This is a genomic window from Allostella sp. (assembly GCF_041913585.1).
In the GTDB taxonomy this organism is placed as follows: Bacteria; Pseudomonadota; Alphaproteobacteria; order ATCC43930; family Allostellaceae; genus Allostella.
Genome location: NZ_JAYSFE010000017.1, coordinates 1 through 50,532 on the forward strand (window position 1 = coordinate 1; position 50,532 = coordinate 50,532).

46 protein-coding genes are annotated in these 50,532 nt (G+C 71.4%); 25 read left to right on the forward strand and 21 right to left on the reverse strand.

Features of this window, described 5'->3' with window-relative positions; all coding sequences use genetic code 11:
• Both ACE3Q3_RS05140 and ACE3Q3_RS05145 read left to right on the forward strand, forming a co-directional pair.
• A partial coding sequence (locus ACE3Q3_RS05140; protein WP_374442919.1) for a response regulator occupies positions 1–1,346 on the forward strand: 1,346 nt, incomplete at its 5' end.
• A 26-nt stretch (positions 1,347–1,372) separates the two neighbouring features.
• The gene (locus ACE3Q3_RS05145) at positions 1,373–2,797 is read left to right on the forward strand and encodes an amidase (protein ID WP_374442922.1); all 1,425 of its coding nucleotides are present in this window, start codon (positions 1,373–1,375) and stop codon (positions 2,795–2,797) included.
• Here the strand turns inward: ACE3Q3_RS05145 and ACE3Q3_RS05150 are convergent.
• The 6 genes from ACE3Q3_RS05150 to ACE3Q3_RS05175 form a co-directional block, all read right to left on the reverse strand.
• Positions 2,779–3,573, reverse strand: coding sequence for a hypothetical protein (locus ACE3Q3_RS05150; RefSeq protein ID WP_374442923.1), 795 nt, complete (start codon positions 3,571–3,573; stop codon positions 2,779–2,781). The two genes, ACE3Q3_RS05145 and ACE3Q3_RS05150, sit on opposite strands and share 19 nt — an antisense overlap.
• A 79-nt stretch (positions 3,574–3,652) precedes the next feature.
• Positions 3,653–4,345 (reverse strand): TetR/AcrR family transcriptional regulator, encoded by a 693-nt coding sequence (locus ACE3Q3_RS05155; protein ID WP_374442927.1) that lies wholly within the window; start codon positions 4,343–4,345, stop codon positions 3,653–3,655.
• A gap of 148 nt (positions 4,346–4,493) precedes the next feature.
• The gene (locus ACE3Q3_RS05160) at positions 4,494–5,654 is read right to left on the reverse strand and encodes a M20 family metallopeptidase (protein WP_374442930.1); all 1,161 of its coding nucleotides are present in this window, start codon (positions 5,652–5,654) and stop codon (positions 4,494–4,496) included.
• 16 nt (positions 5,655–5,670) lie between these two features.
• Positions 5,671–6,495, reverse strand: a complete 825-nt coding sequence (locus ACE3Q3_RS05165) for an ABC transporter permease (protein ID WP_374442933.1) — start codon at positions 6,493–6,495, stop codon at positions 5,671–5,673.
• A 4-nt stretch (positions 6,496–6,499) separates the two neighbouring features.
• The gene (locus ACE3Q3_RS05170) at positions 6,500–7,645 is read right to left on the reverse strand and encodes an ABC transporter permease (RefSeq protein WP_374442936.1); all 1,146 of its coding nucleotides are present in this window, start codon (positions 7,643–7,645) and stop codon (positions 6,500–6,502) included.
• A 70-nt stretch (positions 7,646–7,715) separates the two neighbouring features.
• Positions 7,716–8,732, reverse strand: coding sequence for an ABC transporter substrate-binding protein (locus ACE3Q3_RS05175; protein WP_374442939.1), 1,017 nt, complete (start codon positions 8,730–8,732; stop codon positions 7,716–7,718).
• A 157-nt stretch (positions 8,733–8,889) separates the two neighbouring features.
• On the opposite strand from ACE3Q3_RS05175, the gene ACE3Q3_RS05180 reads away from it, so the two are divergent.
• Together ACE3Q3_RS05180 and ACE3Q3_RS05185 are read left to right on the forward strand one after the other, a co-directional pair.
• Positions 8,890–9,723 carry a BtpA/SgcQ family protein gene (locus ACE3Q3_RS05180; protein WP_374442943.1) on the forward strand — a complete coding sequence of 278 codons (834 nt, stop codon included), beginning with the start codon at positions 8,890–8,892 and terminating at the stop codon, positions 9,721–9,723.
• Between the two features lie 4 nt (positions 9,724–9,727).
• Positions 9,728–11,233: an FGGY-family carbohydrate kinase gene (locus ACE3Q3_RS05185; RefSeq protein ID WP_374442946.1), complete on the forward strand. Its 1,506-nt coding sequence runs from the start codon at positions 9,728–9,730 to the stop codon at positions 11,231–11,233.
• Here the strand turns inward: ACE3Q3_RS05185 and ACE3Q3_RS05190 are convergent.
• The 5 genes from ACE3Q3_RS05190 to ACE3Q3_RS05210 all read right to left on the reverse strand — a co-directional run bounded on the left by ACE3Q3_RS05190 (position 11,188) and on the right by ACE3Q3_RS05210 (position 16,707).
• Positions 11,188–12,702 (reverse strand): class I adenylate-forming enzyme family protein, encoded by a 1,515-nt coding sequence (locus tag ACE3Q3_RS05190; protein ID WP_374442948.1) that lies wholly within the window; start codon positions 12,700–12,702, stop codon positions 11,188–11,190. The two genes, ACE3Q3_RS05185 and ACE3Q3_RS05190, sit on opposite strands and share 46 nt — an antisense overlap.
• A 44-nt stretch (positions 12,703–12,746) precedes the next feature.
• The gene (locus ACE3Q3_RS05195) at positions 12,747–13,670 is read right to left on the reverse strand and encodes a calcium-binding protein (RefSeq protein ID WP_374442953.1); all 924 of its coding nucleotides are present in this window, start codon (positions 13,668–13,670) and stop codon (positions 12,747–12,749) included.
• Between the two features lie 63 nt (positions 13,671–13,733).
• Positions 13,734–14,723, reverse strand: coding sequence for a Bug family tripartite tricarboxylate transporter substrate binding protein (locus ACE3Q3_RS05200; protein ID WP_374442955.1), 990 nt, complete (start codon positions 14,721–14,723; stop codon positions 13,734–13,736).
• A 41-nt stretch (positions 14,724–14,764) separates the two neighbouring features.
• Positions 14,765–16,261, reverse strand: coding sequence for a tripartite tricarboxylate transporter permease (locus ACE3Q3_RS05205; protein WP_374442958.1), 1,497 nt, complete (start codon positions 16,259–16,261; stop codon positions 14,765–14,767).
• Positions 16,261–16,707, reverse strand: coding sequence for a tripartite tricarboxylate transporter TctB family protein (locus ACE3Q3_RS05210; protein ID WP_374442960.1), 447 nt, complete (start codon positions 16,705–16,707; stop codon positions 16,261–16,263). The genes ACE3Q3_RS05205 and ACE3Q3_RS05210 overlap by 1 nt, the downstream gene beginning before the upstream one ends.
• A 177-nt stretch (positions 16,708–16,884) precedes the next feature.
• Here ACE3Q3_RS05210 and ACE3Q3_RS05215 point away from each other — a divergent pair, with 177 nt between their 5' ends.
• The 5 genes from ACE3Q3_RS05215 to ACE3Q3_RS05235 all read left to right on the forward strand — a co-directional run bounded on the left by ACE3Q3_RS05215 (position 16,885) and on the right by ACE3Q3_RS05235 (position 22,802).
• Entirely contained in the window at positions 16,885–17,514 is a 630-nt protein-coding gene (locus ACE3Q3_RS05215) for a class I SAM-dependent methyltransferase (protein ID WP_374442963.1), read from the forward strand.
• Positions 17,515–17,664: 150 nt separating this feature from the next.
• The gene (locus ACE3Q3_RS05220) at positions 17,665–18,771 is read left to right on the forward strand and encodes an ABC transporter substrate-binding protein (RefSeq protein ID WP_374442965.1); all 1,107 of its coding nucleotides are present in this window, start codon (positions 17,665–17,667) and stop codon (positions 18,769–18,771) included.
• Positions 18,772–18,794: 23 nt separating this feature from the next.
• Positions 18,795–20,501, forward strand: coding sequence for an ABC transporter permease (locus ACE3Q3_RS05225; protein ID WP_374442968.1), 1,707 nt, complete (start codon positions 18,795–18,797; stop codon positions 20,499–20,501).
• On the forward strand, positions 20,494–21,591 hold the full coding sequence (locus tag ACE3Q3_RS05230; RefSeq protein WP_374442971.1) for an ABC transporter ATP-binding protein: 1,098 nt from the start codon (positions 20,494–20,496) through the stop codon (positions 21,589–21,591). The genes ACE3Q3_RS05225 and ACE3Q3_RS05230 overlap by 8 nt, the downstream gene beginning before the upstream one ends.
• A complete protein-coding gene (locus tag ACE3Q3_RS05235) occupies positions 21,588–22,802 on the forward strand; it encodes a CaiB/BaiF CoA transferase family protein (RefSeq protein WP_374442974.1) in 1,215 nt (404 codons plus the stop codon). Before ACE3Q3_RS05230 ends, ACE3Q3_RS05235 begins: the two co-directional genes overlap by 4 nt.
• A gap of 49 nt (positions 22,803–22,851) precedes the next feature.
• Here ACE3Q3_RS05235 and ACE3Q3_RS05240 read toward each other — a convergent pair whose 3' ends face one another.
• Together ACE3Q3_RS05240 and ACE3Q3_RS05245 are read right to left on the reverse strand one after the other, a co-directional pair.
• Complete coding sequence (locus ACE3Q3_RS05240; protein ID WP_374442976.1) at positions 22,852–23,388, reverse strand: hypothetical protein; 537 nt, start codon at positions 23,386–23,388, stop codon at positions 22,852–22,854.
• A 122-nt stretch (positions 23,389–23,510) separates the two neighbouring features.
• A complete protein-coding gene (locus tag ACE3Q3_RS05245) occupies positions 23,511–25,025 on the reverse strand; it encodes an MmgE/PrpD family protein (protein ID WP_374443053.1) in 1,515 nt (504 codons plus the stop codon).
• A 135-nt stretch (positions 25,026–25,160) separates the two neighbouring features.
• Here ACE3Q3_RS05245 and ACE3Q3_RS05250 point away from each other — a divergent pair, with 135 nt between their 5' ends.
• The 4 genes from ACE3Q3_RS05250 to otsA are packed head-to-tail and all read left to right on the forward strand — an operon-like array spanning position 25,161 to position 29,993.
• Positions 25,161–25,961 carry an SDR family NAD(P)-dependent oxidoreductase gene (locus ACE3Q3_RS05250; RefSeq protein ID WP_374442979.1) on the forward strand — a complete coding sequence of 267 codons (801 nt, stop codon included), beginning with the start codon at positions 25,161–25,163 and terminating at the stop codon, positions 25,959–25,961.
• Between the two features lie 53 nt (positions 25,962–26,014).
• The gene (otsB, locus tag ACE3Q3_RS05255) at positions 26,015–26,809 is read left to right on the forward strand and encodes a trehalose-phosphatase (protein ID WP_374442982.1); all 795 of its coding nucleotides are present in this window, start codon (positions 26,015–26,017) and stop codon (positions 26,807–26,809) included.
• Complete coding sequence (locus ACE3Q3_RS05260) at positions 26,806–28,617, forward strand: glycoside hydrolase family 15 protein (RefSeq protein ID WP_374442985.1); 1,812 nt, start codon at positions 26,806–26,808, stop codon at positions 28,615–28,617. Before otsB ends, ACE3Q3_RS05260 begins: the two co-directional genes overlap by 4 nt.
• Complete coding sequence (gene otsA / locus ACE3Q3_RS05265) at positions 28,602–29,993, forward strand: alpha,alpha-trehalose-phosphate synthase (UDP-forming) (RefSeq protein ID WP_374442989.1); 1,392 nt, start codon at positions 28,602–28,604, stop codon at positions 29,991–29,993. The genes ACE3Q3_RS05260 and otsA overlap by 16 nt, the downstream gene beginning before the upstream one ends.
• A 3-nt stretch (positions 29,994–29,996) precedes the next feature.
• Here the strand turns inward: otsA and ACE3Q3_RS05270 are convergent, their stop codons facing one another.
• Genes ACE3Q3_RS05270 through argE form a run of 3 tightly spaced genes read right to left on the reverse strand, consistent with a single transcriptional unit; the run spans position 29,997 to position 33,264 of the window.
• Entirely contained in the window at positions 29,997–31,100 is a 1,104-nt protein-coding gene (locus ACE3Q3_RS05270; RefSeq protein WP_374442993.1) for an AbrB family transcriptional regulator, read from the reverse strand.
• A 5-nt stretch (positions 31,101–31,105) separates the two neighbouring features.
• A complete protein-coding gene (locus ACE3Q3_RS05275) occupies positions 31,106–32,062 on the reverse strand; it encodes a M14 family metallopeptidase (protein ID WP_374442996.1) in 957 nt (318 codons plus the stop codon).
• 29 nt (positions 32,063–32,091) lie between these two features.
• Positions 32,092–33,264: an acetylornithine deacetylase gene (gene argE, locus ACE3Q3_RS05280; RefSeq protein ID WP_374442999.1), complete on the reverse strand. Its 1,173-nt coding sequence runs from the start codon at positions 33,262–33,264 to the stop codon at positions 32,092–32,094.
• A 225-nt stretch (positions 33,265–33,489) separates the two neighbouring features.
• Here argE and ACE3Q3_RS05285 point away from each other — a divergent pair, with 225 nt between their 5' ends.
• The 8 genes from ACE3Q3_RS05285 to ACE3Q3_RS05320 all read left to right on the forward strand — a co-directional run bounded on the left by ACE3Q3_RS05285 (position 33,490) and on the right by ACE3Q3_RS05320 (position 41,260).
• Positions 33,490–35,061 (forward strand): ABC transporter substrate-binding protein, encoded by a 1,572-nt coding sequence (locus ACE3Q3_RS05285; RefSeq protein ID WP_374443002.1) that lies wholly within the window; start codon positions 33,490–33,492, stop codon positions 35,059–35,061.
• A gap of 73 nt (positions 35,062–35,134) precedes the next feature.
• Positions 35,135–36,112 (forward strand): ABC transporter permease, encoded by a 978-nt coding sequence (locus tag ACE3Q3_RS05290; protein ID WP_374443004.1) that lies wholly within the window; start codon positions 35,135–35,137, stop codon positions 36,110–36,112.
• A complete protein-coding gene (locus tag ACE3Q3_RS05295; RefSeq protein ID WP_374443007.1) occupies positions 36,109–37,038 on the forward strand; it encodes an ABC transporter permease in 930 nt (309 codons plus the stop codon). Before ACE3Q3_RS05290 ends, ACE3Q3_RS05295 begins: the two co-directional genes overlap by 4 nt.
• A 2-nt stretch (positions 37,039–37,040) precedes the next feature.
• Positions 37,041–38,030 (forward strand): ABC transporter ATP-binding protein, encoded by a 990-nt coding sequence (locus tag ACE3Q3_RS05300; RefSeq protein WP_374443010.1) that lies wholly within the window; start codon positions 37,041–37,043, stop codon positions 38,028–38,030.
• Positions 38,027–39,028 carry an ABC transporter ATP-binding protein gene (locus tag ACE3Q3_RS05305; protein WP_374443014.1) on the forward strand — a complete coding sequence of 334 codons (1,002 nt, stop codon included), beginning with the start codon at positions 38,027–38,029 and terminating at the stop codon, positions 39,026–39,028. Before ACE3Q3_RS05300 ends, ACE3Q3_RS05305 begins: the two co-directional genes overlap by 4 nt.
• 3 nt (positions 39,029–39,031) lie before the next feature.
• Positions 39,032–39,877, forward strand: coding sequence for an N-formylglutamate amidohydrolase (locus ACE3Q3_RS05310; RefSeq protein ID WP_374443018.1), 846 nt, complete (start codon positions 39,032–39,034; stop codon positions 39,875–39,877).
• Positions 39,874–40,761, forward strand: coding sequence for an agmatinase (gene speB, locus ACE3Q3_RS05315; RefSeq protein WP_374443021.1), 888 nt, complete (start codon positions 39,874–39,876; stop codon positions 40,759–40,761). Before ACE3Q3_RS05310 ends, speB begins: the two co-directional genes overlap by 4 nt.
• Before the next feature lie 22 nt (positions 40,762–40,783).
• Entirely contained in the window at positions 40,784–41,260 is a 477-nt protein-coding gene (locus ACE3Q3_RS05320; protein ID WP_374443023.1) for an AAA family ATPase, read from the forward strand.
• Here ACE3Q3_RS05320 and ACE3Q3_RS05325 read toward each other — a convergent pair.
• Positions 41,244–43,181, reverse strand: a complete 1,938-nt coding sequence (locus ACE3Q3_RS05325; protein WP_374443026.1) for a tetratricopeptide repeat protein — start codon at positions 43,179–43,181, stop codon at positions 41,244–41,246. The two genes, ACE3Q3_RS05320 and ACE3Q3_RS05325, sit on opposite strands and share 17 nt — an antisense overlap.
• 52 nt (positions 43,182–43,233) lie before the next feature.
• On the opposite strand from ACE3Q3_RS05325, the gene ACE3Q3_RS05330 reads away from it, so the two are divergent.
• From ACE3Q3_RS05330 to ACE3Q3_RS05340, 3 genes are all read left to right on the forward strand, one after another.
• Positions 43,234–43,872, forward strand: a complete 639-nt coding sequence (locus ACE3Q3_RS05330; protein WP_374443029.1) for an FMN-binding negative transcriptional regulator — start codon at positions 43,234–43,236, stop codon at positions 43,870–43,872.
• A 347-nt stretch (positions 43,873–44,219) separates the two neighbouring features.
• Positions 44,220–45,467, forward strand: a complete 1,248-nt coding sequence (locus ACE3Q3_RS05335; RefSeq protein WP_374443032.1) for a type III PLP-dependent enzyme — start codon at positions 44,220–44,222, stop codon at positions 45,465–45,467.
• 52 nt (positions 45,468–45,519) lie between these two features.
• On the forward strand, positions 45,520–46,929 hold the full coding sequence (locus tag ACE3Q3_RS05340) for a homospermidine synthase (RefSeq protein WP_374443034.1): 1,410 nt from the start codon (positions 45,520–45,522) through the stop codon (positions 46,927–46,929).
• Positions 46,930–46,997: 68 nt separating this feature from the next.
• On the opposite strand, the gene ACE3Q3_RS05345 is transcribed toward ACE3Q3_RS05340, so the two are convergent.
• The gene (locus ACE3Q3_RS05345; RefSeq protein ID WP_374443036.1) at positions 46,998–47,765 is read right to left on the reverse strand and encodes an NAD kinase; all 768 of its coding nucleotides are present in this window, start codon (positions 47,763–47,765) and stop codon (positions 46,998–47,000) included.
• A 90-nt stretch (positions 47,766–47,855) separates the two neighbouring features.
• Here ACE3Q3_RS05345 and mobA point away from each other — a divergent pair, with 90 nt between their 5' ends.
• The gene (gene mobA, locus ACE3Q3_RS05350; protein ID WP_374443039.1) at positions 47,856–48,470 is read left to right on the forward strand and encodes a molybdenum cofactor guanylyltransferase MobA; all 615 of its coding nucleotides are present in this window, start codon (positions 47,856–47,858) and stop codon (positions 48,468–48,470) included.
• Here mobA and ACE3Q3_RS05355 read toward each other — a convergent pair.
• The 3 genes from ACE3Q3_RS05355 to ACE3Q3_RS05365 are packed head-to-tail and all read right to left on the reverse strand — an operon-like array spanning position 48,415 to position 50,407.
• A complete protein-coding gene (locus ACE3Q3_RS05355) occupies positions 48,415–49,164 on the reverse strand; it encodes a Rossmann-like domain-containing protein (protein ID WP_374443044.1) in 750 nt (249 codons plus the stop codon). The two genes, mobA and ACE3Q3_RS05355, sit on opposite strands and share 56 nt — an antisense overlap.
• Positions 49,161–49,349, reverse strand: a complete 189-nt coding sequence (locus ACE3Q3_RS05360; protein WP_374443047.1) for a DUF3553 domain-containing protein — start codon at positions 49,347–49,349, stop codon at positions 49,161–49,163. The genes ACE3Q3_RS05355 and ACE3Q3_RS05360 overlap by 4 nt, the downstream gene beginning before the upstream one ends.
• Entirely contained in the window at positions 49,346–50,407 is a 1,062-nt protein-coding gene (locus ACE3Q3_RS05365) for an LLM class flavin-dependent oxidoreductase (RefSeq protein ID WP_374443050.1), read from the reverse strand. The genes ACE3Q3_RS05360 and ACE3Q3_RS05365 overlap by 4 nt, the downstream gene beginning before the upstream one ends.
• Positions 50,408–50,532: the final 125 nt, after the last annotated feature.

Below are 50,532 nucleotides of genomic sequence, written 5' to 3' on the forward strand. Positions count from 1 at the left end.
TGCCGCTGGTGACGGCGGACTTCGACCTGCCGGCACTGCTCCACAGCGCGGTCGGCCTGTTCACCGCCGCCGCCGACAGCAAGGGCATCGAGATCCACCTCTCGATCGGCCAGGACGTGCCGCGCTGGTGCCGCGGCGATGCCGGACGGTTGCGGCAGGTGCTGGTCAACCTGCTCTCGAATGCCGTCAAGTTCACGGCGGTCGGCAACGTCCGGCTGTCGGTCGAGGCCGTGCAGTCCAGGCGCTCGGTCGGCGAGGGGCCGTTCGAACTGCGCTTCCTCGTCGCCGACAGCGGCCCCGGGGTCGCTGCCGCGGACCGGGACAAGCTGTTCCGGCCCTTCTTCCAGCTTGACAGCCACGAGGCGCGGGCCGGGTCCGGCCTCGGGCTGGCGATCGTCAAGGGGCTGGTCGACCGCTTCGGCGGCAGTCTCGGGCTGGCCGATCGGCCGGGTGGCGGGTCGATCTTCTGGGTGCGGCTGCCGTTGCTGCCGGGCAGCCCGGTGGCGACGGATGCGCCGTCCGAGGCGGTGCCGGCGGAGCGCTCCGGCGCCAGCTTCGACATTCTCGTCGCCGAGGATTCGCCGGTGAACCAGCTGATCGCGACCGAGCAGCTGCGCAGCGCCGGCCATCGGGTCACCGTCGCCAACAACGGCCGCGAGGCGCTGGAGATGGCTGCCCACGGCGGCTTCGACCTGATCCTGATGGACGTCATCATGCCCGAGATGGACGGCATCGACGCCGCGCGCGCCATCCGCCGACTGGAGGCGCCGGTGGGCACGGTCCCGATCGTCGCCCTGACCGCCAACGTGATGAGCGAGGATCGGGCACGCATCCTCACGAGCGGCATGGACGGGGTGCTCGGCAAGCCGTTCAATCGCGCGCGGCTGCTCGACATCGTCGCCCGGTTCGCGCGCCGGAGCGCGAACCACGAGGCGGCCCCGGCCGCGCGGCCGGCACCGCCGCCGGAGCCCGCGCCCGAGCCTGGCGGCGAGACGCCGCCCCTCGAATTCGACCCCGGCCCCTTGCGCCGGATGAACGCCGATGTCGGTGCCGAGGTCGCGGCCCGTCTGGCGCGGATGTTCTCGGGCGAACTGGCCGATCGCCGCTCCCTGATGGCGACCGCGCTGCAGTCGGGCAACATGCCGGAACTGCGCCGCATCGCGCACACGATCAAGGGCGGCGCCCAGACGTTCGGCCTGATGCGGCTGTCGGAAGCGGCGCTGGCGCTGGAGCGGGCGGTCGAGGGCGGAGCGGCCGATCGGCTGGGCGACCTCGTCGCCGAGGTGGACCGGGAGGCCGGCCGTGGGTTCGACCTCATCGAGGCGGCATTGCGCGACGCGGCCTGAGGGCCGCGACAGAACGGGGGGATGCGGTGACGAGCGATCTGGCCATGCTGTCGGCGACGCGGTTGCTGCGTCTCTATCGCACGCGGCACCTGTCCCCCGTCGAGGCGACGGAGGCGGCCCTGCGGCGGATCGCTCGCTGGAACCCGCCCCTCAATGCCTACTGCCACGTCGACCCGGATGCCGCCCTGGCGGCAGCCCGCGAGTCCGAGGCGCGCTGGCTCGCGGGCCGGCCGCTGGGTGTGCTCGACGGGGTCCCGACCTCGATCAAGGACCAGTGGTTGGCCCGGGGCTGGCCGACCCGCAAGGGCAGCCACACCATTCGCGACGACGGGCCGTGGCTCGAGGATTCGCCGGCGACGCAGCGGCTGCGCGAGCAGGGTGCGATCCTGCTCGGCAAGACCAACCTGCCCGAGTTCGGCTGGAAGGGCGTGACCGACAGCCCGCGCTTCGGCATCAGCCGCAATCCCTGGGACCCGTCGCGCACCTGCGGCGGTTCGTCGGGCGGAGCGGCGATTGCCGCCGCCTCGGGCATGGGGGCGCTGCACCTCGGCTCCGACGGGGCGGGCTCGATCCGGATGCCGGCCGCCTTCTGCGGCGTCTTCGGGTTGAAGCCGACCTTCGCGCGGGTCCCGGCATATCCCTACGGCCTGCTGCCGATGTGCTCGCACACCGGCCCGATGACGCGCACGGTCGAGGATGCGGCGCTCATGCTCACCGTGATGGCGGCGCCCGACCACCGCGACTGGCTGGCACCGCCCCCGGACGGCCGCGACTATCGCACCGGCCTGGAGGCGGGCATCCGCGGCGTTCGGATCGCCTACAGCCGAACGCTCGGCTACGCCCGGGTCGACGCGGAGGTGGTGGAGCGCGTCGACCGCGCGGTCGCGGTGCTGGCGGAGCAGGGGGCCGAGGTGGAGGAAGTCGATCCGGGCTTTTCCGACCCGCGTGAGCCGTTCGAGATGTATTACGCCACCAGCATGGCGACGACGCTGAAGCGCCTCGGCGCGGACGCGCCGGCGGTGATGGACCCCGGCTATCTCCGGCTCGCCGGCCAGGGGCGGCGCTATTCTGGCATCGACCTCATCGAAGGCTGGGCGGTGCGCGAGGCGCTGGGGCGGCACATGAATGCGTTTCACCAGCGGTTCGACCTGCTGGTGACGCCGCAATTGCCGCTTGCCGCCTTCGCCGCGGGCGCCGAGTTCCCGCCCGACCGCGGCATGAGTTCCTGGTTCGACTGGAGCCCGTTCACCTACCCGTTCAACTGGACCGGACAGCCGGCCGCCAGCGTCCCCTGCGGGCTGACCGCGGCCGGTCTGCCGGTGGCCATGCAGATCGTCGGCCCCCGGTTCGGCGACATGCTGGTCCTGCAGGCGAGCCGCGCCTACGAGGCGGCGTCGCCCTTCGCCATGCCGGACCTGGCACGGACGGTGGCTCAGCCGGCGCGCGGGTAGCGCAGGACGAGAAGGTCGGCGCCTTCGGGACCGGAGCGAACCGGCAGGGTCGATCGGTCGGCAGGCACGAAGAGGGCCGACCAGCGGCGGAGCAGGCGGCCGTCGTGGCGGATCGCGCCTGCCGTCACCACGACCGATTGCCCGGCGCCCGCCGCAAGCCCGTCGAGGATCGCATCGACCTCGGGCGCGATCCGGACGTAGCGGAAGGACAGCCCGTCGGCCTCCTCCAGCAGCGTCTCGACCCGGACCGGCTCCATCCCGGCATATCCCGACGGCGCGGTCGGCGCGATCGCCGGGGCGAAGACGTTGCGGCGGGGCACCGCGCGCATGCGCTCGCGCGCCCCTGGCAGGTACTGGGCGCCGGTGCAGTCGGCGCTGGCCCGCAGGGAGAAGTAGTGCAGGCCGTCCGGGCCCGGGGTGATCGGGCCGTAACCGGTGTGGGCGGCGGCGAAATGGGCCGAGATCGGTCGCACGGCGTGCTTGCCGATGGTGCCCGAGCCCGCCACCACGACCTGGAACTGGTCGACGTGGTGGAAGTGGGGATGGACGATCGCGCCCGGCTCCTGTTCGACGAGGAAGGCCTGCGGCTCCCGCACCTCGCCGGGGCGCGGCGGGTCGTAGGGCACGAAGCCGCCGGCGCGGGGGTCGACCGAGGCCGAACTGGCGGGCGAGGGCGGCGGGCCGAAGAACTCGCTGCGCCAGATCAGCGGGCCCTCGGCCGAGCGCCGCGAGAAGCGTGTCGGCGCGGCCGTCGCGGCGTCTGCGGCATGGATCATGGTGTCCTCCGGCGCTGGCGTTTCGCCGATGCTACGGAGGGGCCGGCCCGGCTTCAAGTCGCCCGGCCGGGTCCGGATTTCAGCCGACGGCGAGCTTCAGGCCCTGGCCGTTGCCGAGGCGTTCGCCGAGTTGGGAGCGGGCGCCGTGCAGGAAGAAGGCGACCTCTTCGCGGATCGCCACCGCCTGGCTGCGCGCCGGCGGCTGATCGAAAACCCAGCGGCGGACCGCGACCTGGAACACCGCCGTGTGGAGCCGCTGGGCGAGTTCGAGATCGGCCGTCGACACGCCCTCCGGCCGGCTGCTGCCGAATTCGCGGCGCAGTTCCCGGGCGATCGGGCGCAGCGCCCGCTCGCGCAGCACCGCCTGATGGCGCTTGTGGACATCCATGCCGGCGAGCGAGGCGAAGAAGAGGATACGCGTCCAGTCCCGGGTCAGGATGGTCTCGGCATAGTCGATGCAGAACTGCTCCAGTCGCTGGCGGAGCGACAGGTCGGCCCGGCGCAGCCCGTCCCGCCATTCCGGCTTCCAGCGATCCTCGAACAGGCGGTCGACGACGCGGGCGATCAGGGCGTCCTTGCTGGGGAAATAGTGGTAGAGCAGCGGCTGGCTGACGCCGATCGAGCGGGCGAGGTCGCGGGTGTTGCCGTGCAACCCATGGTCGGCAAAGAACTGGGTCGCGCGATCGACGATCGCCTCCTCCCGGCTGGCGGCCTGCGCATCGGCCCGGTCGATCGTGATCTCCGCCAGCCGCGAATTGCGTCGTTCCTGCATCTCCAACCCCTTGTCCCGAAGCGATCACTCCCGTTTGTGATGGGCCACCGGAACCAGGGCATCACTTAATTCAGGAGACGATCATATAACGTTAGCCTTTGAAAGCATAACATGATGTCGGCCCCGTGCGAATACCAGCTTGCACGCATCACTTGTGCAGGCCGACAAGATGTCGCACGGCAACCATCAGGATCTGGGCCGCGTCGACCATCTCCGCCAGCGGCACGCTTTCGTTGGCGGCATGGCCGTCGGCGCCCGATCCCGGGCCGAAATTCACGATCTCGATGCCGTCGTCGGCGAAGTAGCGGCCGTCGCTGACCCCGGTCGCATTGAGGAGGGCGGCCGGCCGACCGCTGGCGGCCTCGATCGCCGCGGCCAGCGCCCGCACCCCCGGGCCATCGGCGCCGGCCCGAAAGCCGTTGGTGCCGGTGAGCCGCTCCAGTGTCCAGCTGCCCTCCGGCTCGCCGACTGTAGCGAGAATCCGTTGCAGCTCGGTGAAGGCATCCTCGACCTTCTCGGACGGCAGCAGGCGGCGGTCGATGGTCATCTCGGCCCGGGCCGGCACGACGTTGGCGTTGCTGCCGCCGGAGATCAGGCCGATGTTCATCGTCGACTGCATGGCGCCGTCGCGCCGGGCGGCGAGGCGGGGCGCCAGCACCGACTCCAGCGCCTGGGCCAGCCTGAGCAGCCGCAGGATGGCGCTGTCGCCGGCGGCAGGGTTGCCGGCATGGGCGGCGCGACCGCTGGTCGCGACCCGGGCCCACAGCACCCCGCGCTCGGCGACGATCATCTGGTTCTCGGTCTGGGCGCCGAGGATCAGCACGTCGGGCCGGACATGGCCGGCCCGGCGCAGGAAGGCCATGCCGTGCGGCCCGAGATTCTCCTCGTCGGCGACGAAGGTGAAGGTGACGGTGCCGCGGGTCGGGCCGCCGCGCCGGGCGATCTCCTCGGCCAGCCAGAGCTGGACCGCCATCGAGCCCTTGCAGTTGCCGGCGCCGAGGCCGTGAATGCGCCCGTCGCGCTCCGCCGCGGCGAAGGGGTCGGTCGCCCACAGCGCCGGGTCGCCGACCGCGACCGTGTCGGAGTGGGCGTTGAAGACGAGGTGCGGCCGCCCGTCGCCCAGGCTGGCGACGACGTTGTCGACGCCGGGCGCCTCGCTCAGGATTTCGGTCCGATAGCCGGCGCGGCGCAGCCGGTCGGCGGCGTAGGCGGAGATGGCGACGCTGTCGCCCGGGGGATAGGGCGACGGGATGCGGATCAGGTCGGCCAGGATCTGGGCCAGCGTCGTGCCGATGTCGGCTCGGTCCATCGTCTTTCCCCGGGTTTCAGGCGCGCCCGCGCCGCAGCCGTTCGCCGCGGCGTCGCAGATACTCGACCGCCGCCATCATGGCGACCGACATCACCACCAGCATGGTCGCGGCCGCGGCGATGGTCAGGCTGATGTTCTCGTTGATGCCGGCGAACATCTGGCGCGGCAGCGTGCGCTGGCCCGGCCCGGCCAGGAAGAAGGCGACCACCACCTCGTCGAAGGAGGTCGCGAACGCGAAGAGCGCGCCCGAGGCGAGGCCGGGCAGGACGAGCGGCAGCATGATCCGCCGGAAGACGATCCAAGGGTTGGCGCCGAGGCTGGCGCCGGCGCGGACCAGGGTGCGGTCGAAGCCGGCCAGCGTCGCCTGGACCGTCACCACGACGAAGGGCGCGCCCAGGGCGGCGTGGGCGAGGATGAGCCCGGCATGGCTGTTCGCCAGCCCGACGGCGGCGAAGCTGAAATAGACCCCGACCGCGACGACGACGATCGGCATCACCATCGGTGCCATCAGGGCGGCGGTGACGAGGCCCTTCAGGGGGAAGGGGGCGAGCCACAGGCCGATCGCGGCCAAGGTTCCGAGCGCGGTCGCGAGGATCGTCGAAGGTATCGCCACGACGAGGCTGTTGCCGAGGGCGGGCAGCCAGAAGTCGGAGCCGAAGAAATCGGCGTACCAGCGCAGGCTGAGGCCGGGCAGCGGATACTGGAGGAAGGAGCCGGCGCTGAACGAGAGCGGTGCGATGGCGACGATCGGGGCGAGCAGGAAGACCAGCACCAGGGCGAGGTGGGACCACAGCCAGAGCCGGGCGGCCCGCTGGCCGGTCGTCGCGGTATCGTCGGACATGGCGTCAGCCGAGGCGCGGGATGCCGCCGCCGGCGAGGCGGCGGTAGAGCAGCAGGAGGGCGGCCGTCGCCGCCACCAGGAGCACGGAGAGCGCCGCCGCCATGCCCCAGTTGATGGTCCGGCTGGCATAGAAGGCGATGAAGTAGCTGATCATCTGGTCCTCGGCGCCGCCGACCAGGGCCGGGGTGACGTAGTAGCCGATCGCCTGGATGAAGACGAGCAGCGAGCCCGCCGCGACGCCGGCCGCGGTCTGCGGCAGGAAGACCCGCCGGAAGACGGTGAAGGGGGTCGCGCCGAGCGAGGCCGCGGCCCGCAGGTGCGCCGCCGGGATCGCCCGCATGACGCTGTAGAGCGGCAGGATCATGAACGGCAGCAGGATGTGGACCATCGCCACGTAGACGGCGAAGCGGTTGTAGATCATCGGCAAGGGGGCATCGATCAGGCCGATGCCGCGAAGCGCGGCATTGATGACGCCCTCGCGCTGCAGCAGCACCACCCAGGCCGTCGTGCGGACGAGCAGCGACGTCCAGAACGGCACCAGCACCAGGATCAGCATCGGGTTGGCGAGACGCTCGGGCAGGCGCGCCAGGAGATAGGCCGCCGGATAGCCGAGCGCGAGGCAGACCAGCGTGACCATGAGGGCGATCCACAGCGTCCGCAGCAGCACCGTGCGGAACACCGCCTGGTCGGGATGGGTCCCGGCGATGGCGCCGTCGGCGTCGCGCCGGAGGTCGAGGGCGGCCAGGAGGTAGAGGTCGGTGACCGGGCCCGCGGCGCGGCGCAGCGCAGCCCAGGTCTCGCGCTCGCCCCAGGCCGGACCGGCGGCGAGGATCGCCGACCGGATGTCGGGTGCGCCTTCGGGCGGCAGCCGGCGCGCCGTCGCGAAGAGCAGCGAGCGGTAGCCGTTGACGTCGTAGTTGAGGCGGGTCGCCGCACCCGCCAGCGTGCCGGCGGCGCGCGCCGCGCGGACGTCGGCGGCGAGCGCGGCGAAGGCGGGCTCGCCCGGCACCGCGCGCCCGTCCCAGTCCGCCAGTGCCGCCAGCGTCCGCGGGAAGACCGGTGCGATCTCCGCATCGCCGACGGCGCGCCAGAGCATGGCGCCGATCGGCACCAGGAACGTCGCCAGCAGGAAGAGGAAGAGGGGCGCCACCAGGGCCGCTGCCCGCCAGCGGGCAGGGTTCGGCGGCGCCCCGCGGGCGCGGACTATGCGCGTCCTCCGCTCACCGGGAGACCCAGGCGTTGAAGCGCTGGTTCAGCTTGTCGATGTTCTCGACCCAGAACGGTTCGTCGACGTAGAGCGCGGTCGCGATGTTGTCGGGCGCGGTCGGCAGCTGCGGCAGCACCGCCTTGTCGATGAGCGGGGTCGCCGCCTTGTTGGTGACGCCGTAGGGGATGAGCGCCGGCAGCTTCGCCTGGTTCTCGGGCTTGCTGACGAAGGCGATGTAGGCCTCGGCCTGGGCCTTGTTGGGCGAGCCCTTCATGATGACCCAGGTGTCGATCGTGTAGAGGGCATTGTTCCAGACGATCTGGAAGTTCTTCTTGTCGTTCTTGTTGGCGGCGCCGATGCGGCCGTTGTAGGCCATGGTCATCGCGACCTCGCCGGCGGCGAGGAGCTGCGGCGGCTGCGAGCCCTTCTCCCACCAGACGATGTGCGGCTTCAGCTGGTCGAGCTTCTTGAAGGCGCGCTCGACGCCGGCCTCGGTGGCCAGGGTCTTGTAGACGTCGGCCGCAGGGACGCCGTCGGCCATGAGCGCGAACTCGAGCGTGGTCTTCGGCCCCTTGCGGAAGCCGCGCTTGCCCGGCCACTTCTGGACGTTCCAGAAGTCCGCCCAGTTCTTGGGGCCGTCCTTGATGCGGTCGCCGTCGTAGGCGAGGATGAAGTCGTAGACGATGGCGCCGACGCCGCACTCGTGGACGGCGTCCTTGAGGAAGGCGTCCTTGCCGCCGTACTTCGACCAGTCGGCCTTCTCGAACAGGCCCTCCTCGCAGCCGATCACCAGTTCCTCGGACTCGACCTGGACGACGTCCCAGGTGTTGGCGCCGCCCTGGAGTTTCGCGCGCAGGACGCCGATGCCGCCGTCCCAGCTCTCCTCGACCATCTTGATCTTGGTCTGCTCCATGAAGGGCTTGAAGTAGACCTCGCGCTGGGCGTCCTGGTAGGCGCCGCCCCACGAGACGACCGTCAGGTCGCGCGCGGCCGCGGTGCCGGCGACCAGCGTCGCGGCGGCGGCCAGCATCCATCCCCGTCCCATCCGACATGCTGTACGGCCCATCGCTCCTCCTTGCTGCCCGGCGCGAAGAATGTCCGGTCCCGATCGCATATTAGTCGATGGCGCCGCCGAAGCGAGGTTCGCGGTTGCGCCCCGGCACCGCTCTTGCCACCTTTCGCACCCCATGACCATGTCCCCGCCCGGCGGCAAGCCCCGCCCCTCCGTCTCCGAACTGTTCGGAACCGCCAAGCCCGTCATCGGCATGGCCCACCTGCTGCCCCTGCCGGGCAGTCCGCTCTACGACCGCGGAGCCGGCATCGAGGGGATCGTCGAGGCCGTCGCCCGCGACGTCGAGGCGCTGCAGGCCGGCGGCGTCGACGGCATCATGTTCGGCAACGAGGGCGATCGGCCCTACGTCCTGAAGGCGCCGCCGGAGGCCCTGGCGGCAATGGCGGCCGTGGTCGCCCGCGTTGCCCCGGCGGTCACCGTGCCCTTCGGCGTCGACTTCCTCTGGGACCCGGTGGCGACCGTGGCGCTCGCCGTCGCCACCGGCGCGCGCTTCGCGCGCGAGGTCTTCACCGGGGTCTACGACAGCGACATGGGCCTGTGGCAGCCCGACTCGGCGGGGGCCCTGCGCCGCCGCGTCGAACTCGACCGCGACGACCTGGTCCTGCTCTTCAACGTCAACGCCGAGTTCGCCGCCCCGCTCGGCGACCGCGACGTGCCGGCCAAGGCGAAGAGCGCGGTCTTCTCCTCGCTCGCCGACGTCGTCTGCGTCTCCGGCCCGATGACCGGCGAGGCGGCGGAGGATTCGCTCTTCGCCCGCGTCAAGGCCGCGGTCGGCGCCACCCCGGTCTTCGCCAACACCGGCGTCAACCTCGACAACGTCGCGGCGATCCTGACGCACGGCGACGGCTGCGTCGTCGGCACCCACCTGAAGAAGGACGGCGTGACCTGGAACGCGGTCGACCGCGACCGGGTCGCGCGCTTCATGGACCGGGTGCGCGGCGCGCGCTGACGCCATGGCGGTCCTGGTCGGGCTCGATATCGGCACCACCTCGACCATCGGGGTCCTGATCCGGCCGGACGGCGCGACGCTGGCGACGGCGAGCCGACCGGTCCGCCTCCATGCCGACCGCCCGGCCTGGTCCGAGGAGGACCCCGAGGAATGGTGGGGCAACGCCGGCGCCATCCTCCGGGAACTGGCGGCCGCGGCGGCTACGGCCGGGGAGACGATCGCCGCGGTCGGGGTCACCGGCATGCTGCCGGCCGTGGTGCTGCTCGACGCCGAGGGGCGCGTGCTCCGCCGCAGCATCCAGCAGTCGGACGCGCGCGCCGGCGCCGAGGTCGAGGCGATGCGCCGCGCGGTCGACGAGGCGGCCTTCTTCCGGCGCACCGGCTGCGGCATCAACCAGCAACTCGTGGCGCCGACGCTGCGCTGGCTCGAGCGCCACGAGCCGGATGTCTTCGGCCGCATCGCCACCTGCTTCGGCTCCTACGACTTCGTCACCCACCGGCTGACCGGCGTGCGCACCGTCGAGCACAACTGGGCGCTGGAGGCGGGGTTCCTGGAACTGGAGTCGCGGCGGCTGGCCGACGACCTGCTGGCGCTGGGCGGCCTCCGGCCCGGGCAGGTGCCAGCGGTGCGGACGCCGCTCGACGTGGTCGGTGCGGTCACCGCCGCCGCCGCGGCCGCGACCGGGCTGCCGGAGGGGACGCCGGTCACGGCCGGCGTCGCCGACCACGCCGCCTCGACCTTCGCGGCCGGGGTCGTCGCGGACGGCGACGTGCTGTTGAAATTCGGCGGCTCCGGTGACGTCATGGCGGCGACCCGTGCGCCGATCGGCGATCCGCGCCTCTACAACGACTTCCACGTCATCCCCGGCCTCTTCATGCCGAACGGCTGCATGGCGGCCTCGGGCGCGGCCTTGAACTGGCTGGCCGCGACGGTCGCGGCGAACCTGCCGCGGGCGGCGGGGCAGACGATCCATCAGGCGCTCGACCGCCTCGCGGCCGCCACCCCGCCCGGCGCCGAAGGGCTGGTCTTCCTGCCCTACCTGCTCGGCGAGAAGACGCCGCTGCACGATCCCGATGCGCGCGGCGTGCTCCTCGGGCTCGGCCTGCATCACGGCACCGGCCATGTCTGGCGGGCGGCCCTGGAAGGGATCGCGTTCGGCTTCCGGCACCATCTCGACGTCTTCGCCGAGGCGGGTCTGGCGGCGGAGCGGTTCCGGGCGTCGGACGGCGGCGCGTCGAGCCGGATCTGGATGCAGATCGTGGCCGACGTCATCCAGCGCCCGGTCCGGCTCCTGACCGGCCATCCGGGCTCGGCGCTGGGCGCCGCCTTCGTCGCCGGCTTCGCCGTCGGCGCCTTCCGGCGCTGGGACGAGATCGGCCGTTTCGTCGGGCTTGGCGCGATGATCGAGCCGGCGCCGGCCAACGCCGCCGTCTACGACCGGCTCTACGGCGTCTATCGCGAGGTCTACGAGCGGCTGCGCCCGCTGTTCCCGGCGCTGGCATCGGCCTGAGGCGCGGCCGCGCGCTCCGCCAGCAGCCGGGCGACGGCCGGGTAGTCGATCTTTCCCATCGGGTTGCGCGGCAGCGCCGGCACGACCGTGAGCGCCAGCGGGAATGCATGCATCGACCGCCGGACATGGGCGACGAGATCGGACACCGGCACCGGCCGCCGCAGCACGACGGCGATCGACGGGACGACCTGGAAGCGCTCCGAGGCGACCGCCGCGACGGCGGCGTCGGCGACCGCGGGATGGGTCGCCAGGACCGCTTCGATCTCCTCGGCCGCGGTCAGCACGCCGCCGATGTTCATCGTGCGGTCGGCGCGGCCGCGGAGGCGGACGAGGCCGTCGGCATCGCGGGCGGCGAGGTCGCCCGGATGAAACCAGCCGTCGCGGCAGTGGCGGCGGGTCGCCGCCTCGTCGCCGAGATAGCCATCCATGACGCCGGGGCCGCGGACGCGAACGAAGCCGGCATGACCGGCCGGCACCGGGTGATCGGCCGCGTCGACGATCTCGAACTCGATGCCGGCGAGCGGCCGGCCGACAATCGCGGGATCGCGGGCGAGCATGTCCGGTGTCGCGACGGCGAGGGTGCCGGCCTCGTTGGTGCCGTAGGTGACGTGGACGCGGTCGGCGAGGCGGCGCCGGGCAAGGTCGAGGATGCGCGGCGGCAGGGCGGCCGACGACACCCGCAGCACGCGCAGGTCGGGCAGGGCCGGCTGGCCGTCGGGCAGTGCCTCGACCACGGCGAAGAGGTGGCTCGGCGTCATCTGCAGGAAGCGGACGCGGCGCGCGCGCACGCATTCGAGCAGTGCCGCGATCGACGCGAAGTCATGATCGAGGACGACCGTCCCGCCCTGGCCGAGACAGCGGACGATCGCCGAGGTGCTGTTGTAGAAGCCGGTCTCGATCAGCGTCATGTAGGGCTCGCCGACGCGATGCCGGAAGCATTGCCGGTCGCGGCGGTTCCGGGCCACCTCCATGGCATGCGAGACGGCGATGGCCTTGGGCTGCCCGGTCGTCCCGGAGGACAGGGCGACGATCCAGGCACGGCCGCCGGCACGCTCGGCCGGGGGGGCGGCGGCGTCGGCCCCGTCGAGCCAGCTCGGCGACGGGCGCACGAGCGGCAGGCCCAGGTCGGCCGGAGCATGGTCGGCGATTGCGGCGCCGGCGCCGAACCGGCGCGCGAGGTCGGCGCCGCGCTGCGCCGCGTCCTGGGCGCGCAGTGGCAGATGGACGATGCCGAGATGGGCCAGCGCCAGGGTGACGACGACATGCAGCATCCGGTCTGCCGCCGGCACCACGGCGGCGACCGTGCCGGGCGCCAGTCCGGCCGCCGCCAGCCCGGCGGCGGCACGGCGGATCGCCGCGGCGAGCCCGCCGCGATCCAGCGTGCGCTCGCGGAGCACCAGCGCCGGAACCTCCGGCGCGTCCGCCGCACGGTCCGCGATCTCGTCGATCAGGTTCACGGGCAGGTTCACGGGTCCGGGCTGCCGGACCGCGGCTGGGCCGGCCGGCGCGGCGGTCAGAAGAAGAGCACGTCGCCGGCCGAGAGTCCTGCCGGCTGCACCCCCTGGATCAGCAGGCTGTTGCCGCCGCCGAGGTCGATCAGGGTCCCCTGGGCGCTGCCGGTCATGCGGCCCTGCAACTCGGAGAAGCTGTCGACGCCGGTGCCGTTGAGGCCGGCCTCCAGCTCCAGCTTGTCGCCCTGGGCGGACGCGAAGTCGATGACGCGATCGGCGCCGCCGCCCGAGCGGAAGACGAAGCGGTCACCGCCGCTGCCGCCCGACAGGCTGTCGTTGCCGAGATCGCCGCTGAGCCAGTCGCCGCCGTCGCCGCCGAAGACCTGGTCGTCGCCCTGGCCGCCGAACAGCGTGTCGTCGCCGAGGTCGCCGTAGACGAGGTCGTTGCCGAGGCTGCCGTTGACGTGCCAGTCGCTGTCGCCGCCGCCGCGCACGGTGTCGTCGCCCTGGCCGCCGCGCGCATAGTCGGCGCCGGACCCGCCGGTAACGAGGTCGTTGCCCTGGTTGCCGTTGAGGTCGTCCTCGCCGCCGCCGCCGTTGACGACGTCGTTGCCGTCCATGCCGACCAGGGTGTCGCCGCCGTCGCTGCCGTTCAGGACGTCGTCGCCGGCGAAGGTGAGGGTGACGACGCCGAACGAATCGTCCGCCTGCAGCCGGTCGATATAGGCCAGGGAGTCGATCGCGAAATCGGTCCCCTCGAAGACGACCAGCCCCTGCCAGTCCCGGAGGTTGAATGCCTCGATCGTGCCGCCCGCGAAATTGTCCCGGTCCAGGAGGAACTGGCCGGTCCACAGCGCGATGGAAAGGTCCGGTTCGTAGAACGCCACCTGGGCGGTGGTGAAGCTGACCTCGTCATAGTCCGGCGAGCCGTACCAGAAGTCGTCGGACAGCAGGTTGACGGAACTGTAGGCGGTGAACGTACCCATCGCGACCTCCGGAGGCTCCAAGGTGGTGGGGCCGGCGTGGCGGCCGGCCCCGGCGGACGACGATCAGTCGACCTTGGCACCCGACTTCTGCACGCGCTCCTTCCACTTCACCATATCGGCGGCGTGGACTTCCTTGAACTTCTCGATCGTCGCCGGCAGCGACACGAGGCCGAGGTCCTGCATCTTCTTGTCGAAGGCGGGGTCGCGCAGGATCCGGTTGATCTCTTCGTTCATGCGGGCGAGCACCGGCTGCGGCGTCCCCTTGGGCGCGAAGATGCCGTACCAGGTCGTGCTCTCCCAGCCGGGCAGGCCGCAGGCCTGGGCCACCGTCGGCACCCCCGGCAGCGAGGGCATCGGCTGGGCCGTCGTCACCGCCAGCGCCTTGAAGGCCCCGGCCTTGATCTGGCCCATGATCGAGATGCTCTGCTGGAACATGAGCTGCGATTCGCCCGACATCATCGCGTTCAGGGCCGGCGGCGTGCCGCGATAGGGGACGTGGACGATGTCGACTCCGGCGGCGGCGGCGAACTGGGTGCCGGCGAGATGGCCCGAGGCACCGTTGCCGGTCGAGGCGTAGAGCAGCTTGCCCGGCTCCTTCTTCGCCTTGGCGATCAGGTCGGCGCAGCTGTTCACGTCGGGCACGATCTTCGGGTTGACGATGAGGACGTTCGGCACGTCGGCGATCAGCGCCACGTGCTCGAAATCCTTCACGACGTCGAAGTTCAGCTTGGGATAGAGCGCGGCGTTGATCGCGTGGGTGCCGGCCGTGCCCATGTAGAAGGTGTAGCCGTCGGGCTTGGCGCGAGCGACGAACTCGGAGCCGACATTGCCGCCCGCGCCCGACTTGTTCTCGATCACGAAGGTCTGGCCGAGCGCCTTCGACAGCGGGTCGGCCAGCAGGCGCGCGACGATGTCGGTGCCGGCACCGGTCGGGAAGCCGCCGATGATCTGGATGGGTTGCGCCTTGGGCCAGTCCTGGGCGCCGGCGGGAAACGCCAGCGGCAGGGCGGCCGCCAGGGTCGCGGCGAGCAGGGTGCGGCGGGTCGTGGTCATGGGAATCTCCTTCATCGGACGGAAAAAACGGGGGCGGGCCGCTACTCGCGCAGCGCCTCCTCGCGCTTGCGGCGCAGCGCCGGAAACAGGACCGCCACCAGGAGCAGCAGCGACACCGCGAGCAGGCCGGCCGAGATCGGCCGCTCGACGAAGACCCACGGGTCGCCGCGGCTGACCAGCAGCGCCCGGCGCAGGTTCTCCTCCATCAGCGGGCCCAGCACGAACCCCAGCAACAATGGTGCCGGCTCGCAGCCGAACTTCAGCAGCAGGTAGCCGAGGAGGCCGAAGAGCAGCAGCAGCAGCACGTCGAAGGACGAGGTGTTGAGGGAATAGACGCCGATGCAGCACATCAAGAGGATGATGGGGTGCAGCAGCCGATATGGCAGGCGCAGCAGCTGCACCCAAAGCCCGATCATCGGCAGGTTGATGACCAGCAGCATCAGGTTGCCGATCCACATGCTGCAGACGATGCCCCAGAAGAAGGCCGGCTGCTCGGTGATGATGCGCGGGCTGGGCGTCACGCCGAAGATCTGCATCGCCCCCATCATCAGCGCCATCAGGGCGTTGGCGGGGATGCCCAGGGTCAGCGTCGGGATGAAGGAGGCCTGCGAGGCGGCGTTGTTGGCGCTCTCCGGGCCGGCCACGCCCTCCACGGCGCCGGTGCCGAAGCGCGACGGGTCGCGGGCGATCTTCTTCTCCATGGCATAGGAGGCGAAGGCCGCCAGCGCCGCGCTGCCGCCGGGCAGCACGCCGACGAGCGAGCCCAGCACCGTGCCGCGCACGGCGGCCGGCGCCGCCTGCCGGAATTCCGTCTGCGTCGGCCACAGCCGGCCGATGACGGCCGTCATGGCGGGGGCGTGCTCGCGCTCGAGGTTGACCAGGATGTCGGCGACGCCGAACAGACCCATGGCGATGATGACGAAGCCGACACCGTCCGCGAGTTCCGGGAAGCCGAGCGTGAAGCGCTCCGCCCCGGAATTGAGGTCGGTGCCGACGAGCCCGAGCAGCAGCCCCAGCATCGTCACCGCGATCGCCTTCACCACCGAGCCGTGGGCCAGCACGATGGCGCCGATCAACCCGACCAGCATCAGCGAGAAATATTCCGGCGCCTGGAACTGAAGGCCGAGACGGGCGAGCGGCGGCGAGGCGACGGCGATCACCATCGTCGAGACCGTGCCGGCGAAGAACGAGCCCAGGGCCGCAATCGCCAGCGCGGCGCCGGCCCGGCCGCGGCGCGCCATCTGGTAGCCGTCCAGCGTGGTCACGACCGACGATGTCTCGCCCGGCAGGTTGACCAGTATCGCCGTCGTCGAACTGCCGTACTGGGCGCCGTAATAGATGCCGGCCAGCATGATGAGCGCCGTCACCGGCTCCAGGTGATAGGTCAGCGGCAGCAGCATCGCGATCGTCGCGAGCGGGCCGATGCCGGGCAGCACGCCGATCAGCGTGCCGACCAGCGCGCCGATCAGGCAGAAGAGCAGGTTGGCGGGCGAGATCGCGACCGAGAAGCCGAGCGCGAGGTTGTCGAGCAGTTCCATCAGCGGAACCAGAGCGGCATCGGCACGGCCAGGAGTTCGACGAAGACCACCGCCGAAAACGCCGCGCAGGCGACGGCGAGAATGGCCGCCTCGCCCCAGCGGGTCGAGCGGTCGGCGACGGCGCCGCCGAGGATCGCCCCGGCGGTGGCGAGCAGGATGCCGCCGGTCCCGACCAGGAGCGCGAAGGCGACGCCGCCGGCCAGCACGCCGACCAGCGGACGCGCCCGCGGGCGCTCGATCGTCTCGCCGCCGGCGACCAGCGAGGTCGCGGCGATGACCGCGCCGATGGCGATCAACAGGATGGCCAGTCCGAACGGGACGTAGCCGGGGCCCATGCGGCGGGCGCTGCCGAGGGGAAGATCGCCGCCCAGCACCAGTGCGGCGACGCCGAAGGCCGTGAGGAGGAGGCCGGCCGCGAAGTCCTTGCGCGTCAGGAATGGGGGCATCTCGGGCAACGCCGCTCCGGGCGTCATCGTCCTTCGGTGGAGGGGGGCGAGCCGGGGACCCTAGTTCGGAGGCGGGGAGGCGTCAACGAACCGGCTGGTCCGTCGCGGCCGTCCGGGCCATCCTCGCCGGGCCGTCCTGGTGCGACAGGGCGCCAGCCGCTGCAAGGGAGCCGGGCGATGGATCGGGAGTCTCATTGGCAAGGCGTCTACGGGAGCAAGGCGGAGACCGCCGTCAGCTGGTACGAGGCGCAGCCGCGGCAGTCGCTCGATCTGATCCGGCGTGCCGCACCGGACGGTGCTGCGGGCGTCATCGACGTCGGCGGCGGCGCCTCGACCCTGGTCGACCACCTGCTGGCGGCCGGATATCGCGATCTCACGGTGCTCGACATCTCCGATCATGCGCTCGCCAGGGCGAAGGCGCGCCTCGGGGCGGCGGCGTCGCGGGTGGCCTGGATCGTCACCGACGTCACCCGGTGGCAGCCGGCGCGGACCTGGGACGTCTGGCACGACCGCGCGGTGTTCCACTTCCTGACGGCGCCGGACGACCAGGACGCCTATCTGGCCGCGCTCCGCGCCGCCCTCGCCCCCGGCGCCTTCGTCATCCTCGCCACCTTCGCGCCGGACGGGCCCGAGCGCTGCAGCGGCTTGCCGGTGCAGCGCTACGACGCGGCGATGCTGGCGCACCGGCTGGGGCCCGGCTTCGCGCTCGTCGCCGCCGAGGCCGCCACGCACACCACGCCATGGGGGGTGGAACAGCGCTTCACCCACACCCTGTTCCGCCGCACGCTGAGCATGTCCGGGGGTTGATCGGAGGATCGGCCCGATGGCAAGGAAGAGCGGGAAGCGGCGGCCCGACGCGGGCGCGGCGGAACGCGGGATTTGCCGGAACGGCTCGCTTGGGCTCTACTGCGGCCATCGTTCCGGCGGTTCAACCTGGAAACTTGGAGGAATGCACCCGTGAAGACCTACTTGGCACCGGCGGTCCTGGCGGCCGCCCTTGCGTTCGCGCCGGCCGCCGGCGCGCAGACCCTTCCGGACTATTATCCGAAGGACTATTCGCAGATCATCGAGGGCTCGAAGAAAGAGAACAAGCTCGTCGTCTACTCGATCATGGCCGAGTACAACTGGAAGCCGGTGATCGAGGGCTTCAAGAAGAAGTATCCGTGGATCGAGGTGCAGACGCTCGACCTCGGCTCCGGCGAGGTGTTCGAGCGGTACTATGCCGAGAAGGCCTCGGGCGCACGCTCCGGCGACCTGATGATCAACGGCGCCGTCGACAAGTGGCTGCAGTTCGTCGGTCGCGGCGAGCTGATGGAGTACGAATCGCCGGAATCGTCGAAGCTTCCGGCCTGGAGCAAGCCGCGCAAGGGCCTCTACGCCGTGTCGGCGGACCCGATGGTCATCGTCTACAACAAGGCGCTGATTCCGGAGGCCCAGGCCCCCAAGAGCATCGCCGACCTCGCCAAGATGGCGGCCTCGGCGCCGGCCCGCTACAAGAACAAGATCACCACCTACAATGCCGGGACGGAGGCGTTCGGCCTCGCCATCAACTGGGCCTACGTCAAGAAGAACGGCGACAAGGCCTGGGACATGTTCGGCCAGCTCGGCAAGGTGGTCCGCGCCGAGGGCAGCGCCGGTCCGATGGTCGAGAAGATCACCGCCGGCGAGTACGTGGCCGGCTATTTCGTCTCGGCGATCGTGCTCTATCCGCGCCTCAACGACCCGGCGCGGGCCAAGATTCTCGGCTGGTCGTTCCCGAGCGACGGCACCCCGATCATCATCCGCGGCATGGGCATCCCCAAGGCCTCGACCAACGTCAACTCGGCCAAGCTGATGCTCGACCACATCGTGTCCCACGAGGGACAGGTGGCGTTCGGCAAGGGCGGCCTCACCCCCTACCGGCCGGACGTGAAGGACGACGAGGTGCCGCGCTACACCTTCAGCCGGGTCGCCAAGGAGGCCGGCGGCGAGCAGAACCTCGTGATCGTCGACTACGATCCCGACATCGTCGCCAAGGGGCCGGAGTTCCAGGCCAAGTGGAAGAAGGTCTTCGGCGTCAACTGAAAGCCTGACGTTCCATGTCGTCGATGACGGCGACTCCCGCCCCGGCGCTCGTGCCGGGGCGGGACCGTTTCGCGCAGTGGGGAATCGCGGCGCTGACGCTGGCGATGGTCGCCGCCCCGCTCATCCCCATCCTCTACCAGTCGTTCAGCGACCGGCCGCTCTACGACGGCGCCGGCGTGCTGTCGCTCGACAACTACGTCAAGCTGTTCGGCAGCGCGCAGTTCCAGCGCGTGATCTGGAACACCCTGGCGCTGGGCGCGCTGACCACGATCATCGGCACGCTGATCGGCGTCGTCGCCGCCATCGTGCTGGGACGGACGAACATGCCCGGGCGGGCGCTGATCGGCGAGGTGCTGATCTGGCCGCTCTACATCTCGCACCTCGTCCTCGGGTTCGGCTTCAGCGTCATGTACGGGCCGTCCGGCTACGTCACGCTGTCGTTCGCCCAGGTGCTGGGCGACCAGCCGTGGGACCTCTACACGATCCACGGGATGGCGATCATCTGCGGCGTCGCGCAGGCGCCGATCACCTATCTCTTCTGCGTCGCCTCGACCCAGGCGGCCGATCCCTCGCTCGAGGACGCGGCGCGCATCTCCGGCGCCAGCCCGTTCCGGGCCCTGTGGTCGATCAGTATTCCGCTGCTGCGGCCGGCGATCGTCTACGCCGTCATCCTCAACTTCACGGTCGCGCTCGAACTGCTGGCGATTCCGCTGCTGTTCGGCCGTCCGGCCGGCTACGAGTTCCTGACGACCTATCTCTACGAGCACGGCATCGACGCCGCGACGCCGGACTACGGCCTCGTCGGTGCGGCCGCCGCGCTGCTGCTCGCGATCGTCAGCTTCCTGCTCTGGCTGCAGGCCCGCCTGCTGCGCGATTCCGGGCGCTTCGTGACGCTGGGCGGCAAGGCCGCGCGGCCGCGGGTGCTCAACCTCGGAATCTGGCGCTGGCCGGTCTTCGTCGGCATGGCCCTCTACCTCGTCGCCGGGGTCATCGTCCCGCTGATCGGGGTCGCGATGCGCTCGGTCACCAGCTTCCTGACGCCGCTGCTGCCGTTCTGGGAAGTGCTCACCTTCGACCACTTCGTGATGATCTTCTCCTACCCGGCCTATATCCGGGCGATCCTCAACACGATCGGCATCGCGGTCTTCGGCGGCGCCCTCTGCACGCTCTTCGTCGCCATGGTGGCGATCATCGTCCACCGCTCAGAGTTCCGCTACGGCCGGGCGCTGGAGTTCGTCGCCACATATCCTCGGGCGGTGCCGGGGCTGGTGGCGGGCATCGGCTTCCTGTGGGCGATGCTGCTGTTCCCGCCGCTCGGGCTCCTGCACAACACGATCTGGATCCTGGTGCTCGCCTACATGATGCGCTACCTGCCGACCGGGTTCGGCGCGATGTCGCCGATGCTGCTGCAGATCGGCCGCGAACTCGACCGGGCGTCGCGGACGGTGGGGGCGGACTGGTGGACGACCGCCACCCGCATCCTGCTGCCGCTCATCAAGCCGGCACTCTTCTCGACCTTCGCGATCCTGTTCGTCGCCTTCTTCCGCGAGTACTCGGCGGCGGTGTTCCTGATCTCGCCGGGGGCCGAGGTCATCGGCACCATGCTGCTCAGCTTCTGGATCCAGGGCGATGCCGGGCCGGTGGCGGCGCTGGCGTCCTTCCAGGTGCTGCTCACCTTCCTCTTCGTCTACGGCGCACGCCATCTCCTGGGAGTGAAGATCTATGGCTGAAGTGCGCATCCAGGGGCTGGTCAAGCGGTTCGGGCCGGTGGTGGCGGTCGACCATATCGACCTCACCATCGCCGACGGCGAATTCCTGACGCTGCTCGGGCCGTCGGGCTGCGGCAAGTCGACGACGCTGGCGGCGGTCGCCGGGCTCGACCGTCCGGACGAGGGCTCGATCCGCGTCGGCGCGACCGTCTTCTTCGACGGCGCGACCGGCGCCTACCTGCCGCCCGAGCGGCGCAATTGCGGGCTCGTCTTCCAGTCCTACGCCCTGTGGCCGCACATGACGGTCGCCGAGAACTGCGCCTATCCCCTGAAGCTCCGCCGTATCCGCTCGGCCGAGCGGCAGGCGCGGGTCGAGGAGGCGCTGGCGCTGGTCGAGATGCAGCCCTATGCCGGCCGTTATCCGCACCAGCTCTCCGGCGGCCAGCAGCAGCGCGTGGCACTGGCCCGGACGCTCGTCTACCGGCCGACCATCCTGCTGCTCGACGAGCCCCTGTCGAACCTCGACGCCAAGCTGCGCGAGCGGGCGCGGACCTGGCTCGCGCAGATCACCAAGAAGGTCGGCCTGACGACGATCTACGTCACCCACGACCAGATCGAGGCGCTGGCGCTGTCCGACCGCATCGCGGTGATGCGCGAGGGCCGGATCGCCCAGCTCGACGCCCCGCGGGTCATCTACGAGCAGCCGTCCGACCCCTTCGTCGCGGACTTCATCGGCTCCAGCAACTTCATCAAGGGCACCGCGGAAGGGGTCACCGGCGACGCGCTGCGCATCCGCCTCGACGGCGGCCACACGATCGAGCTCGGTCTTCGCCCCGGCATCTCGTCGGGCCAGCGGGTCACGGTCGCGATCCGGCCGGAGCGCATCGCCGTGCTCGCCCCCGGCGAGACGGCGCCGGCCGAGGGCTCGCAGCTCCAGGCGAAGATCGCCGACCGCAGCTATCTCGGCTCGCGGTGGATGTATCACCTCGAGATCGGGCCGACCGTGCTGCGGGTGGAAACGGCGCGCGAACTGCCGCTCGGCGACGTCGTCCTGCATGTGCCGCCGGGGGCGGCGCTGGTCTTCGCGGGCGAGGAGGCGCCCGAAGCGTGAGCATTCCGTCGATTTCGTTCCGGCCCGACGCGGCCGGCCCGCTGCAGGGCCTCGTCGTGCTCGACCTGTCCCGCCTCGTCGCCGGCAACATGGTCAGCCTGCAACTCGCCGACTACGGTGCCGAAGTCATCAAGCTCGAGGACCCGAAGAAGGGTGACCCGCTGCGCGATTGGCGGACCGACGGCCTCAGCGTCCACTGGAAGGTCTATGGCCGGAACAAGAAGAGCCTGACCCTCAGCCTGCGCACGGAGGAGGGCAAGGACCTGCTGCGGCGGCTGCTGCCGCTGGCGGACGTGATGATCGAGAACTTCCGGCCCGGCACGCTGGAGGAGATGGGGCTGGGGCCGGACGCGCTCCACGCCATCCATCCCGGGCTGGTGCTGGTGCGGGTCTCCGGCTGGGGCCAGGACGGACCTTACCGGGAGCGGCCGGGGTTCGGTACGCTGGTCGAGGGGGTCTCGGGCTTCGCCGCCAAGAACGGCTTCCCGGACCGGCCGCCGGTCCTGCCGCCGCTGGCGCTGGCCGACATGATCGCCGGCCTCTACGGCGCCTATGCCGTGATGGTGGCGCTCCGCCATCGCGACCGCACCGGCCATGGCCAGGTCATCGACCTGCCGCTGCTCGACCCGATCTTCTCGATCCTCGGGCCCGAGGCGGCGCAGTTCAAGCTCACCGGGCGCATTCCGCAGCGGACCGGCAGCCAGTCGCGGACCGCCTCGCCGCGCAACGCCTTCCGCACGCGCGACGGCCGCTGGATCGCGATCTCCGCCTCGATCCAGTCGATGGCGGAGCGGGTCTATGCCGCCGTCGGCCGGCCCGACATGATCCAGGACCCGCGCTTCCGCACCAATGCCGATCGCATCAAGGTTCCGGACGAGGCGGAGGCGCCGATCCGCGACTTCATCGCTGCGCGCGACTTCGCCGACGTGATGGCGCATTTCGCCAAGGAGGAGGTGACGGCCGCCCCGATCTACGACATCGACCAGTTCCTGGAGGATCCGCACGTCCAGGCCCGGGGCATCGTCGTGGAACTGCCGGACCGCGAGATGGGGACGGTGCCGATGCACAATGTCGTGCCGCGCCTGTCGGATTCGCCGGGCGCCATCCGCACGCCGGCCCCGGAACTGGGGGAGCACACGGCCGAGGTGTTGGCCCGCATCGGGGTCGCTGCCGGGGAGCTGGAACGGCTCCGGAGTTCGGCCGTCATCTAGGAACGGAGGCCCGGCCGGCCCTGCGCGCCGACCGGGCATGCCAGGACGCTCAGCTTCCCTGACGGGTACCGGTCGGCTGCTGCTGCCGGGCGCCCGGGTCGCCGGTGCGCATGCCGGTCGCGTCGCTGCCCTTCGGCTTGTCCGGGGACGTCGCGCCAGGGGCGGTCATGCTGCCGCCGGCCGTGCCGGTCGTGCGGTCGGTGCCGACCTGCGGACCCGAGCCGGGGGTGCCCGGAAGCGGGCGAGCGCCGGGATCGCCCGCGCGCATGCCGGTCGCCTCGTTGGCCTTGGTGGGGTCGGCCGGCTGGCCTGCGGACGGCATGGTGCTCGGCATCGGCACGGCGCTCGGGCGGGTCGGCGGTGCGCCCGTCGTGCTGGTGGGGGCGGCCGCGGTGCCGGGATCGCCGGTGCGCTGACCGCCCTGTTCGGGCGTCCCCGGCCGGCTCTGCGGCGGGTTGGCCTGCGCCAGCCGCCCCGTCTCGGCCCGGCCCGCGGCCGGATCGCCGGTCGTGGTCGGAGCGGCGAGCACCGACGGCGTGGCCAGGGCGAAGGCGAGCGCGGTCGCCGACAGGAACGTCGTCTTCATGATCGGACCTTTCGATTGTGCGTCTCTCGTCGAAGCCGCCGCGCGCCGATGGCGCCTTCGGGGGCTCTCGCGAGGTCAACCGAATGGCGGTGCCATTGTTCCTCGGAACCGGATGGCCGGCGTCACTTCGCCCAGTCGAAGATGCCGCGCCCCCGCTGCGGCGTCTCGACCCGGCCGCCGGGCAGAACCGGGTTGAGGCGCCGCACCTCCGCGGCGGTGAGGGCCGGCAGGCGCTGGGCGAGTGCGACGAAGCGCTCGGCCTCGTCCGGCTGGATCGCACCCTCGGTGAGCGCGCGGAACTTGCCGACATAGTCCGGCCAGGTCCACGGCGCGGCGCCGTTCGGGTGGGCGTCGGCGACGGCACGGCTTGCCTCGACCGCTGTGCCGTCGTCGAGGCGGATCTCGATCCGCCCGCCGAAAGCCCGCTCCGCCGGGTCTTCCGCGTGATAGGCACGGGTCCAGGCCGGGTCCTCGACGGTGCGGATCCGGCGCCACAGCGCCACCGTCGACGGCCGGTGCGCGCGCTCGGGCGCGTAGCTTAGCTCGTGGTGCCAGGCACGGTCCTCGAGCGCCACCGCCAGGATGTACATGATCGAATGGTCGAGGGTCTCCCGGCTGGCGTCGGGGTCCATCTTCTGCGGATCGTTGGCGCCGGTGCCGATGACGTAGTGCGTGTGGTGGCTGGTGTGGAGGATGACCTCCGCCACCCGCCCCAGGTCGACGCGGCCGCCGAGTTCGCGGGCGGCGTCGATCAGGGCCTGCGCCTGGTACTCGGCCGAGTGCGCCTTGGTGTAGGTCTCGAGGATGCCCCGGGGGGGCGCGCCCGGCGCCGGCAGCCGGACCGTGTAGCGTGCGTCGCGTCCGGCCAGCATCCAGGCGATGACCGAGTCCTCGCCTTCGTAGATCGGGCTCGGGGCGGCTTCGCCGCGCATCGCGCGGTCGACCGCCTCGATCGCCAGCTTGCCGGAAAAGCCGGGGACGAAGGCCTTCCAGGAGCTGATCTCGCCCTTGCGCGACTGCCGAGTCGAGAAGGCGAGATGGACCGCCTGGTTGACCGCGTTGAAGACGACCGGCGTCGGCAGGTCGAGGAGGGCGCCGAGCCCGGCGACGGTCGCCGGCGCCAGGTGGGCGACATGGTCCTTCTTGAACTGGTGCAGGCAGATCGCCTTCACCAGCGCGACGTGGATCTCGTAGGCGACGGCGATGGCGCGGGCGAGGGTGGCCCCGTCACGGCCGGTCTGCTCGGCGACCGCCAGCAGTGGCGCGATCGAGTCGCCCGGATGGGCGTAGTCGGCGGCGAGGAACGTGTCGTGGAAGTCGAGCTCGCGGACCGCCGTCGCATTGGCCCAGGCCGCCCACTCGGCATCGACGCGGACGTCGTCCGGCAGGCCGAAGAGGCTGGCGCCGCCGGTCCGCGGATGGGCGAGCGCCATGGCGCGGGCGGCCGCGACGGGCGCCCGGTTGACGGCGGCGAGCGCCACCGCCGCATTGTCGACGACGCGGCAGGCGGCCATCGCCGCCACCTCCGGAGCGACCGGTGGCCGGCCGGTCGCGACCTCGGCGATCTTCCAGGCGAGCTGGTCCTCGCGCGGCAGGCGGTCGGCCGAGGGATGTACGCGGACTTGGTGGGCGATCAGAGCATCCATGGCGGAATGGCTAGCAGAAGCCGGGTCCCTGCCACAGCCCCTTCCCGCTGCGGCGGAGCGTCCCGTATCGTCGCGGCACGCGGGGCCGGCCGGCGACCGGCCGGCGGCAGGGGAGGAGGGTTCGGCATGGCGGGCAGGCTGGCAGGGAAGGTGGCGATCGTGACCGGGGCGGGGTCGTCGGGACCGGGCTGGGGCAACGGCAAGGCGACGTCGGTGCTGTTCGCGCGCGAGGGCGCCTCGGTGTTTGCCGTCGACATCAACCAGGCGGCGGCCGAAGAGACCGCCGCCATCGTCACGGCCGAGGGCGGCACCGCCGTCGCGCACCGGGCCGACGTCTCCTCGCACGCCGATGTCCGCGCCATGGTGGCCGCCTGCGTCGCGCGGTTCGGGCGGATCGACGTGCTGCACAACAACGTCGGCATCGCCGTCGTCGGCGGCGCCGTCGACCTGTCGGAGGAGGACTGGGACCGGGTCGAGCGCGTCAACCAGAAGAGCGTCTTCCTGGTGTGCAAGCATGTGCTGCCGGTGATGGAGCGCCAGGGGTCCGGCTCGATCGTCAACACGGCCTCGATCGCCGGCATCCGCTGGACCGGGATCGACTACATCTCCTACTACGCCACCAAGGGTGCCGTCGGGATGATGACGAAGGCGGTGGCGCTCGCCTATGCCGCCAAGGGCATCCGCTGCAACTCGATCCTGCCCGGCCTCATGGACACGCCGATGATCCGCCACGGGCTGCCTGCCGCCTATGCCGACGGCGACGTCGAACAAATGCTCGAGAAGCGGCACCGGCAATGCCCGACCGGCCGCATGGGGGACGCCTGGGACGTCGCCCATGCGGCGCTCTTCCTGGCATCCGACGAGGCGCGCTACGTCACCGCCCACGAACTGGTGGTCGACGGCGGGCTGACCGCCCGCTGCGCATGAGGATGCACCTGCGGGGTTGATCCGGGCGGCCATTCGGGCGACATGAATGGCCGATGAACGTACAAGACGGCGGGTGGCGGATGCCGCCCGCGACGCTCGACGCGTCCTGGGCGCTCTTCCTCGATGTCGACGGAACGCTGCTGGACATCGCCGACGAGCCCCAGGGAGTGTCCGTTCCGCCGCGGCTGGTGCCGGACCTGCGCCAGCTCTTCGGCCTTCTCGACGGAGCGCTGGCGCTGGTGAGCGGCCGGCCGGTGACCGAGCTCGACCACCTGTTCCGGCCGCTGCGCCTGCCGGCGGCCGGCCAGCACGGCGCGGAATACCGCCTCGACGGTGCGGGCGCGGTCGTCGCCCGCCGTATCGATCCGATCCTTCCCGCCCTGGTGCCGCAGGTGCGCACGATCGCGGCGGTGTGGCCCAACGTCGAGGTCGAGGAGAAGGGGGCTGCCGTCGCCGTCCATTTCCGCCGCGAGCCGGAGGCGGAGACGCAGCTGACCCGCGCGCTCCGCACCCTCGTCGCCGCGGCGGGCGGCGCCGTGGAACTGCTCGAGGGCAAGATGGTCCGCGAACTGCGCGACCGGCGGCACACCAAGGGCGCGGCGGTCGGCACCTTCCTGGCCTCGCCGGCGTTTGCCGGTCGCCGCCCCATCTTCATCGGCGACGACGTCACCGACGAGGACGGCTTTCGCGCGGTGGAGGCGGCAGGCGGGCTGGCCCTGGCGGTCGGGATCAATCCGGCCATCCCGCGGCGGCCGGCCTTCACCGATGCGGCGGCGGTCCGGGACTGGCTGTCGCGGGTTGCAGGAGGGACAGGAATGGCGACCGCGACGGGAGCGGCGGCTCGATGACGGCGAATCTCGACCTCGGGGTGATCGGCAACTCGGTGGTGGCGGCGCTGATCGACCGCGTCGGCCGCATCGTCTGGATGTGCTATCCGCGGCTCGACGGCGAACCCGTTTTCTGCAGCCTGCTCGACGGCGACGAGAAGCGCGAGGGCGCGTACGCGATCGAACTGGAGGGCTGTGCCGGCAGCACCCAGCGCTATCTCGGCAACACCGCCATCATGGAAACGATCCTCACCGACGGCAACGGATCGGCGGTGCGGATCGTCGACTATGCGCCGCGCTTCAAGCAGTTCGACCGCGTCTACCGGCCGCCGACGATCGTCCGTCGCCTGGAGCCGATCCGGGGCATGCCGCTGGTGACGGTGCGGCTGCGACCACGCTTCAACTATGGCGCCTCGCGCGCGGCGCAGACGATCGGCAGCAACCATGTGCGCTATTTCGCCGACGACCCGGCGACCGGGTCGCCGGTCCTGCGCCTGACGACGGACGCGCCGCTCGCCCATGTGGTGACCGAGCAGCCCTTCGCGCTGACGCACGCCGTCACCCTGATCCTCGGCCCGGACGAGACCTTCGCCGGCTCGGTGCCGCGGCTCGGCGTCGAATTCCTGGAGCGGACCCGGGAATACTGGATCGACTGGCAGCGCTACCTGTCGGTCCCGTTCGAATGGCAGGAGGCGGTGATCCGGGCCGCGATCACCCTCAAGCTCTGCGCCTTCGAGGAGACGGGGGCCATCGTCGCGGCGCTCACCACCTCGGTCCCCGAGGCGCCCGGCACGCCCAGGACCTGGGACTATCGCTACTGCTGGCTCCGGGATGCGTACTTCGTCGTCCATGCCCTGAACCGGCTCGGCGCGACGCTGACCATGGAGCATTTCCTGCGCTACATCACGACGGTGGCGCAGGCGGAGACGACGGGCGTGCTGAAGCCGGTCTACGGCCTACTGCCGTCGCTGCCGCTCGACGAGCGGACCGTGCCGACGCTGCGCGGCTACCGCGGGATGGGCCCGGTCCGGGTCGGCAACCTGGCGCAGGTGCAGGTCCAGAACGACAGCTACGGCAGCGTCGTGCTCGCCGCCGCCCAGATGTTCTTCGACGAGCGCCTGCCGCATCGCGGCGATCTCGACCTCTTCCGGCGGCTCGAGCGGCTGGGCCGCAAGGCGGCCGCGGTGGCGTTCGAGCCGGATGCCGGCCTGTGGGAGTTCCGCGGCCGGATGCGCGTCCACACCCATTCGACCGCGATGTGCTGGGCGGCGTGCGACCGGCTCGCCAAGATCGGGACCGTGCTGGGGGAGACGGAGCGGGCCGCGGAGTGGCGGGGGATCGCCGACGGCATCCGCGAGCGCCTGCTGGCGGAGGCCTGGAACGCCGAACTCGGCACCTTCGTCGATGCCCAGGGCAGCACCGAGGTCGATGCCAGCCTGCTGCTGCTGCAGGAGATCGGGCTGGTGGCCGCGGACGATCCGCGATTCCTCGGCACCCTGGCGACGATCGAGCGCCGGCTCCGGCGCGGCGCCCACCTCATGCGATACGCCGCGCCCGACGATTTCGGCATGCCGGAGACGTCCTTCACCGTCTGCACCTTCTGGTACATCGACGCGCTGGTTGCCGTCGGGCGCAAGGACGAGGCCCGGGCGCTGTTCGAGCAGGTGCTGAGCTGCCGCACCCATCATGGCCTGCTGTCGGAGGATCTCGATCCGTCGCGCGGCGAGCTCTGGGGCAACTTTCCGCAGACCTACTCGATGGTCGGCCTGATCGTCTCGGCGATGCGGCTGTCCAAGAGTTGGGAGGAGGCGTTTTGGCGCGGCTCGTGATCGTCTCCAACCGGACCGCGGCGCCGCGCGACCGCGGTGCCCGGGCCGGCGGACTGGCGGTCGGCCTGCGCGAGGCGCTGGCGCGGCGCGGCGGCCTGTGGTTCGGCTGGAGCGGCGACATCTGCCAGGAGAACCCGCCGGCGCCGCGGATCCAGGAAGCCGGCAACATCCAGTTCGCCACCATCCCGCTGACCCAGGCCGACCACGACGATTTCTACGTCCGCTACGCCAACGCCACGCTCTGGCCGCTCTGCCACTACCGGCTCGGACTGATCGAGTTCAGCCGCAGCGCCTACGAGGGCTATCTCCGCGTCAACCGGCTCTTCGCCGAGCGGCTGGCGCCGCTGCTGCGCCCGGACGACCTCGTCTGGATCCACGACTACCACTTCTTCCCGCTGGCGGCGGCGCTGCGGGCGCTGGGCGTCGCCAACCGGATCGGCTTCTTCCTGCATATCCCGCTGCCCGCGCTGGAGGTGCTGACGGCGCTGCCGCGGCACCGCCGCCTGATGTCCGACCTGTGCTGCTACGACCTCGTCGGCTTCCAGACGGGCGACGACCTGCGCGCCTTCGCGAGCTACCTGGAGCGCGAGGGGGGCGGGACGGTGGATGCCGACGGCCGCTTCCGGGCCTTCGGCCGGGAGGGGCATGCCGGCGCCTTCCCGATCGGGATCGACACCGCGACCTTCGTCGAGCTCGCCGAGGCCGCGGTCGACGGCCCCCACGTCCAGCGGCTCCGGGAGAGCCTCGCCGGACGGCGCCTCGTCATCGGCGTCGACCGGCTCGACTATTCCAAGGGCATCCCGCAGCGCATGGAATCCTTCCAGACGCTGCTCGAGGCGCACCCCGAACATCGCGGCCGCGTCACCTACATGCAGATCGCGCCGATCTCGCGCGGCGAGGTCGAGCAGTACCGCGCCCTCCGGCGCGACCTCGAGGGCTGGGTCGGACGCATCAACGGCCGCTTCGGCGAGTTCGACTGGGCCCCCGTCCGCTATCTCAACAAGGCCTTCCCGCGCCAGGTCCTGGCAGGCTTCTACCGCTACGCGGCGGTCGGTCTGGTGACGCCGCTGCGCGACGGGATGAACCTCGTCGCCAAGGAGTACGTGGCGGCCCAGGACCCGGACGACCCCGGGGTGCTGGTGCTGTCGCGCTTCGCCGGCGCGGCCCGCTCGCTGCCGCAGGCGCTCGTCGTCAATCCCTTCGACGTCGAGGAGGTGGGCGACGCCATCCACATGGCCCTCACCATGCCGCGCGAGGAGCGCCGCGCGCGCTGGAACGAGATGATGGCCGAACTCCGCGGCAACACCATCCAGAGCTGGTGCGAATCCTTCGTCGCCCGGCTCGCCGCCGGCGATACGGGGCGACAGGCCGCCTGATCGTCAGTCGTCGTCGGGCGGGCGCTCCGGCGGCAGCTTGCGGCCGCCCCCGACCGATCGGAAGAAGGGCGGCGCGACGCCGATGATGATGAGGACCCGGGCGAGGTGGTGGGTCGCGACGAAGGCCGCGTCGATGCCGAGCGCCAGGGCGACGAGGCTCATCTCCGGCAGGCCCCCCGGCGCGTAGGCGAGGAGCAGCGCCAGCGTCGGGATGCCGGTCAGGCCGTGCAGCGCCGAGGCGCTGGCGAGGGCGGCGCCCAGCGTGATGACCGTGCCGGCGGCGGCGTGCATGGTCGTGTGCGCGATCGTCGCCAGCTTCACGCCGGCGAAGCGCGAGCCGACGGCGCTGCCGATGCCGACCTGGGCCGCGGCGACCAGTTCCGCCGGCGGCCGGCTGGCGGTGATGCCGGCCATGTGCACGACGCCGCTGACGATCATGGCGCCCATGAGCGGGGCCGCCGGCAGTCGCAGCCATACGGCCGTGGCGGCGCCGACGACGCCGCAGGCGGCGAGGATCGCGAGGTCGTCGAGCGGGAAATGCAGGATCGACTGGCCCGCTCCCGCCGTGCCGGTCGGCTGGTAGCCGCCGAAGAACCGGAACCCGAAGACGAGAATGAAGACGACCAGCATGACGCGCGCGCCGTGCGTCAGCCCGATGACGCGCGGGTCGCCGCCCATCGCGCCACCGACCAGCACCATCTCGTTGAGGCCGCCCGGCATGGCGGTGAAGAACGAGGTGATCGGTCCGTAGCCGGCGACCTTGCGGAAATAGAGATAGGTCGCGCCGCCCGCCACCGCGACATAGGCGACGAGGCCGCAGAGGGTCAGCCCCCAGCGCCCGATGCTGTGGAACAGTTCGGGCGTGAAGGAACTGCCCAGCATCACGCCGAGAACGACGACCATGCTGGAGCGCAGCCAGCGCGGCATGCCGACGCGGACGCCGCCGACCGAGGCGGCGATGCAGGCCGTCATCGCGCCGAGCATCCAGGGCAGGGGCATGTCGAGCAGCCAGAAGACGGCGCCGCCACCGGCGCCGATGGCAAGCGCGCGGACGACGTGCCCGGCGGGAGGCGGCGGCGGTCGGTGCCGGCGCGGTTTCGCCGCCACCGGGCTCAGCCGACGAAGCGGCCGAGCCGCACGGCGGTGTTGCCCTTGGTGAGGCGCCGGGACGGCATGATGAGGATGCAGCGGTCGTAGGGGGTGACGATCGTCCGCGGGCCGTCGCGGCCGATCGGGGTTCCCGCCTTCTCCAGCACCTCGAGCCCGATGAAGGGCTGCGCGAACGCGAAGTCGTCGGTCTCGATGGTCACCGCCTCGGTGACCTCGACGATCTTCTGGGCGCCCGGGACGCCCGCCGGCAGATGGCGTGCCAGGAAGACGTCGTCGACGATGTCGAAGAGCCGCAGGAAGCGCAGCGTCGAGGCCATGGCGACGTCGACCGAGGAGCGCTCCCAGTGCTGGCCGCATTCGACGAGCAGCGCCGCCCGCTGGTGGCCGGCGACGCCGAAGTCCCCATAGTCCCGCAGCCGCCTGCCGGCCTTGTGGCCTTCGTCGCAGACCACCAGCTCCGGCACGGCGACGGCGCGGGCGAGCGCCAGGCCCTGGCCCGTCAGACCGGCCAGCGCGAGGGGCGCGGTTGCGTGCTGCATCGAGTGCAGGTCGAGCAGCTGGTCGACCGTGTCGATCAGCGGCCGGAGCTCGCGGGCGCGGGCGAGTTCGGTCGACTGCCGCGGCCCGTCCAGCACCTCCGGGGTCCAGACCCGGTTCATGTCCTCGTCGACGAAGCGCGACGCCGACGGGCGTGCCGGATCGAAGGACAGGTAGGCCGCGACGTTGCAGAAGACGAGGCTGAGCCGGCCGGCCTTCGGCCGCACCTTCTCGCGGAACAGGAAGTCGACGGCGACGGCGCCGCACAGCTCGTTGCCGTGGATCACCGCGTTGACCATGACGTGCGGGCCGGGCCGGCCGCTGTCGAAGGTCCAGGCATAGTCGATGCCGGTGTTGCCCTGGCGGTAGGGGGCGATGTCCACCGGCTGGATCTCGATCGGGTACTCTTCGGCGAAGGCCATGGCGGTTCCGTCGGGCTGCGCCTGCGGGATCAGGCGGAAAGGCGGTCGGTGAGGCGGGCGAGGAAGGCCTCGCAGGCGGCGACCTGGTCGATGGCGATGAACTCGTTGGGCTTGTGCGCCTGGTCGATGCTGCCCGGGCCGCAGACGACGGTCGGGATGCCGGCCGCCTCGAACAGGCCCGCCTCGGTGCCGAAGGCGACCTTGCCCGAACGGTTGGCGCCCGAGAGCGAGCGGGCCAGTTCGGCGACCGGGGCGTCGTCGGCGGTGCCGAGCCCCGGGAATTCCGACAGCTCGGTCCAGGTGAAGCCGGTATCCGCCTGCACCGCCCGCATTTCCGGCAGGAGCTTGGTCGCGGCGAAGTCCTGCACCTCGGCCAGGAGCCGGTGCGGGTCGGTGCCCGGCAGGTAGCGGAACTCGAAATCGAACCAGCAGTCCTTGGGCACGATGTTGAGGGCGGTGCCGCCCTGGATCAGGCCGGTATGGACGGTGGTGTAGGGCGGGTCGAACGCCGGGTCGTGCGGGCCGTCGTCGCGCAAGCGCCGGACCATGGCCTTGAGGTAGGCGATGACCTCGGCGGCGGCCTCCACCGCATTGACGCCGGTGTGGCAGATCGACGAATGGCACTCGAAGCCGCGGACATGGCAGCGATAGCTGAGCTTGCCCTTGTGTCCGACGATGACCTGCATCTCGGTCGGCTCGCCGACGATGCAGGCCTGGGGCCGGACCGGGCGGTCGGCGAGCCCGGCGATCATCTTGCGCACCCCGAGGCAGCCGACCTCCTCGTCGTAGGAGAAGGCGAGGTGGATCGGGGTCTTGAGCGGTGCCGCCTGGAAGCGCGGCACCATGGCCAGCGCGACGGCGACGAAGCTCTTCATGTCGGTGGTGCCGCGGCCATAGAGCCGGCCGTCCTTCTCGATGACGCGGAAGGCGTCCGTCGACCATTCCTGGCCGTCGATCGGGACGACGTCGGTATGGCCGGACAGCATCACCCCGCCGCGGTCGCCGGGGCCGATGGTGGCGAACAGGTTCGCCTTGCGTCCCTCGTCGTCGAAGAAGAGTTCCGAGGCGATGCCGTGCTCGGCGAGATAGCCTTCGATCCAGCGGATCAGCTCGAGGTTGGAGTTGCGGCTGGTCGTGTCGAAGGCGATCAGACGCTCGATCATGCGGAGGGCGTCGGCGGAAGGGCGGCTCACGGGCGTCACCTGTCGGATGCGGGACCCAGGGGGCGGGATGTCAGCCCACTATGGCGGAGCGGACGGCCGGGTGCCAACGCTCCGCATTGGCGGATCGGGCGTTCTCGTCTATTCCTGGGGCAGTTCCGGCCGCCCGCCGCCCTCGCGTTGCCTTGACGGGCGATTTCGGCGATGGTGCGGCCAGCCGAATTTTATCGCCCCGCGCATGACGGGGCCAATAAGGGAGACTAGGGGATGCGGATCTTTGCGCATGGAATGGTGGCGGCGGCCCTGGCCGCGGCCTCGGCCGGCACGGTGGCTGCGGCGGACCTGACGATGGGCCTCGGCGGCGCCGTCTCGTCGATGGATCCCCACTATCACAACGTCGCCACCAACAACATGATCAACCGGCACATCTTCGGCCGGCTGGTCGACCAGGACGCGCAGCAGAAGCTGGTTCCCGACCTCGCGGAATCGTGGCGGACCATCGACGACACGACCTGGGAGTTCAAGCTCCGCAAGGGGGTCAAGTTCCACGACGGATCGGACTTCGACGCCAAGGACGTGATGGCGACGCTGAGCCGGATTCCGTGGGTGCCGAACGCGCCGTCGTCCTTCCGCATCTTCACCGGCCAGATCACCGAGGCGAAGGTGATCGATTCCCATACCGTCCATCTGAAGACCGCGGCGCCGTTCCCGCTGATGCCGGTGTTCATGGCCGGCTTCGCCATCATCTCCGACGAATTCGAGCGGGCGCCGACCGAGGACTTCAATTCGGGCAAGGCGGCGATCGGCACCGGCGCCTACAAGCTGAAGCAGTTCGTCCGCGGCGATCGCATCGAACTCGTCCGCAACGAGGGCTACTACGGCCAGAAGCCGGACTGGGACAACGTCAGCGTCAAGCAGATCACCAACTCGGCCGCGCGCGTCGCGGCGCTGCTGTCGGGCGACGTCCAGATCATCGACCAGGTGCCGACCGCGGACTTCGCGCGCCTGAAGAAGGACAAGAACGTCGCGATCTCGAGCGTCGTCTCGAACCGGGTCATCTATCTGTCGATGGACACCAACCGGGACGACACGCCGTTCGTGAAGGCGAAGGACGGCTCGGCGCTCGGCAAGAACCCGCTGAAGGACGTGCGGGTGCGCAAGGCGATGTCGATGGCCATCAACCGGCCGGCCATCGTCGACCGGGTGATGGAAGGGCAGGCGATCGCCGCCGCCCAGTTCCTGCCGGAGACCTTCTTCGGCACCAGCAAGAACCTGAAGGTCGAGAAGTTCGATGCCAACGGCGCCAAGAAGCTGCTGGCCGAGGCGGGCTATCCGGACGGCTTCTCGCTGACCCTGCACTCGCCCAACGACCGTTACCTCAACGACGAGAAGGTGGCGCAGGCGGTGGCGCAGATGCTGAGCCGCATCGGCATCCAGACCAAGGTCGAGGCGATCCCGTTCGCGACCTACTCGCCGCGCGCGACCAAGCTCGAGTTCAGCTTCATGCTGTGGGGCTGGGGTTCGGGAACGGGCGAGGTGTCCTCGCCGCTGCGCTCGCTGGTCGCGACCTACGACCGCGACAAGGGCAACGGCCCCTCCAACCGCGGCCGCTACAGCAACCCCAAGGTCGACGAACTCCTGGCCGCGGCGCTGCGGACCGTCGACGACGGCGCCCGGGCCAACCTGCTGGCCCAGGCGAGCGAGGCCGCGATCCTCGACGTCGCGGTCATCCCGCTGCACTACAACATCAACAACTGGGCGACGCGGGCCGGCTTCAGCTATGAGCCGCGCACCGACGAATCGACCCTGGCGATGGGCGTGAAGCGCGGCAAGCGCTGACCGCCCGAGGGGATCCCCGGACCGGCATTGGCACGTTGCCGATGCCGGTCGCCGCCTCGAAGGTGGTGATCCGATGACCGTTTTTCTGATCCGCCGCCTCATGCAGGCGGTCGTCGTGCTGTTCGTCATGTCGCTGATCGTGTTCGTCGGCGTCTATGCGATCGGCAATCCCGTCGACATCCTCATCAGTCCGGAGGCGGACCAGATGGAGCGCGAGCGCGCGATCCGGGCGCTCGGCCTCGACCTGCCGATGTGGGAGCAGTACCTCGTGTTCCTGCAGAAGGCGGTGACCGGCGACCTCGGCCGCTCCTTCGCGTTCAGCACGCCCGCCCTGCAGCTCATCGTCGAGCGCATGCCGGCGACGCTCGAGCTCGCCGTCGCCGCCATGGGCATCTCGATCCTGATCGGCATTCCGCTCGGGATGTGGGCGGGGTTCCGGCCCGAATCCGTCGCCGGGCGCACCATCATGGCCGGCTCGATCCTGGGCTTCAGCCTGCCGACCTTCTGGGTCGGTCTGATGCTCATCATGGTCTTCGCCGTCCATCTCGGCTGGCTGCCGTCCACCGGGCGCGGCGAGACCGTGGAGGTGTTCGGGCTGCGGCTCAGCGTCTTCACCCTCGACGGCTGGAAGCACCTGCTGCTGCCGGCCTTCAACCTCGCGCTCTTCAAGATGGCGCTGGTGATCCGGCTGACCCGCGCCGGCATGCGCGAGAACCTGCTGATGGACTACGTCAAGTTCGCGCGTGCCAAGGGCCTCTCGACCGGCCGCGTGATCTTCGTCCACGTCATGAAGAACATCATGATCCCGGTCGTCACCATCCTCGGCCTCGAACTGGGGTCGGTGATCGCGTTTGCGGTCGTGACCGAGACGATCTTCTCCTGGCCGGGGATGGGCAAGCTCATCATCGACAGCATCAACCAGCTCGACCGTCCGGTGATCGTCGCCTACCTGCTCATCACCGTTTCGATGTTCATCGTCATCAACCTGGTGGTCGACATCCTCTACTCGGTGCTCGATCCGCGGGTGCGGCTCAAGGAGATGAAGTCGTGACCGTCACCACCCCCGACCGGGTCGAGGCGGCGCCGGCGGCGGCCGAGCCCGTGGTCGTGTCGCCGCTGCGCCGCTTCTGGATCGAGTTCCGCGAGAACCGCGTCGCCGTCGCCGGCCTCGTCGGCTGCATCACCATCATCGTGCTGGCGCTGCTGGCCCCGCTGATCTCGCCGCAGGATCCCTACGATCTCACCCAGCTCGACATCATGGACGGCCGGCTCGAGCCGGGAGCCCAGGGCATGGACGGCCAGACCTTCTGGCTCGGCACCGACGACCAGGGCCGTGACATGCTGAGCGGCATCCTCTACGGCATCCGCATCAGCCTCGCGGTCGGCGTCGCCTCGGGCGTGCTGGCGATGATGCTGGGTGCCTCGATGGGTCTGCTCGCCGCCTATTTCGGCGGCCGCGTCGACACCCTCATCATGCGCGTCGTCGACCTGCAGCTGTCGTTTCCGGCGATCCTGCTGGCGCTGATCCTGGTCGCCGTGCTCGGGCAGGGCATCGACAAGATCATCATCGCGCTGGTGGCGGTGCAATGGGCCTACTATGCCCGCACCATCCGCGGCACCGCGCTGGTCGAGCGGCGCAAGGAGTATATCGAGGCCGCCCGCTGCCTCGCCCTCGGCGACGCCCGCGTCGTCTTCCGCCACCTCCTCCCCAACTGCCTGCCGCCGCTGATCGTCGTCGGCACGGTGCAGGTGGCGCACGCCATTGCCCTCGAGGCGACGCTCTCCTTCCTCGGCATCGGCCTGCCGATCACCGAGCCGTCGCTCGGCCTGCTGATCGCCAACGGCTTCGAGTACATGCTGAGCGGCAAGTACTGGATCAGCTTCTTCCCCGGAGTGGCCCTGCTCGTCACCATCGTCAGCATCAATCTCGTGGGCGACCAGCTTCGCGACGTCCTCAACCCGCGGCTGCGGAAGTGACCATGGCCGCCGCCCAGCCCACCCTCGTCGTCGAGGAACTGCAGACGCACTTCCACACCCGCGCCGGCGTGCTGAAGGCGGTCGACGGCGTCTCCTTCACCGTCGACAAGGGGCGCATCCTGGGGCTGGTCGGGGAGTCGGGCTCCGGCAAGTCGGTGACCGGCTTCTCGATCATCGGCCTCGTCGATCCGCCCGGGCGCATCGCCGGCGGGCGCATCCTGTTCAACGGCGAGGATCTGGCGAGCGCCTCGGAGGCGCGGCTGCGCGACCTGCGCGGCAACCGCATCGCGATGATCTTCCAGGACCCGATGATGACGCTGAACCCCGTCCTGCGGATCGATACGCAGATGGTGGAGGCGTTGCAGGCCCACCAGAAGATCGACCGCCCGACGGCGCTGGCGCGGGCCCGTGACGCGCTCGGGCAGGTCGGCATCCCGTCGCCCGACGAGCGGCTCAAGGCCTATCCGCACCAGTTCTCGGGCGGCATGCGCCAGCGCGTCGCCATCGCCATCGCGCTCCTCAACCGGCCGGACGTCATCATCGCCGACGAGCCGACGACGGCGCTCGACGTCACCATCCAGGCCCAGATCCTGTTCGAGGCGCAGAAGCTCTGCCGCGAGGTCGGGACCGCCCTCATCTGGATCACCCACGACCTCTCGGTGGTCGCCGGCCTCGCCGACGAGATCTGCGTCATGTATGCGGGCAAAGTGGTCGAGCAGGGGCCGGTCGACCGGGTCCTTGACCGGCCGCTCCATCCCTATACCCGCGGGCTGATCGGCTCGGTGCCGAGCCGCAACCGTCGCGGCCAGCCGCTGGCCCAGATCCCCGGGATGGCGCCGTCGCCGCTCTCGCTGCCCTCGGGGTGCAGCTTCCGCACCCGCTGCCCGCGCGCCGACGAGGCCTGCACGCTGCCGCCGCCGATGGCCGAGCTCGAACCCGGGCGCCATGCGCGCTGCGTCCACCCGCACCTGGAGGAGGCCGTCGCGGCATGACCGGCCAGCCGATCATCGAGCTTCGCGGCGTCTCCAAGCGCTTCTCGAAGCCGCTCGACGTCGCGGCCAAGGTCGCCAACCTGCTCGGCGCCGGTCTCAAGGAGGAGGTCGTGCGGGCCGTCGACACGGTCGACCTGACGGTCCACGAGGGCGAGGTCGTCGGGCTGGTGGGGGAGTCCGGGTGCGGCAAGTCCACCCTGGGGCGGGTCGTCGCCGGCATCCACCAGCCGAGCGAAGGCACGGTCTGGTACCGCGGCCGCAACGTCGAGGATCTGCCTGCCGCCGACGCGCGCAAGGCGGCGCTCGCCGTGCAGATGATCTTCCAGGACCCCTTCGCCTCGCTCAATCCGCGGCTGCGGGTGGCCGACATCATCGGCGAGGCGCCGCGCGTCCACGGCATCGTCAAGGCCGCCGAGGCCGACCGCTATGTCGACGACCTGATGCGGCGGGTCGGCCTCGACCCCTCCTATCGCCGGCGCTATCCGCACCAGTTCTCTGGCGGGCAGCGGCAACGCATCGGCATCGCGCGGGCGCTCGCCGTGAAGCCCGAGTTCATCGTCTGCGACGAGGCGGTCGCCGCGCTCGACGTGTCGATCCAGGCGCAGGTGCTGAACCTCTTCATGCAGCTGCGCCAGGAATACGGGCTGACCTACCTCTTCATCAGCCACGACCTCGGCGTCGTCGAGCATCTCTCGGACCGGGTCGTCATCATGTATCTCGGCCGCGTCGTCGAGAGCGCGGCGACCGAGGAACTGTTCGTGCGCGCCAACCACCCCTACACCCGGGCGCTGCTGGAGGAGGTGCCGCGCATCGACACGCGGCGCAAGCAGTTCGAGCCGGTCAAGGGGGAGATCCCGTCGCCGCTCGACCCGCCGCCCGGCTGCCACTTCCACCCGCGCTGCCCGTTCGCCATGCCGCGCTGCCGCAGCGAGGTGCCGGCGCTGCGCGAAGTGGCGCCGGGCCATCTCTCCGCCTGCCACCTGAACGACCAGAGCTGACCGATGCCACAGCCCGTCTTCGTCCGCCCGCCGAGCGCCGGGCCGGTGCCGCTGGTGCTCGATTCGCCGCATAGCGGCGCCACCTATCCCGCCGACTTCGGCGCCGCCTGCGACCCGGCGCTGCTGCGACAGGCGGAGGATGCCTGGGTCGACGAGCTGTGGAGCGGGGCGGCCGGCCTCGGCGCGACGATGGTCGCGGCCGGCTTCCCGCGCGCCTATATCGACCCCAACCGGGCGCTCGAGGACATGGACCCGGCGCTGCTCGACGAGCCCTGGCCGGGGCCGCTCGCACCCGGCGACAAGTCGGACCGCGGCGTCGGCCTGATCTGGCGGCTCATCAAGGGCGAGGTGCCGATCTACGACCGCAAGCTCTCGGTCGCCGAGGTCCAGGCCCGGATCGACGGCTACTGGCGGCCCTACCACGCGGCGCTCGACCAGGCGGTCGATGCCGCCCGCGCGCGCTTCGGCAAGGTCTGGCACATCGACTGCCATTCGATGCAGGCGACCGGCAACAAGCGCTCGGTCGACGGCGACGGCACCCCGCGGGCCGACTTCGTGCTGGGCGACCGGGACGGGACCACCTGCGAGCCCGACTTCACCCGCTTCGTCGCCGAGCGCGTCGCCGCCATGGGCTATTCGGTCAAGGTCAACGACCCCTACAAGGGCGTCGAGATCGTGCGCCGTCATGGCCGGCCGGCGGAGGGGCGCCACAGCCTGCAGATCGAGCTCAACCGCGCGCTCTACATGGACGAGGACGCGCACCGGAAGATTCCGCGCTTCGATCAGCTCCAGGCCGACCTGACGCGGCTCACCGCCGACATCGTCGGCTTCCTGGCGCGGCGGACGTGAACCCGACCTTCGCCACTCCGCCCACCTTCCTCGGCACGCTGCGGCACGACCCCGCGGCACGCTTCGTGGTCGCGGGCGTGCCCTACGACATCGGCACAACCAATCGCGCCGGCACCCGCTTCGGGCCGGCGGCGATCCGCGGCGCCAGCCGGATGCTGGTCGACGGCGTCAACCCGGCGAACTGGGCGAGCCCGGCCGCGCTCGACATCGCCGACATCGGCGACTTCGAGATCCTGCTCGGCGACATCGGCGAGAGCCTGCGCCGGATCGAGGCACGGGCGACGGCGCTCGCCGGCCACCTTGTCGCCCTCGGCGGCGACCACACCGTCACCCTGCCGCTGCTGCGCGCGCTCGCCCGGCGGACGGGGCCGCTCGGGCTCGTCCATTTCGATGCCCATGTCGACACCTGGCCCGACAGTTTCGGCCAGCCGATGGGGCACGGGTCGGTCTTCTGGCATGCCATCCGCGAGGGCATCGTCGATCCGCGCCGGATGGTGCAGGTCGGCATCCGCTCGCCGGTCGGCCGCGACGTCTGGGACTGGACGGTGGGGCAGGGGGTGACGATCCTGCCGGCCGAGGAGTGCCACCGCATCGGCGTCGAGGGCATCGTCGAGCGCATCCGCCGGGTCGCCGGCGACGGCGCGACCTACCTCACCTTCGACATCGACGCGATCGATCCGTCGCAGGCGCCCGGCACCGGCACGCCCGAGATCGGCGGGCTCTGGACCTGGCAGGCGCAGGCGGTGCTGCGCCGGCTCGGCGGCATCGACTGGCGCGGCATGGACGTGGTCGAGGTCAGTCCGCCCTACGACACGGCCGAGATCACCGCGCTGGCGGCGGCGACCTTCGCCTTCGAATATCTCAGTCACTTCCGCCCGGACTAGTCGGCGGGGGAGCGACGCGCGCATGGCAACCCTGTTCATGTTGTGTGGCAGGATCGCGGCGGGCAAGTCGACCCTGGCCGCGCGCCTCGCGCAGCGACCGGCGACGATCCTGGTCGCCCAGGATCGCTTCATGGCCAGCCTCTGGCCCGACGAGATCCGCAACATCGAGGACTATGCGCGCGTGTCGCCGCGCCTTCGCGAGGCGATGGGCGACCATCTGGCGGCGATCCTGCGGGCGGACCTGTCGATCGTGCTCGACTGGCCCGCCAACACGCGGCTTGTGCGGGCCTGGATGCGGACCGTCTTCGAGGGCGGTGACGCCGACCACGAACTGCACGTCGTCGATATCGACGACGGCGAGCGCCGGGCCCGCCTCGCCCTGCGGAACGCCTCCGGGCAGCACGAGTACCAGGTCGACGACGCGACGCTGGCGCTGTTCGATCGCCACTTCGAGCCGCCGGAGCCGTCCGAAGGGTTCCGGATCATCCGTCACGGATAGCCGCGGCGACGCGCGCGATCACTTCGGCCCATTCGCCCTGGCTCTGCTGCCGGAAGACGCGGATCGACGGGTACCAGGGATTGCGGTCGCCGCGACCCATCAGCCAGTACCAGAGCAGGCCCCGGGTCCGCGGCAGCATCAGCCAGCAGGGGCGGCCGAGCGCGCCCGCGAAATGCGCCGTCGAGTTGCTGACGGTGACGACGAGATCCATGGCGGCGACCTGGGCGGCGAAGCCGTCGACATCGAGGAGCGGATCGATCTCCGGATCGACGCGCACGGGCGTTCCGGCGGCAGCGTCGACCGGGCCGTACTGCAGGCTGACGAAGGTGATCCCGGGAACCGACAGGATCGGCGCCCAGTCGGCGAGGTCGAGCGACTTGTGGCGTCCGAGGCTGCGGTTGGCGCTGTGCCAGGAGATGCCGACGATCCGGCCGGCTCGCGGCCCGCCATAGCGTCGGCGCAGGCTTGCGACCCGCTCGGGATCGGCGGTCAGGTATCCCGCGTGGTCCGGGAAGCGGTCCCAGCTTCGCCGCAGGTACATCGGCAGGTAGACCATCGGCGCCTGGCACACCACGTCCGGCGCGAGGCCGGCCGGGTCCGCCTCCGGCCGTCGCGGAACGATGGTCAGGTCGGGATGGGAGCGGCCGAGCAGCGGCACGAGGCGCGGATCGCATTCGACGACGACGCCCCGGCTCGCTGCCGCGAGGTCGCCGAGGAGGCCGGCCGCCAGCACCTCGTCGCCAATCCCCTGCTCGCCCCAGACGACGACGCGGCCGGCGACGGGGCCGCCGTCCCACAGCGGCTGCGGATAGGGACGGCGGCGCATCCGCCGCTCGCTCCACAGGAAGGCGAAGTCGGCCCAGCCGGATTCGAGATCGCCCAGGGCCAAGTGGCAGTGCGAGCGGTTGAAGCGGAACTCGGCCTCGTCCGGGCGCAGGTCGACCGCCCGATCGTAGGCGACGACCGCCTCCGCATCCCGTCCGAGGCCGGCGAGCGCGACCCCCAGGTTGAAATGCGCCTCGGCGAGGTCGGGGTCGCGGTCGAGGGCGGCCCTGGCGGCGGCCACCGCTTCGTCGAGGCGGCCCTGGCGGTCGAGCGCGGAGGAGAGGTTGACCAGCGGTTCGGGACGCGCGGGTGCGAGGGCTGCGGCCCGTTCGAATTCCGGGACGGCCGCGTCCCAGCGGCCCAGGCGATTGAGCGCGAGGCCGAGGCCGTTCGGCCCGTCCCAGCGGCCGGGCGCGAGGTCCACGAGCCGTCGGAACGTCGCCAGCGCCTCGGCGGCGCGGTCGAGCCGGAGCAGCGCGTCGCCCTCGACGCGGAGGGCGCCGACCTTCTCCGGCACGCCGTCCGGGATCTGACGGGCCGCCGCCTGCGCCGCCTCGAACGAGCCTGCCGACAGCGACGCTTCGGCGAGGCGAAGGCGCAGCGCGGGATCGTCGGCGCCGGCGTCGAGCGCCTGCCGGAGGAGGGTTGTGGCCTCGTCGTGCCGACCCTGCGCCCGCAGCAGGTCCGCCAGTTCTCGGGTCAGACGGCGATGGTCCGGGCGCAGCTCGAGCGCCCGCCGCCAGGCCGCCTCGGCCTCGCCCGCCCGGCCCAGCCGGTGCAGCGCATTGCCCAGGGCCTCGTGGGCGACGGCTCGGTCGGGGCGCAGGCGGGCGGCCAGCGCCAGCAGGGGCACCGCGGCCGCCGGCCGACCCTCGGAACTGTGCAGCAGGCCCAGCATGTAGGCCGCCTGGGCGTGGTCGGGCCGGTCGCGGAGGATCGCTTCGTAGAGCGGCCGGGCGGCGGCGGTGTCGCCGCGCCGGTGCAGTTCGAGGGCGCGGCGGAGCAGGATCGGGTGGTCGTCCAGGCGGCATTCCCCGGGTGCAGGAGGACGGCCAGGATAGCCCAGACCATCGGCCCTGGCAGGAGGCGGCCCCATCTATCCGCGATGCCGCGCAGCGTATAGGGTCAGGCGGAACCGGAGGCCAGACATGCTCTACAATCCGCCGCACTTCCGCGAGCAGGACCGCGCCGTCCTCGACGACCAGATCCGCCGCACCGCCTTCGCGACGCTGGTCACCGCCGGTGCCGAGGGGCCGATCGTCAGCCATCTGCCGCTGCTGCTGATGCCCGAGCCGGCCCCGGACGGCGCGCTGATCGGCCACGTCGCGCGCGCCAACCCGCAATGGCGGCAGAGCGACCTCGACAAGCCGGCGCTGGCGATCTTCGGCGGTCCGCACGCCTATGTCTCGCCCGGCTGGTATCCGGGCAAGCGCGAGCACGGCCGGGTCGTGCCGACCTGGAACTATGCCGTCGTCCACGTCACCGGGCGGCTGGTGGTGCTGCACGATGCCGACGCCGTGCTCGACATCGTCCGGCGGCTGACCGACGTCCACGAGGCGTCGTTCGCGACGCCGTGGCAGGTGAGCGACGCGCCGGACGAATTCGTCCGGGCGCAACTCAAGGGCATCGTCGGCCTGAGGCTCGAAATCACGTCGGTCGAAGGGAAGATGAAGCTCAGCCAGAATCGTCCCGTCTCCGACCGCGAGGCCGTCGTCGCCGGCCTCGATGCGCGTGGCGACGCGGCCGCCAGCGCGGTCTCGGACCTGATGCGGGACCGGCTTTCCTGAACATTCTGTTGCAGCCGCGAAAGCGTCTTGCAATCGGGCGGAAAATCCGTATATCCGGCGCCGTACTGACGCACACGCACGTGCCTATGCCCCCCGGGGTAAGTAACGACGGACGCGTCCTTTTTGGCAGAACCGGTCAACAGTGGGCCGGTCCCGAGAGGGAGGTGGACATGGTTGCGACCCGCGCGGGAGCGCACGCATCCCGTCTTGATTCGAGGTGACGACGCCCGGCCGGCCCCCTAGGGCCCGCCGCTGTCCGTCGTCGCCTGTTTCCGGAAATCGATCGGCCCATTGATGGCCGTTGTACCGACCTCGCCCTTGGATGGGCGGGGCCTCGGGAGGATGCCATGACCGAACTGCGTCACCGTTCCGCGGTTTCGCCGCTGCGCCGTCCTGTCGCCGGCCGGGGGATTCGCGGCACCCAGCGCCTGCCGCTCGTCGACGAGATCGTCCGCGCCCACCGGCCGGACGAGCCCCTGCACTGCCTGCGCCCGGGGGTCCTCGCCGCGGCGGCGCGCTCGTTCGTCGGCGCCTTCCCGGGCGACGTGCTCTATGCCGTGAAGTGCAATCCGGAGCCGGCGGTGCTGCGCGCGCTCCATGCCGGCGGCGTCCGCCATTTCGACTGCGCCTCGCCGGCGGAGATCCGTCTGGTGCGCCAGCTCTTCGCCGACGCCGAGATCCACTACATGCATCCGGTCAAGGCGCGCGCGGCGATCCGCGCGGCCTGGTTCGACCACGGCGTCCGCGACTTCTCGCTCGACTCGGCGGAGGAGCTCGAGAAGATCGTGGCGGAGACCGGCGGCGCGCCCGGGCTCGGCCTCTTCGTGCGCCTGGTGCCGCCCAAGGCCGAGACGCTCTACGACCTCTCGGGCAAGTTCGGTGCGGAGCCGGCGGCGGCCGTGGCGCTGCTGCGCCGCGCCCGCGCGGTCGCGGACCGCGTCGGCATCTGCTTCCATGTCGGCTCGCAGTGCATGGAGCCGGCCGCCTATGCCCGGGCGATCGCGCTGGCCGACGAGGTCGCGCGCGCGGCGGGGGTCGCGGTCGACGTGCTCGATGTCGGCGGCGGCTTCCCGGTCAGCTACCCGGACGTCACCCCGCCGCCGCTGGCGGCGTTCATGGGCGCGATCGCCGACGCGTTCGCGGCGACGACGCTGGCCGCCCGGGGTTGCCGCCTCTGGGCCGAGCCCGGCCGCGCGCTGGTGGCGCCCGGGGTCTCGCTCGTCGTCCAGGTCCAGCACCGGCGGGGCGAGACGCTGTTCGTCAACGACGGTGTCTATGGCAGCCTGTCCGACGCGGGCGCGCCCGGCTTCCGCTTCCCGGCGCGGCTGATCCGGCTCGACCGGACGGCAGCGGCCGAGCAGGCCGGCTTCGCCTTCTTCGGCCCGACCTGCGACAGCGCCGACCGCATGGCCGGTCCCTTCGTCCTGCCCGCCGACGCGGGCGAGGGCGACTGGATCGAGCTCGGCCAGCTCGGCGCCTACGGCAGCTCCCTGCGCACCGCCTTCAACGGCTTCGACCAGGCGCGGCTGGTCGAGGTCCGCGACCGCCCGCTCCTCGAGACGCCGGGCTACGACCTGATCGCCATCGCCGCCTGAACGGCGCACCACCACCAGGATGCCGGCCGCCGGCCGGCGAGGAGGACATTGAATGAAGCACGTCCGTTTCACGGGGAAGATCGTCATGGTCGGCATGGGCAGCATCGGCCAGGGGGTGCTGCCCCTCATCTTCCGGCACATCGAGGTCGCCCCGCATCAGGTCACCATCGTCACCGCCGACGATCGCGGCCGGGACGTGGCGGCGGAATACGGCGTGCGCTTCGTCGAACAGCCGCTGACGCGGGAGAACTATGCCGACGTGCTGCGCCCCATGCTGGGCGTGGGCGACTTCCTGGTGAACCTGTCGGTCGAGGTGTCGAGCATCGCGCTGATCGAACTCTGCCAGGAGATCGGCGCGCTCTACATCGACACCTGCATCGAGCCCTGGCCCGGCGGCTACACGGACCCGAGCCTGAGCTACTCGCAGCGCTCGAACTATGGCCTGCGCGAGACGGCGCTCGACCTGAAGCGCCGCTCCGAAGGCGGCCCGACCGCGGTGATCACGCACGGTGCCAATCCCGGGATCGTCTCCTACTTCGTCAAGCGGGCGCTGCTCGACATCGCCCGCGACACCGGCGTCCCGGCGACGGCGCCCGGCGACCGGGCGGGCTGGGCGGAACTCGCCCGCCGGCTCGACGTCAAGGTGATCCACATCGCCGAGCGCGACACCCAGGTCTCGCTGACGCCGAAGCGGCCGGGCGAGTTCGTCAATACCTGGTCGATCGACGGCTTCGTCAGCGAGGGCTGCCAGCCGGCCGAGCTCGGCTGGGGCACGCACGAGCGGCATTTCCCGGCAGACGGCGCCCGGCACGAGAACGGCTGCGGCGCGGCCATCTACCTGATGCGGCCCGGCGCCTCGACCCGGGTGCGGACCTGGACGCCGCTCGCCGGCACCATCCATGGCTTTCTCATCACCCACAACGAGTCGATCTCGATCGCCGACTACTACACGGTGAAGGGAGAGGACGGGCAGGCGCTCTACCGGCCGACCGTCCATTACGCCTATCACCCGTGCGACGACGCGGTGCTGTCGGTGCATGAGCTTGCCGGCCGCAACTGGCAGCAGCAGGAGCGGCAGCGGCTGATGGTCGACGAGGTGGTGAGCGGCATCGACGAGCTCGGCGTGCTGCTGCTCGGCCACGCCCGGAAGGCCTACTGGTACGGCTCGCGCCTGACCATCGACGAGACCCGCGCGCTCGTCCCGCACAACAACGCCACCAGCCTCCAGGTCACGGTCGGCGTGCTGGCGGGGATGGTGTGGGCGATCGAGAACCCGAGGGCCGGTCTGGTCGAGGCCGACGAGATCGACCACGATCGGATGTTCGAGATCATGACCCCCTATCTCGGCAACCTCGTCGGGCAGTACGGGGACTGGACCCCGCTGCGCGACCGCGGCGTCCTCTTCCCGGAGGAGGTCGACCAGCACGACCCCTGGCAGTTCAAGAACTTCCGGGTGGTGTGATCGCCGTCGCCCACTTCCCGCCGGCAGCCGGCGGGAAGGGGATCGGTTCCCGGGCGCCCGACCTGTCGTCAGGGCTGGAACTGTTCCTTCAGGATGCGCTCGGCGAGGTTCATCTCGCGGTCGAACAGCAGGGTCATCGCCGTCGTCCGATCCTCCGAGACCTCGACGGCGACGACGTCGCGGACCTCGGTGAAGTCGGCGACCGCGCTGACCGGCCGCTTGTCGGGTTCCAGGATCTCGAAATGCACCTGGGCGCCGTGCGGCAGCAGGGCGCCGCGCCAGCGCCGGGGGCGGAAGGCGCTGATCGGGGTGAGCGCCAGCACCTCGGAACCGAGCGGGATGATCGGGCCGTGCGCCGACAGGTTGTAGGCGGTGCTGCCGGCCGGCGTCGACACCAGCACCCCGTCGCAGACCAGTTCGTCGAGCCGGACGATGCCATCGATGCGGATGCGGATTTTGGCCGACTGCCGGGTCTCGCGCAGCAGCGACACCTCGTTGATGGCGCGGCCCTCGCGGCGCTCGCCGGCGATCGTCGTCGCCCGCATGCGCAGCGGATGCAGGGTGACCGCGTCGGCGTCGGCGATCCGCTCGACCAGCCCGTGCGGCGAGTAGGGGTTGAGCAGGAACCCGACCGTGCCCCGGTTCATGCCGAAGATCGGCACCCGCCGGTCCATGCAGCGGTGCAGCGTCTCCAGGAGGAGGCCGTCGCCGCCGAGCGCGACGATGATGTCCGCCCGCTCGACCGGGACATGGGCATAGAGCCGTTCGAGCTCGGCCATCGCCTCCCGGGCGGGCTCGGTCTCGGCGGCGACGAAGGCGATGCGGGGCGCGACCATGGCGGGGGCGGTTATCCGGCCTGCGGCGGGAGCCGTCCAGCAAATTGCCGCCTTGCCGGCGCAGGGGCGGGCGGGGCATAGGTGAGGGGCATGGGACCGATCGTCGGCATCGTCCTCGCGGGCGGACAGGCGCGCCGCATGGGGGGCGGGGACAAGGTGCTGCTGCCGTTGGCGGGGGCGACGCTGCTCGACCGCGTCGTGGCGCTCGCCCGGCCGCAGGTCGCGGCCCTGGCGATCAGCGCCAACGGCGACCCGGGGCGCTTCGCCCGCTTCGGGCTGCCGGTCCTGCCGGACGACCTGGCCGACGACCTGCCGGGGCATGCCGGACCGCTCGCCGGCATCCTCGCCGGGCTCGAGTGGGCGGCCGCCGAGCATCCGGCGGCGGACCGCCTGGCGAGCTTCGCCGGCGATACGCCATTCTTCCCTTCCGACCTCGTGGCGCGCCTCGCCGCCAAGCCGGGAGCCGCCTGCGCGGCGTCCGGCGGCCGGCTCCATCCCGTCTTCGGCCTGTGGCCGGTGGCGGCGCGCCTGCGACTGCGGCGCGCGCTCGCGATCGAAGGGCTGCGCCGGGTCGAGGACTGGGCGCGGGCCGTCGCCGCCGAGCGGGTCGAGTTCGCGGGCGGCGACGGCGGCGATCCGTTCTTCAACGTCAACCGGCCGGACGACCTGGTGGCGGCGCAGCTGCTCCTGGCCGGGCGATCGTGAGATTGCGGCCGGCCGGTCGCAGCTGGCGGACGGCGCCACCCTCCATCACCACCCGGGCGGCCGTCTCGGGATCGTCGACGACCATGCCGGCCAGCCGTTCGATGCCGCACGCGAAGAGTGCCGGCGCGAGCGGCGTGCCCGGGCCGACCAGGACGACGCGCGTACAGCGGGCGAGGTCGAGGATGCCGGCGAGCGAGCCGTTGCCGAGGGTGGACGCGGTGACGAGCACGAGGTCGGCCGCACCGATCAGTTCCGGCGCGTCCGATTCGGGGTGATCGCCCGGCCCCGGGGAGCGCTCGATCACCGCGGCATGGGGCAGCGACCGTTCCAGCCCCGGGAAGCGGCCGACGACGACGACCCGGCCGGACTCCCGCCCCGCCGCCTCGATCGCGTTGCCGGCCTCGCCGGCGAGGTCCGGCCGGTTGTGATGGGCGTTGGCAGCGGCGATCGCGACCGCGACCTCGAACGGGTTGTCGGAGCCGACGCCGGCCGCCAGGGTGCTGAGCGGCGTCCCGGCGAGCCGACCCGCCTGGGCGAGGGGCCGGCAGCCGGGCGCGCCGCGCGGCGGCGCATGCGCGAGGCCGGTGCCGGCAGGGCCCTCGACCAGCACCCAGTTGACGCCGAGGACCACCCGACGTGCGGGCGCGTCGGACACGCCGTCGAGCAGGGCGGCATGGAGCGTGGCCTGGTTCATCCTGCGTCCTCCTCCGGGCGGGCGGCGACGAGCCGGACGACCGAGATGTCGATCAGGACCTTGCCGCGGTGCTGGAAGTTCACCGTGACCCGGTCGCCGATGGCCGACTGGACCTGGCCCAGGCCCCACTCCGGCTCGCCGGGGTGCCGGACATAGGCCCCGGGCGTCCAGCCGTCGGCCTTCATTGCGCGGCGAGCGCTCCGCCCGCCGGGCGCGACAGGTGCGGCCGCACCTCGGTCATGAAGCGCCGCATCGAGCGCGCGACGCGCTCGTGCTCCATGCCGCCGAAGTTCATGAACAGGCTGAGATGGCTGGGGCCGACCACGGCCATGTCCTCCTGGAGCATGGCGATCACGCGCTCAGGCGGCCCGATCATCGCCTTCTCCAGCACCTCCTCCGGGGTCGGATCGTGCTCCCCGGCCACCTCGGCGACGTAGCCCTCGTCGAAGCGGCCGGTGCCGGCCTTCAGGGTCGCGACCAGCCGGTGGGTGTAGATCGCCCGCCGGGCCGCCTCCTCGGCGTCGGCCGGATCGTCGGTGACGTAGACGAGGCGCTGGATGGCGAAGGGCTCGGCCGCGGGGTCGCGGCCGGCGGCGCGGCGGGCGGCGTCGAAGGGCTGGCGCACCTGGGCGACCGCGGCGGGCGGCATCCACATCGCCGAGACGAACGGGGTGTAGCGGCGTTCGACCGTGCGGGCGATCATCGCCGGATCCCGGGCCAGCCCCGCCAGGTAGACCGGCACGGGGCTCTGCGCCGGCCGCAGCGGCAGCCAGCTCGCCGGCACGGCAAAGTGCCGGCCGCGATACTCGACCCGGCCGTGCTCCAGCGCCATGTCGATCACGTCCAGCACCTCGCCGAAGCGCTCCCGGGCCTCCGCGATCGGGATGCCGAGGCCGGTGAATTCGTGCTGGTGGCTGCCGCTGCCGATGCCGAGGTCGAGCCGTCCGCCCGACAGCAGGTCGACATAGGCGATCTCGTCGACGAGCCGCATCGGATTGTAGAGGGGCAGGACCACGACCCCGGTGCCGAGGCGGATGCGGCTGGTCCGGGCGGCGGCATGTCCGGCCGCCAGCAGCGGCGACGGACACATGCCGAGATTGGCGAAATGGTGCTCGGCGAACCACACCGTGTCGAAGCCCAGTTCCTCGGCCAGGACGGCCTGTCGCATCGCGTCGTCGACGACGCGGGCGGGGGCGACCGAGCGGTCGCGCATCTGCTGCAGGATGAAGAGGCCGATCCGCATCGGGGAGGACTCCAGTTCCGGATGATGGTCAGGCACGGCAGGCGGCGATGACCGCCGGGTCGGGGTCGCAGCCGAGGCCGGGGCCGTCCGGCACCCGCATCCGGCCGCCGGGGGCGTCGGTCCAG

Coding starts and splice junctions, on each gene's coding strand:
- ACE3Q3_RS05290 (WP_374443004.1), top strand. CDS start 35,135: ATGACCGTTTTTCTGATCCGCCGCCTCATGCAGGCGGTCGTCGTGCTG.
- ACE3Q3_RS05360 (WP_374443047.1), bottom strand. CDS start 49,349: ATGAAGGCCGACGGCTGGACGCCCGGGGCCTATGTCCGGCACCCCGGC.
- ACE3Q3_RS05285 (WP_374443002.1), top strand. CDS start 33,490: ATGCGGATCTTTGCGCATGGAATGGTGGCGGCGGCCCTGGCCGCGGCC.
- ACE3Q3_RS05200 (WP_374442955.1), bottom strand. CDS start 14,723: ATGACCACGACCCGCCGCACCCTGCTCGCCGCGACCCTGGCGGCCGCC.
- ACE3Q3_RS05325 (WP_374443026.1), bottom strand. CDS start 43,181: ATGGGGCCGCCTCCTGCCAGGGCCGATGGTCTGGGCTATCCTGGCCGT.
- ACE3Q3_RS05275 (WP_374442996.1), bottom strand. CDS start 32,062: ATGGCCTTCGCCGAAGAGTACCCGATCGAGATCCAGCCGGTGGACATC.
- ACE3Q3_RS05195 (WP_374442953.1), bottom strand. CDS start 13,670: ATGGGTACGTTCACCGCCTACAGTTCCGTCAACCTGCTGTCCGACGAC.
- ACE3Q3_RS05345 (WP_374443036.1), bottom strand. CDS start 47,765: ATGGTCGCGCCCCGCATCGCCTTCGTCGCCGCCGAGACCGAGCCCGCC.
- mobA (WP_374443039.1), top strand. CDS start 47,856: ATGGGACCGATCGTCGGCATCGTCCTCGCGGGCGGACAGGCGCGCCGC.
- ACE3Q3_RS05185 (WP_374442946.1), top strand. CDS start 9,728: ATGGCGGTCCTGGTCGGGCTCGATATCGGCACCACCTCGACCATCGGG.
- ACE3Q3_RS05365 (WP_374443050.1), bottom strand. CDS start 50,407: ATGCGGATCGGCCTCTTCATCCTGCAGCAGATGCGCGACCGCTCGGTC.
- ACE3Q3_RS05240 (WP_374442976.1), bottom strand. CDS start 23,388: ATGAAGACGACGTTCCTGTCGGCGACCGCGCTCGCCTTCGCCCTGGCC.
- ACE3Q3_RS05310 (WP_374443018.1), top strand. CDS start 39,032: ATGCCACAGCCCGTCTTCGTCCGCCCGCCGAGCGCCGGGCCGGTGCCG.
- ACE3Q3_RS05230 (WP_374442971.1), top strand. CDS start 20,494: ATGGCTGAAGTGCGCATCCAGGGGCTGGTCAAGCGGTTCGGGCCGGTG.
- ACE3Q3_RS05155 (WP_374442927.1), bottom strand. CDS start 4,345: ATGCAGGAACGACGCAATTCGCGGCTGGCGGAGATCACGATCGACCGG.
- ACE3Q3_RS05250 (WP_374442979.1), top strand. CDS start 25,161: ATGGCGGGCAGGCTGGCAGGGAAGGTGGCGATCGTGACCGGGGCGGGG.
- ACE3Q3_RS05305 (WP_374443014.1), top strand. CDS start 38,027: ATGACCGGCCAGCCGATCATCGAGCTTCGCGGCGTCTCCAAGCGCTTC.
- ACE3Q3_RS05180 (WP_374442943.1), top strand. CDS start 8,890: ATGACCATGTCCCCGCCCGGCGGCAAGCCCCGCCCCTCCGTCTCCGAA.
- ACE3Q3_RS05330 (WP_374443029.1), top strand. CDS start 43,234: ATGCTCTACAATCCGCCGCACTTCCGCGAGCAGGACCGCGCCGTCCTC.
- ACE3Q3_RS05260 (WP_374442985.1), top strand. CDS start 26,806: ATGACGGCGAATCTCGACCTCGGGGTGATCGGCAACTCGGTGGTGGCG.
- ACE3Q3_RS05335 (WP_374443032.1), top strand. CDS start 44,220: ATGACCGAACTGCGTCACCGTTCCGCGGTTTCGCCGCTGCGCCGTCCT.
- ACE3Q3_RS05175 (WP_374442939.1), bottom strand. CDS start 8,732: ATGCTGGCCGCCGCCGCGACGCTGGTCGCCGGCACCGCGGCCGCGCGC.
- ACE3Q3_RS05205 (WP_374442958.1), bottom strand. CDS start 16,261: ATGGAACTGCTCGACAACCTCGCGCTCGGCTTCTCGGTCGCGATCTCG.
- ACE3Q3_RS05340 (WP_374443034.1), top strand. CDS start 45,520: ATGAAGCACGTCCGTTTCACGGGGAAGATCGTCATGGTCGGCATGGGC.
- ACE3Q3_RS05215 (WP_374442963.1), top strand. CDS start 16,885: ATGGATCGGGAGTCTCATTGGCAAGGCGTCTACGGGAGCAAGGCGGAG.
- ACE3Q3_RS05355 (WP_374443044.1), bottom strand. CDS start 49,164: ATGAACCAGGCCACGCTCCATGCCGCCCTGCTCGACGGCGTGTCCGAC.
- ACE3Q3_RS05225 (WP_374442968.1), top strand. CDS start 18,795: ATGACGGCGACTCCCGCCCCGGCGCTCGTGCCGGGGCGGGACCGTTTC.
- ACE3Q3_RS05210 (WP_374442960.1), bottom strand. CDS start 16,707: ATGCCCCCATTCCTGACGCGCAAGGACTTCGCGGCCGGCCTCCTCCTC.
- ACE3Q3_RS05150 (WP_374442923.1), bottom strand. CDS start 3,573: ATGATCCATGCCGCAGACGCCGCGACGGCCGCGCCGACACGCTTCTCG.
- ACE3Q3_RS05165 (WP_374442933.1), bottom strand. CDS start 6,495: ATGTCCGACGATACCGCGACGACCGGCCAGCGGGCCGCCCGGCTCTGG.
- ACE3Q3_RS05160 (WP_374442930.1), bottom strand. CDS start 5,654: ATGGACCGAGCCGACATCGGCACGACGCTGGCCCAGATCCTGGCCGAC.
- otsB (WP_374442982.1), top strand. CDS start 26,015: ATGAACGTACAAGACGGCGGGTGGCGGATGCCGCCCGCGACGCTCGAC.
- ACE3Q3_RS05320 (WP_374443023.1), top strand. CDS start 40,784: ATGGCAACCCTGTTCATGTTGTGTGGCAGGATCGCGGCGGGCAAGTCG.
- ACE3Q3_RS05300 (WP_374443010.1), top strand. CDS start 37,041: ATGGCCGCCGCCCAGCCCACCCTCGTCGTCGAGGAACTGCAGACGCAC.